This is a genomic window from Streptomyces sp. NPDC056169, assembly GCF_042268445.1.
GTDB lineage: Bacteria > Actinomycetota > Actinomycetes > Streptomycetales > Streptomycetaceae > Streptomyces.
In genome coordinates, this window is record NZ_JBHJUO010000006.1 from 55,521 (window position 1) to 111,551 (window position 56,031).

The following is a 56,031-nucleotide window of genomic DNA, read 5'->3' on the forward strand; positions in this document are numbered from 1 at the left end:
GCGCAGAAGGCCGACGACATCGCCGGCCTGGAAGCCGGTCTGGACGCCCTGGACAGCGTGCAGATCCGGCGGACCCCGGTCCGTGAGGTCCTCGTCAAGAAGGTGCTCCCGCCGGTCGTCGCCGTCGCGCTGATCCTGGTCGTGTGGCAGCTGCTGGTCTGGGGCAAGGTCACCGACGAGTTCAAGCTCCCCGCCCCGTCCGCGGTGTGGGACAGCCTGACCGAGATGTGGCTGGCGGGCACGCTCCTCGAAGTGCTGTGGACCAGCGTGTCCCGGGCCCTGTTCGGCTTCGTCCTGGCGCTCGCGATCGGCACCCCGCTGGGACTGCTCGTCTCCCGGGTGAAGTTCGTGCGCGCGGCGATCGGCCCGATCCTCTCCGGTCTCCAGTCGCTGCCCTCGGTGGCGTGGGTGGCGCCGGCGGTGCTCTGGCTCGGTCTGAACGACAGCATGATGTACACGGTGATCCTGCTGGGCGCCGTCCCGTCGATCGCCAACGGCCTCGTCGCGGGCGTCGACCAGGTCCCGCCGCTCTACCTGCGGGCCGGCCAGACCCTCGGCGCGACCGGGCTCAAGGGCGCCTGGCACATCGTGATGCCGGCCGCGCTCCCCGGCTACCTCGCCGGCCTCAAGCAGGGCTGGGCGTTCTCCTGGCGTTCGCTGATGGCCGCCGAGATCATCGCCTCCTCGCCGGACCTCGGGCTCGGCCTCGGCCAGCTCCTCGAAAACGGCCGCAACAACATCGACATGGCCGGCATCTTCCTGGCGATCATCCTGATCCTGGTCGTCGGCATCGCCATCGACCTGCTGATCTTCAGCCCGCTGGAGCGTGCGGTGCTGCGCCGCCGCGGCCTCCTGGCGAAGGGCTGAGTCACACCATGAACAGGCCGGTCCTCCTCGTCATCGCCCACGGCAGCCGCGACCCGCGGCACGCGGCGACCGTCCAGGCGCTCGTGCGCCGGGCCGGCGCGCTGCGGCCGGGGCTGCGCGTGGAGACGGCGTTCCTGGACTTCAACCTGCCGTCGGTGACGGGGGTCCTCGACCGGCTCGCCGCCGACGGGGTACGGGACGTGGTGGCGCTGCCGCTGCTGCTCACCCGGGCCTTCCACGCGAAGGCCGACATCCCCGCCGTCCTGCGACAGGCCCCGCGCCGGCTGCGGATCCGCCAGGCGGAGGTCCTCGGACCGTCGCCGCTGCTGATCGCGGCGGTGGAACGGCGGCTGTACGAGGCCGGGCTCACGCCCGGCGACAAGAGCTCGACCGGGGTCGTCCTGGCCTCGGCGGGCTCCACGGACCCGGAGGCGATCGCGGTGATCGCAGAAACGGCGCGGGAGCTGCGGCGCACCGGTTGGTGCTCCGTGCGGCCCGCGTTCGCCTCCGCATCTCTTCCCCTTACGGAGGATGCCGTCCAGGCCCTCCGTACGGACGCGGGCGTCCGCCGGGTGGCCGTCGCCCCGTACGTCATCGCCCCGGGCAGGCTCCCGGACCGGATCGCCGCCGGCGCGGCCGCGGCGGACGTCCTGGCGGACGTCCTCGGCCCCTCCCCCGAGCTGGCCGCCCTGCTCATGGAGCGGTACGACGGCGCGACGGCGCGCGCGACGGACCGCGTGGCCGCCGTCGGCTGACCTCCTGCCGTCTCCTGCCGCCTCCTGCCGCCTCGCGTGACCGAAGGGTCGGTCCGGCGCGTCAGCTCTTCGGGTTCCGGCCGCTGGCCGCGAGGGCCCTGGTGAGAGCGGGGGCGTCGTCGGCGACGGCGACCGGCTCGGCGAAGCCCCCGTACTGGCGGTAGATCTCGGCGTGCTCCTCGACGACCGCGAGGACGAACGCTCCGGTCGTCTCGGGGAGCTCGAACTCCTGCCCTGTCGACCGGGCCAGGTCCCAGCCGTGCAGGGCGAGTTCCTTCACCAGCATCGAGGCGATCGTGGCCGCCGGCATCGCGGCGGACCCGAGGTCCACCTCGCCCTCCCAGGCCTCGGGCCGTTCCCAGGCGGCGAGTGCCCGGTCGAGCTGGGTCGCGTACGCCTCCGCCCACCCGTCCTCCGCGGTGAAGTCGCGCTGCACGGTGTCGTCGGGCAGCTGGGTGCGCAGGGCGCGGTGTTCGAGACCGTGCGCGGAGTAGAGGACGAGGTGGTTCGCGAGCTCGCGGACGGTCCAGTCGGCGCAGACGGAGGGCGCGGCGAGCTGCTCGGCGGTGGCGCCGCGGGCGACGCGGGCGGCCTCGGCGGCGCAGACGGTGAGATGGGCGTGGATGTCGTTCATGTCCTCGACCCTAGGAACCGGCCCGCGGCCCTGTCTTGAATTTTCGCGACACCCGGAGGCGGCGGGTCACGTGTAGTCGAGGCCGCCCGTGCGGGTCCTCTTCAGTTCGAAGAGGTCGGGGTGGACGGCCAGGGCGCGGACGTTGTCGAAGAGGTCGGCGGCCTGCTCGCCGCGCGGGATCGCGCGGAGGACCGGGCCGAACCAGGCGGTGCCGTCGACGTGGAGCGTCGGGGTGCCGACGTACGCGCCGGCTTCGGGGTCCTTGCCCGCGTCGTGGCTGCGGCGGACGGCCTCGTCGTACGCCGGGTCGTGGGCGGCCTCGGCGAGTGCGGCGGGCAGGCCGAGTTCGGTGAGGGATTCGGCGACGACGGCGCCGAAGTCCTTCTGCTTCTTCTCGTGGATGCGGGTGCCGTACGCGGTGTAGAGCGGGCGGAGGATCTCCTCGCCGTGCTGCTCGGCGGCGGCCGCCGCCACGCGGACCGGGCCGATGGAGGCGTCGACGAGCTCGCGGTACCAGTCGGGCAGGGTGTTGCCCTCGTTGTGGAAGTACAGGCTCATGACCTTGAAGCGGAGGTCGATCGGCCGGTGGCGTTCGACCTCCAGGATCCAGCGGGAGGTGATCCAGGCGAAGGGGCAGGCGGGGTCGAAGTAGAAGTCGACGGTGGTGCGGGGCCGGGTGGTGGTCGCTGCGCTCGTCATGCGATCGAATCTAGCCAGCGGATGGCCCGTCATCCTGGGCCAATCCGCGGTCGGCAGGGTGGGCCACTTGGCCGTCAGTCCTCGTGGGTCATCTCGACGAGCTTGACCACCGTGTTCCAGTTCCGGGCCGTCGTCACGAGTCCCTTGACCACGGACGGGCGGGTGACCACGGCGGCCAGCCTGGACGTCCCGAGTCCCACGGGGACGTAGAGGTAGAGCACGCGGTCGCCGAGGAGGAACTCCTCCGGCAGGAACGCCTTCCGGTCGATCGCGGCGAAGCGTTCTTCCTCGACGGGGCCGGAGCAGTAGATCGCGTGGAGCTGCTTGCCCTCCAGCTCGGCGGCCGGGAAGGGGCAGGCCTCGGCGACGGCCGCGAGGTAGTCGCCGTCGCGGACGAGGCAGTCCACGCGGAAGCCGAAGCGGGCCTCGATCGCGTCCTCCAGCTCGGCGTTGAGCTCGTCCTCGGTGGCGGGCCTGTCCGTGGTGAAGACGGCGTTCCCGCTCTGGAGGTACGTGCGGACGTTCCGGTGGCCGAGGCCTTCGAGGACGGAACGGAGCTCCGCCATGGGGACCTTGCGGTGACCGCTCACATTGATGCCGCGGAGCAGGGCCGCGTATGTCGTCGCCATGGGTTCAGCTTAGGGCGGCCACCGCGCCTCGTGGGGGGCGGCACGGTGGCCGGTTCGAACACTCGCCGATGGGAGCGATCCTGGAGAAGACCCGTCACCCATCTGTGACTTATTCAACAAGGTTTCGTAATGACGAATCCATCATTTGCGCTGATAGCGGGCGAGGACCCGGTTGCCGTCCTCCACCAGCCGCCGGCGCAGCTCGGCGCCGTCGATGGCGCCGCTGTAGTACTCCTGGAAGGCCGGGGTCGCCACCTTGTCCTTCCATTCCGGATATCCGCGCACTCCTTGCGCGGGGGCCGGCCGCAGCCGCTCGGCGACCTCGGCGCCGGTCGCCCAGCCGTCCCGGGCGGTGTGCAGGGAGGGGTCGGCGAGCGCGGCCGTGCCGGTGGGCAGCATCCAGTCGCCGCGGGCGAGCCGCACCATGTTCTCCGGGCGCAGGAAGAAGTCGAGGAACGCCGCCGCCTCCTTCTTGTACGGGCTGGCCTCGGCGATCGACAGGGTCTGCGGGGAGACGCCCTGGGCGAGCCCCTCGCTCCCGGCGGGGGCGGGCAGCACCGTCCACGCGAAGTCCTCGGGCGCCTGCTGGGCGATCTGCTGCCGGTAGGCGAAGCCCAGCGGGACCATGGCGTATTTCCCGGCGAAGAAGCCGGGCAGGGTGTCGGATCCGCCGCTGCCGAGCGTGGTGCGCGGGGCGGTGCGGTCGACGACGACCTGGTCGTGGACGGTGCCGGTGACGACGGCGTCGGCCTCGGTGAAGTCGACGGTGACCCGGCCGTCCGCGTCCCGGTGGAAGAGGCTGCCGCCGGCCGAGACGCCGAGGTTGAGGCTGACGGAGACGGGCTCCTTGAGCGGCCAGGCGACGGCGTACCGGCCGGGGCCCATGGCGGTGGTGAGGTCCCGGGCGATCTGCCGGAACTCGGTCCACGTCCAGGGCTTCTCGGGGGTGGGGACGCGGACGCCGGAGGACTCCAGGATCTTCCGGTTGGCGATGATCACGCGCGGTTCCTGGAGGAAGGGGACGCCGTAGATCCCCTCGCCGAAGGTGGTGGTCTCCCAGCTGCGGGCGGGGATGTCGGCGCGCAGCCGTTCGGGCAGCAGCGGGCGCAGGTCGGCGAGGTCGCCGCCGTAGGCGAAGTCGCCGAGGTCGTCGGCGGCGTCGTGGATGATGTCGGGCGCCTCGCCGCCCTCGAAGGAGGTGAGGAGCTGGTCGTGGACGGAGTCCCAGCTGCCCTGGACGTAGTCGACCTGGACGTCGGGGTGGGTGGCGTTCCACTCCGCCACGAGCTGCTTGTTGGCGTCGACGGACTCCTTCTGCCAGGCGAGGGACTGGAAGCGGAGGCGTACGACGCCGTCGTCGGGCCGCTCGTCGCCGCCGGCGCAGCCGGTGAGGAGCAGGGCGAGCGCGGCGGTGAGGGCGGTGAGGAGCCGTCGTCTCATGACTTCACCGCCCCGGTCAGCATGCCGCCGGTGATGCGGCGTTGGAGGACGGCGAAGACGACGAGGGAGGGCAGGGTGGCGAGGAAGGCCGCGGCGGCCAGCGGGCCGAGGTCGGCGACGCCCTCGGCGCCGAGGAAGTGGGTGAGGACGACCGGCAGGGTCTGCTTCTCGGGGGTCTTGAGCAGGACGAGCGCGAAGAAGAACTCGTTCCAGGCGGTGACGAAGGCGAAGAGGGCGGTGGCGACGATGCCGGGGACGAGCAGCGGGGCGGTGACGGAGACGAGGGTACGGATCCTCCCGGCGCCGTCGACGGCCGCCGCCTCCTCCAGTTCGGCCGGTACGGCCCTGACGTACCCCATGAGCATCCAGAGCGCGAAGGGCAGCGACCAGACGACGTAGACCATGACGAGGCCGAGGACGCTGTTGACGAGGTGCAGGTTCTTGAGGACCAGGAAGAGCGGGATGATCACCAGGACGAAGGGGAAGGCCTGGCTGATCACGACCCAGCCGGTGGCGGCCGTGGCGAGCCGGCCCCGGTGGCGGGCGGTCACGTAGGCGAGCGGGGTCGCGACGGCGACCGCGACGAGGGCCGCGGCGAGGGCGGCGACGAGGCTGTTCCCGGCCGCCCTGAGCAGCGGCTGCTCCTCGAAGGCCTGCCGGAAGTTGGCGAGTGTCGGCTCCTCCGGGATCCAGGTGGGGTGGAGCGAGGCCAGCTCGGGGGCGGGCTTGAAGGCGGTGGAGATCAGCCAGAGGAAGGGGAAGGCGAGGAAGACCAGGTAGGCGAGGAGGGCGAGGTACTGGCCGATCCGCGCGGGTCTGCTCGTCCGGAGGGCGCTCACCGGTCCTGGTCCCCTTTCAGCCGGCGTACGAGGGAGAAGGCGATGAGCACCGAGACGGCGGCGACCAGGACGCAGCCCATCGCGGCGGCGTAGCCGAACTGTCCGTAGCGGAAGGCCTCTTCGTAGGCGAAGAGCATGGGGAGCCGGGTGCGGCCGCCGGGTCCGCCGTTGGTCAGGACGTAGACCAGGGCGAAGGAGTTGAGGTTCCAGATGAGGTTGAGCGCGGTGATGGCGAGGGCCACGGGTCTCAGCGCGGGCCAGGTGACGGCGCGGAAGCGGCGCCAGGCGCCGGCGCCGTCGAGGGCGGCGGCCTCGTGGAGTTCGCGCGGGGTGTTCTGGAGTCCGGCGAGCAGGGCGACGGTGGTCTGCGGCATGCCGGCCCAGACGCCGACGACGATGACGGCGGGGAGGGCGGTGGCGAGCCCGGAGAGCCAGTCGTGGCCCTGGCCGAGGCCGAGGTCGCGGAGGGTCTCGTTGAGGATGCCCGCGTCGGGGTTGTAGACGAGGCGCCACATGATGCCGACGACGACCTCGGGCATCGCCCAGGGGACGATCGCGAGCGCCCGCGCCAGCCAGCGGAAGCGGAGCTTCTCGTTGAGGAGGAGGGCGAGGCCGAGGGCCAGGAGGAACTGGGGGACGGTCACCCCGACGGCCCAGATCAGGCCGATGCGGAAGGAGTCCCAGAAGAGGGTGTCGTGGAGGAGGTCCTGGAAGTTGAGGGTGCCGACCCACGAGGTGGCCTGGGTGCGGCCGGACTGGGCGTCGGTGAAGGCGAGCGCGATGCCGTAGAGGAGCGGGCCGACGCTGAGGACGAGGATCGGCAGGAGCGCCGGGAGGACCAGGAACCAGGCGCCGACGTCGGGACCCCGGGGTCGTGCCTGGCGGACGGTCCGCGGTGTCCGCGTCCCGCCCGGCCGCCGCTTCGTCGCGGTCGCCGAGCTCATCGATCCGACCCCCGTCTGCCCGATGCCGCCGCCGGTGGGAACCCCGTCATGGTCCTGACGGGTCGTGGGGCCGTCAAGGCGGCCTGCGCGGTGGTGAGGGCCGAGTGCGAGACTTTGGCTCAAACGCACAGGTAGGGAGAGGTCGATGGACGAGGCGCGGGCGCGGGAGATCCTGGCCGCGGCGGGGCTGCCGGTCGCGGAGGCGCGGCTGCTGGCCCTCGGGGAGAACGCGGTCTTCGCCGTGGGCGACCTGGTGGTGAAGGTCGGCAGGGACGCCGAGCTGTTCGAGCGGGCCGAGCGGGAGGTGGCCCTGGCCGGCTGGCTCGCCGGGGCGGGGGTCCCGGCTCCGCGGGCCGCCGAGGAGAAGCCGCGGCTCGTCGACGGGCACCCGGTCACCTTCTGGCACCGGCTGCCCGATGCGGTCCGGCCCGCGGAGCCCCGCGATCTGGCCCCGCTGCTGCGGGCGGTGCACGCGCTGCCCGAGCCGGCGGGGTTCGCGCTCCCCCGGCGTGAGCTGCTGGGCGGGGTCGAGCGGTGGCTGCGGCTGGCGGGCGAGGCGATCGATCCGGCGGACGCGGCCTTCCTCCGGGAGCGGCGTGACGCCTTCGCCCCGGCGGCCGCCGCGCTCACCCCGTATCTGACGCCGGGCCCGATCCACGGCGACGCCCTCCCCCGGAACGTGCTCGTCGGCCCGGACGGCCCGGTCCTGATGGACCTGGAGACCTTCTCGTCCGATCTGCGCGAGCACGACCTCGTGGTGCTCGCGCTCTCCCGGGACCGCTACGGTCTCGACCCGGCCGCCTACGACGCCTTCACCGAGGCGTACGGGTGGGACGTCCGGGAGTGGGAGGGGTGCGCCGTGCTGCGGGGCGCTCGGGAGACCGCGAGCTGCGCGTGGGTGGCGCAGCACGCGCCGGCGAACCCGAAGGCGCTGGCCGAATTCGAGCGTCGGGTCGCCTCGCTGCGGGACGGCGACCCCGAGGTCCGCTGGTACCCGTTCTGACATCATGTCCGGCGTCGAACCGGCCGTCGGGAAGGGAGTGTTGTGATGCGGGTGGAACTGTCGGACGTCACGCTGGACGTCGAGGTGAGTGGCGATGGGCCGACGGTGCTGCTGGTGCACGGCTTCCCGGACAGCCACGCCTTGTGGCGCCACCAGGTCCCGGCCCTGACCGCGGCCGGGTACCGGTGCGTCGTCCCGACCCTGCGGGGCTTCGGCGCCTCGGACCGGCCCGAGGGGGGCGCGGAGGCCTGTCACCCGATCAAGCACGTGGGCGACCTGCTGGAGCTGCTGGGCCGGCTCGACGTCGACCGGTTCCACGCGGTCGGCCACGACTGGGGCTCGGGCGTGGTGCAGGGGATCGCGCAGACCGTGCCCGACCGCGTGACCAGCCTGACGCTCATGTCGGTGGGCAGCATCGCGGCGATCCTCGGCGCCGGCTGGGAGCAGCGGCAGCGCCTGTGGCACCTGACGATGTTCCAGCACGAGGGCCTCGCCGAGGAGTGGCTCTCCCGGGAGGACTTCGCGAATCTGCGCGACATGCTCTCCGACCACCCCGAGGCGGAAACGGTCCTGGAGCCGCTGCGCCTTCCGGGCGCACTGACCGCCGCTCTGAACATCTACCGGTCGGGGCTGCCGATCGAGGCCCAGCTGACCCCGCTGCCGGCGCTCCCGCCGCTCTCCGTCCCGGTCATGGGCGTCTGGTCCACCGGCGACCGCTTCCTCACCGAGCGGCAGATGGTGGACACCGGCGAGCACGTCACCGGTCCCTGGCGCTACGAACGCGTGGCGGACGCGGGCCACTGGTTCCCGCTCGACCGGCCGGAGAAGGTGAACGAACTCCTGCTGGCCTTCCTCAAGGACAACGGCTAGGAGCGGGCGAATACCGCCGGGCGCAGGGGCCAGGTGGACTCGACGACTGCTTCCGGGTCTCCCTTGCGGCGCAGGAAGGCCTGGAAGTCCTCGGCCCAGACGCGGTACCAGGCGATCTGACGCTCGTGGAGCTCGGCCGGGTCCAGCTCGGCCACCTGCCGGTGCCGCTCGGCTATCGCGACGGCGACCCGGACGGCGGCGAGCGCGTCGGCCGCGGCCTGGTGGGCGGCTTCGAGGACCACGCCGTACTCCCCGCAGACCGCTTCCAGGGTCCGCTTGCCGCGCCGGTAGCGGTCGACCGCCCGGTCGATCGTGTACGGGTCGACGACCGGGCCGATGCCGACGCCGCCGAGCCGCTCGCTCAGCGAGGGCAGCCCGTGGCGGCGCAGCTCGGCGGAGAGGAGCGTGAGGTCGAAGGAGGCGTTGTACGCGACGATCGGGACGCCGTCCTCCCAGTACGCGGCGAGGGTCTGCGCGATCTCGTCGGCCACCTCGCGCACCGGCCGGCCCTCGGCCGCCGCGCGCTCGGTGCTGATGCCGTGGATCGCGGAGGCCTGTTCCGGGATGCGGATGCCCGGGTCGGCGAGCCAGTCCCGCCGTCGTACGACGTGTCCCCCGCCGTCGACCTCGATGATCGAGGCCGTGACGATACGGGCCTCCAGCGGATCGGTGCCGGTCGTCTCCAGGTCGAAGCCGACCAGCGTGTCGCCGTGCCAGGCCATCGGGTCCTCCTTACGTGATCTCCCCCGTGGTGGTGACCACCCTCGCACGCACCACTGACAACGCCCTCGGGCGGAGGTCAGGAGACGGGGCGGGAGTCGAGCCAGACCGACTCGAACTCCTCCCGGTATGTCTCGAAAAGTCCGTGTTCGCCGTCGCCGCCCTGCTGGCCGTGGCGCACCACACTCCGGCCGCCGCCGCGCAGGACGAGGACCGGGGCCTCCATGCCGCGGGCCTTGCGCAGATAGGACTGCACGACGCCCACCCCGTCCGGGCCGTCGCCGTCCACCAGGTACGCGGTGAAGCGGGGGGTCTCGTCGAAGACGTGGATCTGGAAGGCGCCCGGGTCGCGCAGCTTGGAGCGCACCCGGCGCATGTGCAGGATGTTCATCTCGACGGAGCGGCTGAGCTCGCCCTTCTTGAGGCCGAGTTCCCGCTCGCGCCGCTTGACGGCGCTGCTCGCCGGGTTGAGGAAGAGCAGCCGCGTCCGGCAGCCGGACTCCGCGAGCCGGACCATGCGGCGCCCGGAGAAGTTCTGCACGAGGAGGTTCAGGCCTATGCCGGTGGCGTCGAGGCGCCGGGCCCCGCCGAAGAGGTCCTCGGCGGGCAGCTGCCGCTGGAGCCGCACCCGGTCGGGGTGGACGGAGACCACGTCCGCGTACCGGTCGCCGACGAGGTCCTCGACCGCGTCCACGGGCAGCCGGTCGGCGGAGGGCACGCCGGCCCCGCTGCCGAGGATCTCCAGGAGCCGCGCCGACGCCCGCTCGGACTGGGCGAGGACGGTCAGCGACAGCGCCCGGTTGCGGGAGACGACGTTGCGCGTGACCTCCAGCTCGTCCAGGGCGAGTTCGACCTCGCGCCGGTCGTCGAAGTAGGGCTCGAAGCAGGGCCAGTGCTGCACCATCAGCTCGCGCAGCTGCGGCAGGGTGAGGAAGCTCAGCACGTTGTCGTCGGCCGGGTCGAGCAGATAGCCCTTGCGGCGCGAGACCTCGCGCACGGCGACGGCCCGCTGCACCCACTCCTGACCGGCGGGGCCGGCCGCGGCCACGACCCACTCCTCGCCGTGCACGGGTTCGTACACGGGCCGGAGGACGGCCGCGACCACGGCCCGCAGCCGCTGTTCGACCAGGTTCAGCCAGATGTAGGCGCGCCCGGCGCGCTGGGCGCGGGTGCGCACCTCGCCCCAGGCCTCGGCGCCCCAGTCGAGCTCCGCGCCGATCTCCACGGGCCGGGTGACGGTGACCGTCCCGGGCGGGACCGCCGCGCCGGGCGGGACGACCGCTCCGGGCGGCAGGTCGGCGGCGTCGGTCGGGCCCCCCTCGTGACCCGCGTCACCTGGGGGCAGCTCCAGACCTCCCGAGCTCACCCGCGCACCGCCTTCTGCTCCTGGAAGCCCGTTTCGACCACTCCGACAACGATCAAGGAAGGGTACTCCGCGAGCGGGAGGCGGTGCAGCAGGATCGTCAGGCTCCTTGCTCAACTCCCCAGATCGGGCTGCCCGTTCTGGGAGGCGAGATCAGCCGGAGTGAGCGGATTCATAGCGGTTACGTCCCTGGGCGCCAGCTGGAAGCCCTGCCAGTGGACCGGCATCGGCTGCTGGTCCTCGTCCCGGGCGATGTGGTGGAACCCGATGTTGACCCACACGGACGGTTTGGTCAGAGTCTCACCGTTGACCCATTTGTCCACGCTGTCACCGGCGTTGGTCCCGCAGTTGCCGGTGTTGTTGCTCGCGAACTGCTCGCAGGCCCGCGACTGGGTGAAGTACACGTCGTGCTTGGTGAAGCCGCGGCCGGCGTGGGTGTTGGTGTGGCCGGGCACGATCTCGTACGAGCGGGCGTGGCCGTCGGCGTTCTTGCCGGTGCCGCTGACCACCCGCCACCAGCGCATGTTCTTCGCGTCGCCGGCGAGCTCCTTGGTGACGACGGTGCGCTTCGTCTTCACGGTCGGTCCGCCGCCGTTGGCGGGCGGCGCGGTGACGGTGGAGTCGAACTGCTCGATCCGGTCCTTGGTGGAGCCGTCGAGGCCGAAGTCGAGCTTCCAGAAGACGTTGTGGGCGTGGCTGGTGGCGTAGGCGCGGGCGCCCTTGCCGATGGGCCAGCCGCGGCCGTCGGTGGCGTTGTAGTCGACCGGCGAGAGGCTGCCGGTGGCCCCGACGTTGGCACCGATGGTGCCGTCGGCGGAGAAGCGCCACTCGGAGATGTACTCGTACCAGCCGACCTTGTTCACGGTGTAGACGAGGAGGTCCTTGCCCTGGACCTGGTACACCTGGCCGCCGCTGTCGGCGGCCATGCGGTACGCGTGGCCGCGCGCCCTGGTCGTGGTGCACAGGCCCTTGACCTGGCCGACCTCGGGCACCTTGACGGTGGAGATGGTGCCGCCGGGGCACTCGGCGGGCTTGAGGTTCTGCAGGCCCCAGCCGAAGCCGGCGCCGGTGAGGTCGTCGTACTCGGCGGCGCCGTCGTCGTACGGCACGTGGATCTGGGCGAGCCGGGCGCTGGTGAGGACCTTGATGGGCGCGCCGCCGGGCGGCTGGTAGGTGACGCCGTCGAGCGTGAGCCCGGCGTCGGTGTTGTAGCGCCAGCACATGTTCCAGACGGCGCCGCCTTCGAGCTTCTGCGTGATGCGGTACGCGGCCGAGCAGAGGGGCTGGGCCGTCGGCTGCGTGGCGGACGGCAGTGCCGGGGACAGCGGGCGGGGCACGGCGGTCGCGGGTGCCGTGGCGGCCGTGGCGGTGCCGAGCAGGACGGCCGCGGTCAGGACGGCGCCTCTCCGGCGGGTGCGCGGGCTTCGCTGGGTGGACATGGGAACGTACTCCCTCGTACGGAGATGTCGTGGAAGGGGAGGGCCGGGCGCGGCGGTGGTCAGCCGACGCGCGTGACGGTCCTCGCGGAGAGGTCGACGATGAGGTTCCGGGTGTTGATCCAGGCCCCGTTGAGAACCTTGGTGACGAGCCGGACGCACCGGTGCTCGCCGCAGTCGGCGAGCTGCGCGGGCACGTTCGCCTCGCGGTAGGGGCGGTAGACGTCGCCGTTGAACCACAGCTGCTCGGTGGAGGTGAGCTGCTTGCCCGTGGCGTCCTTGTAGTCCTCCTTGACGCCCTTGCCGAGCGGGCTCGCGAGGATCAGCTCCAGGGCCTCCCGCAGCTCCTCGGGGTGGGCGGAGGGCTGGACCCCGCGCTGCGTCGCGGACCTCTCGACCTTGCCCGTGCCGAGGTTGACGGTCCGGGTGACGAGCTCGTCCTTCGCGTAGTCGTAGAGGCGGACCTCGGCGCGGCGCGTGCCGTCCCCCGGCAGCGGGTCGGCGAGCAGGGTGCCCAGGTGCTGCGGGCCCCGCCCTCCCTCGACGTTCTCCTGGGCGGCGGCGGCCGGCGGGGTCAGCGCCAGTTGCTCGGCCCGCGCGAGCTCGTCGTCGGTGAGCGGGTCGGAGCCGACGCCCTTCTTCCCCTCGGCCGCCGCGGGAGCCACGGTCGCCGGCGGCGGCGCGGCGCCGGCCGCCTGCGCCCCCGCGCCGGTCCCGTCCTGGCCTGCGGCCGCGGCCCCGGCCTCCCCCTGGCCGGTCGCGCCGGCCGATCCCGTCCCTGCCGTCGTGCCGGCGGCCCCCACGGTCCCGCCGGTTCCGGCGGGTCCCGCGGCCCCGTTCGCCCCCGCGGTGCCCGGCAGGCTGATCGCGACCGCGACGGCGGTTCCCGTCACCGCCATGGCCGCTCCGGCCACCACCTTCCCCAGGTGGCGGCGCGCTATTTCGTACACACTTCCCCCTCATTCCCCCTCTTGATGTGCGGTCACCCGGTAGGACGGGGCGAAGTCCTAGGAGGTTGCGCCTCTTTCGGGCAGGATCTGGCCGGAGAACATCCCCTAAACCCGGACAGAAGAGGAAGAGTCGTATCCATGCAAGTCTGGCCGGGACAGGCGTATCCCCTGGGCGCCACCTATGACGGAGCGGGAACCAACTTCGCGGTCTTCTCGGAGGCCGCCCACAGGATCGAGCTGTGTCTGCTCCACGACGACGGCTCGGAGACGGCGGTGGAGCTGCGCGAGACGGACGCCTTCGTCCGGCACGCCTATCTGCCGGGCGTGATGCCCGGTCAGCGGTACGGGTTCCGGGTCCACGGCCCGTACGCCCCCGAGCGCGGGCTCCGCTGCAACGCCGCCAAGCTGCTCCTCGATCCCTATGCGCGGGCGGTGTCGGGGCAGGTCCGCTGGGGCGAGGCGGTGTACGGCTACCCGTTCGGGCGGCCGGACGCGCGCAACGACCTCGACTCCGCCCCGGACACGATGACCTCGGTCGTCGTCAATCCGTACTTCGACTGGGGCGACGACCGGCGCCCGCGCACCGAGTACCACCACACCGTGATCTACGAGGCCCATGTGAAGGGCCTGACGATGCTCCACCCGGACCTGCCGGAGGAGCTGCGCGGGACGTACGCGGGGCTCGCGCACCCGGCGGTGATCGGTCACCTGAAGGAACTGGGCGTCACGGCGCTGGAACTGATGCCCGTTCACCAGTTCGTGAACGACCACCGGCTCGTGGACGCGGGGCTCTCGAACTACTGGGGCTACAACACGATCGGCTTCTTCGCCCCGCACAACGCCTACGCGTCCTGGGGCGACCGGGGCCAGCAGGTCCTGGAGTTCAAGTCGGCGGTCCGGGCGCTGCACCAGGCGGGCATCGAGGTCATCCTCGACGTGGTCTACAACCACACCGCCGAGGGCAACCACCTGGGCCCGACGCTCTCCATGCGGGGCCTGGACAACCCCTCGTACTACCGGCTCGCGGACGACCCCCGGTACTACACGGACACGACGGGCACCGGGAACTCGCTGCTCATGCGCTCCCCGCACGTCCTCCAGCTGATCATGGACAGCCTGCGGTACTGGGTGACCGAGATGCACGTGGACGGCTTCCGCTTCGACCTGGCGGCCACCCTGGCCCGGCAGTTCCACGAGGTGGACCGGCTCTCCTCGTTCTTCGACCTCGTGCAGCAGGACCCCGTGGTGAGCCAGGTGAAGCTGATCGCCGAGCCCTGGGACGTGGGCGAGGGCGGCTACCAGGTGGGCAACTTCCCGCCGCTGTGGACCGAGTGGAACGGCAAGTACCGGGACTGCGTACGGGACCTGTGGCGCGGCGAGCCCCGCACGCTCGCCGAGTTCGCCTCCCGGCTGACCGGCTCGTCCGACCTCTACCAGGACGACGGGCGACGCCCGCTCGCCTCGGTCAACTTCGTGACCTGCCACGACGGTTTCACCCTCCGCGACCTCGTCTCGTACAACGAGAAGCGCAACGAGGCCAACGGCGAGGGCAATCGGGACGGAGAGAGCCACAACCGCTCGTGGAACTGCGGCGAGGAGGGCGATACCGAGGACGTCGGGATCACCGAGCTGCGCGCCCGCCAGATGCGCAACTTCCTTGCCACGCTGATGCTTTCGCAGGGCGTTCCGATGCTGAGCCACGGCGACGAGTTCGGCCGCACGCAGGGCGGCAACAACAACGCGTACTGCCAGGACAACGAGGTTGCCTGGGTGCGGTGGCCCAAGGAGAACAGCGAGGCGGAGGCCACGCTCCTGCGCTTCACCCGGTCGATGGTGCGGCTGCGGCGGGAGCATCCGGTCTTCCGGCGGCGCCGCTTCTTCCACGGGCGGCCCGTGGAGGGCACCCACGACGAGCTCACCGACATCGCCTGGTTCACGCCCGAGGGCGAGGAGATGACGTCCCGGGACTGGCAGGCCGCGCACGCCCAGGCGCTGACGGTCTTCCTCAACGGCAACGCCATCTCGGAGCCCGGGACGCAGGGCGAGCGGATCGCCGACGACTCCTTCCTGCTGATGTTCAACGCCTCCGCGAAGGAGCTGGAGTTCGTCGTGCCGGACAGCCACGGCCGGTACTGGCGGATGGTGGTGGACACCTCCGACCCGGAGGGCATGCCGCCGCAGGAGGGACCGGAGCTGGCCGGGGGCGAGCGGGTGACACTCGCGCCGCTCAGTCTGACCGTGCTGCGGCGACCCGCCTGACCTCCCGTACGGGAGTCGTCACCCGTACCGTCCAGGAGAGCAGCGCGCAGGCCACGGCGGCGCCCACCGCCACCGCGAAGGCGGCGGGCGCGCCGTGGCCCTCGGCGAGCCGCCCCGAGACGGCGAGGGCGAGGGCCTGGCCGCCGACGATCCCGCTGGTGAGGAAGGCCATGGACTCGGCGAGCCGGGCGGCCGGCACGGTCCGCTCGGTGAGCCCGAAGACGGTGATCAGGTGCGGGGCGTACGCGGCGCCGAGGACGACCACGACCGCGTACAGCGCGCCGAGGGAGCCGACGAAGAGCAGCGGTACGGAGAGGACGACGAGCCCGGCGGTGGCCGCGCGCCAGCGGGTGGTGAGCCCGATGCGGGCGGGCACGGCGGCGAGGGAGAGGCCGACGGCGGCGCTCATCACGCCCATCGCCGCGTAGACGAGCCCCGCCTGGGCGGGTGCGCCGAGCTGCTCGGTGAGCGCGGTGATCCCGGCCTGGGAGGCGCCGAACATGGCGCCCTGGAGGACCATCGTGCCGCGCAGCGCGTACGCGGACCGGGGCAGCCGCGCCCGCTCGGCCGCGTCCGTACGGGTGGCTGTGCCGAGGGCCGTACGTGCTGTGGGGTGCAGGGCGAAGGCGGAGCCGCAGACGACGAGGAGCAGCGCGGCCACGAGGAGCGCGGCGGCGGGGTGGGCGAGGGCGGCGGCGAGGCCGACCAGGGCCGGGCCGAGGACGAAGGACACCTCGTCGAGGGTGCCCTCGAAGGAGAGCATCGCGCCGACGGTCCGGTCGTCCGCGCCGGAGCGGCGGGCGAGGGCCACCGAGCGGGTCCGGGCGAGCGGCCCGATCTGGGGGACGGTGGCTCCGGCGAGGACCCCGCAGAGCATCAGCCAGCCGGTGGCCGCGTGGGCGAGCGCGGCGAGGACCAGGACGGCGACGGCGACCGCGTTGGCGAGGGAGGCGGCGAGGACGACTCCGCGCTGGCCGTGCCGGTCGGCGAGGCGGCCGATGACCGGTCCCGCGACGGTCTGGCCGGCCGCGAGCGCGCCGCCGGCGAGCCCCGCCGTGGCGAGCGAGCCGCTGGTCTCGGCGACCAGGAGCAGGCTGCCGAGCTGACACATGGCGGTGGGCAGCCGGCCGAGGAAGGAGACGACCGGGAGGACCGGCCCGAGCAGCGAGAACGTGTCGCGATACATCCGGAGCATCCCGCGAACGTAATGCGATGCACCCGAACGGGTGCATGGGGTGATGACACAGAAGCCCTCGCGCGGGGTACGTACGTTCGCATGACCTCCCTCCCGGCCCGTTCCGCGCTCCCGACCGCCACCTACCGGCTCCAGCTCCAGCCGGAGTTCCCGTTCGCCGCCGCCGCGCGGGCCGTGCCGCACCTCGCCGGGCTCGGGGTCTCGCACCTCCACCTCTCGCCCGTCCTGGAGGCGGTGCCGGGCTCGACGCACGGCTACGACGTCACCGACCACCGCTCCGTACGGGCCGAGCTGGGCGGCGAGGAGGGGCTGCGGGCGCTGGCGGCGACCGCGCGGGCGCACGGTCTCGGCCTGGTCGTGGACCTGGTCCCCAACCACATGGCGGCCTCCCCCCGGCACAACCACGCGCTGCGGTCGGTGCTCCGCGAGGGGCCGGACTCGCCGTACACCCGCTGGTTCGACGTCGACTGGCCGGCCGGGGACGGCCGGCTGCTGCTGCCGGTGCTGCCCGCGCGGCTCCCCGAGGTGCGGGACCGGCTGCGGGTCTCGGGCGGGGCGCTGCACCTCGACGGGCAGGAGTTCCCGCTGCGGGCGGGCACGGAGGGGCTGCCGCTCGACGAGCTGCTCGACGCCCAGTGGTACCGGCTCGGCTGGTGGAGGCTGGCCCGCACCGAGCTCAACTACCGCCGCTTCTTCACGATTTCGGAGCTCATCGGGGTGCGGGTGGAGGACCCCGAGGTGTTCGCGGCGACCCACGCGAAGATCGTGGAGCTGGTGGCGGACGGGGTGGTCGAGGGGCTGCGCATCGACCACCCGGACGGGCTCGCCGACCCGCAGGGGTATCTGGAGGACCTGGCGGCGGCGACCGGCGGGCGCTGCTGGACGGTGGTGGAGAAGATCCTCACGGGAGCGGAGACCCTGCCCGCCGACTGGCCCGTCGCCGGCACCACCGGGTACGACGCGCTGCGCCGGATCGAGGGGGTCTTCACCGATCCGGTGGGTGCCGACGAACTGGCCGACGTGTACCGAGAGTTCACGGGATGCGCCGGGGACCGGGGCGGCACCTGGGAGGCGACGGAGCGGCGCGCCGCGTACGAGGTGGTGACGCACGACCTGGCCGCCGAGACCGCCGCGCTCACCCGGCTCGCGGTCCGGATCTGCGCGGCCGACCCGGCGCTGCGGGACCACGCGCCCTGGGCGCTGCGGACCGCGATCCGCGAACTGCTCGTACGGGTGCCGGTCTACCGCACCTACCGGACGGGCGGCGAGGAGGTCCTGACCCCGGCGGCGGCGCGGGGCGCGAAGGCCGCGTTCGCGGTGCCGGAGGAGGCGGCGGCCGTCGACCTGGTACGCGAGTTGGCGCTCGGGTCACGCGGCGACGGGCGGGAACACCGGGCGTTCCGGGCCCGGTTCGCGCAGACCTCCTCGGCACTACGGGCCAAGTCGGTCGAGGACACGGCCTTCTACCGGTACACGCCGCTGCTCTCGGCGAACGAGGTGGGCGGGGACGCGGGGCGGCCGGCGGTGTCGGCCGACGAGTTCCACGCGTACTGCCTGCGCATCGCCCGGGACTGGCCGGCCACCGGGACGGTGCTGTCCACGCACGACACCAAGCGCAGCGCGGACGTGCGGGCCGCGATCGCGGTGCTCGCCCAGTGCCCGGAGGCCTGGGCGGCGCTCTTGGCGGAGGTCGCGGGGGTGCCCGCACCCGATCCGCACCTGGCGTGGACGGCCTGGCAGACGGCCTTCGGCTTCGGCGCGCCGGACGCGGAGCGGGTGGGCCCCGCCGTCCTCAAGTCCGTACGGGAGGCGGGTCTGCGGACGAGCTGGACCGAGCCGGACGCGGCGTACGAGCGGGCGGTGGCGGAGTTCACGGCGGCCGGGCCCGGCCGGATCCCGCTGCGCTCGGCCTCGGAGACGGCCGTCGCGCTGGAGCCGCACATCCGGGCCCACGCCCTCGGCGCGGCGCTCGTCCAGCTGACGATGCCGGGGGTGCCGGAGCTGTACCAGAACACGGAGCGGGAGTACCGGGCACTCGTCGACCCGGACAACCGGGCGCCGTTCGCGATCGGCCCGGAGGACGACAGGACGTCCCTGGTCCGGGCGGCGCTGCGGCTGCGCCGGGAGCGCCCGGAGGTGTTCGGCCGGGGCGGCGCGTACACCCCGCTGGCGGCGAGCGGCCCCGCCGCCGCGCACTGCCTGGCCTTCGCCCGCTCGGGCGCGGTCGTGACGGCCGCGACCCGGCTCTCGCTGCGCCTCGCGGAGGCGGGCGGCTGGCAGGACACGGAGCTGGTCCTGCCGGAGGGCCGCTGGGCCGATCTGCTGGACGGAGTACGGGAGTTCACCGGCGGTCCGGAGACGGAACTCAAGCTCGCGGAGCTGTTCGCGGACCGGCCGGTGGCGCTTCTCGCGCGGCTGGACGGCTGAGCGCTCCCGGGCCCCGGGAGCGCTCGGTCGCTCAGAAGCGGGAGGCTCGCGTGACCTCGCACTCGGTGTACTCGGAGCCGTCGCCGGTTCCGATGTACGGGGTGGTCACTTCGGCGCTCTGGGAGGCGCCCGCCACGACCGCGATACCGGTCTTGATCGCGGTCGCCGGGGTGACGCCGCCGCCCGCGGCTCCCTTGAACTTCATGGTGACGCTGTAGTCGTAGTCCAGGGAGTTGTCGTTCTTCACGGTGATCCGGGCGACGAGGTTCTTGGTCGCCTGGTCGTACTTGCACTCGTCGATGGTCACGTCGCGGATCGCCTTGTCGGCGCTGCTGGAGCCGCCGGACACGGAGCCGCCGGACGTGCTGTTGTTGTCGCTGTTGTGGTTGCTGCTCGAACTGCCGGAGCCGCTGGAGCCGCCGCAGCTGCCGCCGTGCGAGCCACGGGCGCCGGTCAGGGCGAAGACCGCGATGCCGAAGACGGCAATCGCGCGGATATGACGCTTATTCACGTGTTGATCCCCGTTGAATCTGGTGCCTAAAAACGCACTCCTTGACGAGCGCACGTCACCCTAGCAGCGGGCGGGGCGCGCCCGTCCCCGCCCGGGATCAGCCACCGGGACGGACGATCAGACTCCTCGGGGCGCGGGTGATGAGGCCGTGGGCGGCGGGGCGGAAGCCGTCGGCGAGGCGCAGCCGGGGCATCGCCGTGAAGAGCGCGCGCAGGGCGTACTCGGCCTCCAGGCCGGCGAGCAGGACGGCGGGGCAGAATCCGCTGCCGTACGTGAGCTGGCCCGGATCGTCGCGGAACGGGTCGAAGCGGTCGGGCTCGCGGAAGCGCTCCGGGTCCCGGCCGGCGGAGCCGACGAGCAGGGCGACGGAGGCGCCCGCCGGGATGATGCCGCCGCTGACCCGGACCTCGGAGCGGGTGCGGCGCACGGCGATCTGCACGGGCGGGTCGCGGCGCAGCGACTCGGCCCAGGCCCGGGCGACGAGCGCGGTCGGGGCGTCGCGGAGGGCGGCGACCTGGTCGGGGTCGGCGAGGACGTTGCCGAGGAAGGAGGCGAGGGCCTTCTCCCGTACGGCGATCTGGCCGCCGCACTCCCCGGCGAGGGCCCCGGCCGCTCGGCCGCGCACGAGCCGCATCATGTCCCGGTAGGGCACGCCGACGGCGGCGGCGACGGTCCCCGCGGGCAGCCAGTGGCAGAAGTCGGCGACGAGGTCGGCCTGTGGCCGTTCGGCGATGCGGCGGGCGAGGACGTACGCCGTGCGTTCCGTGACGGATCTCAACTCGCCCATGTCGACGTCGACATGGGCCCGCGTGCAGGGCGGGTCGCCGGGCCGGTGCCCGTGGGTGAAGCGGCTGTCGGTGAGGGCGGCGGCGACGTCCGCGTACCGGCTGAGGACCCAGGCGCGCAGCAGCGGGTCGTACGTGAGCGGGAACTCCTCCCGCAGGGCCCGGTGGATCGGGTGCGGGTCGCGGGAGGCGCCGGGGTCGAGAGGGCTCGGCGCGACGGTCCGCCCGGTGGGCGCGAAGGGTCCGGCGGGGCCGGCGGGGCCGTCAGGGCCGTCACGGCCGTCGGGCGCTGCGGGTCCCGCCGCCGTCGGCTCGGCGACGGTCCGCACCCGGCCGGCGGAACCGGCCTTCACGGGGGCCGCGCCGGGCGTCACCGTCGGGATCGCGGCGGAGACCGCGCCCGGGGCCATGGACGGCAGCCTCGTCCAGGGGTCTCCGGACTCTTCCGGGCGGTCGTTCCGCACGTCCGGGTTCGGCACGTCCCCGTTCCGCGTGTCCGGGTTCCGCACGTCCGGGTTCCGTATGCCGCGGTTACGTATGCCGCGGTTCGGCTCGTCGCTCATCGCGCCCCCTGTCGATCGGCGGTGGGTGCCGCGGCCGGAGAACGTGGCGCGCGTCTCCTCACCCCATCACCGGGCGGCCCGCACGGCGCGTCACGTACCGCCGATCGGGTGATGTCCCGCGACGGGCGGTTCAGCCGTGGGAGAGCCGGAACGACATCTGGCCGAAGCCGACCACGTCCCCCGGCCGGACGACCACCGCGCCGGTGACCCGTCGGCCGTTGACGGTCGTCCCGTTCGTCGAGCCGAGGTCGCGCAGCACCCACATCCCGCTCTGCGACGAGAGCTCGGCGTGCAGCCGGGACGCGGTCTCGTGGCTGAGCCGCAGACCGTTGACCGGGTCGCGGCCGATCCGCAGCGGATGCGGGCCGGGCAGCGGGAGCAGCAGCTTCGGCAGCCGCTCGGCCCGCCAGGCCCGCCCGAGCCGTACCGTGAACGCCGACATCCGCTCGACCGCGCCGACGACCCGCCGGGTCCAGGTGCCCTCGGTCCGCAGATCGGCGACGAGCAGGTCGAGCTCGTCCGATCGGCGGGCCTGGAGCGCGCGCTCCATCCGGTACACGAAGGTGTCGTGCGAGAGGCGTCCCTGGGCGGCGCCCTCACGGAGCAGCCCCAGCGCGCGGTCCCGCTCGGCGTCGGTCAGCCGAGGAGTGTTCGCCGGAAGCTCGAAGGGGGTCGTCACACCCGTGATTGTCGGCCCGGCGGGCCCGAAGTGTCCAGAAGGGCCCCCGACCTGGGAACTCGATACCGGCCGGAAGAGATCGCTGCTACGGTCTGCGGTCGCCGTACCGGACATTTTCCCAGGGGGAACCACGACGTGACCGCGTCCTCTTCGACCACCGCCGCTTCGCACCTCGTCATACGTCCGCTCGCCGGACCCGGGGAACTGGACCTGTTCCTCCGCCTCACGTACTCGCTGGACCACGAGCTCGCCGACGACCTCGCCACCGGCCGCCGCCTCCCCGAGTGGATGTGGGTGGCCCTCGACGGCGAAAGCGACGGTGAAGGCGGCGGCCGGCTCCTCGGCCGGATCGCCTGGTGGACGAACAAGGAGGGCGGCGAGCCGCTCGCGCTCGACTTCTTCGACCTCGCCCCGGAGCTGACGGAGGAGGAGCGCGCGGACGTCGGCCTGCGGCTCCTGGAGACCGCGACGGCCGCGGTCGTCCCGGCGGGCACGCAGCGCCCCGAGTTCGGCCGGTTCATGCCGGCGGACTGGCGCGAGGTCCCGGAGACCCGGTCCGTCCTGGAGTCCCTCTTCTCGGTGCTGGAGCGCGCGGGCGCCCGTCCGCTGGTCGAGCGGCTCCGGCTGGAGTGGCGGCCGGGCACGCCCGTCCCGGAGCCGAAGGGCCGTCTGGAGTTCCGGCCGGTGCGGGACCGCGAGGACCTGGTCGCGCTGATGACGCCCGTGATGGAGGGCACCCTCGACGGGCACGGTCAGGCCGACCTGGCGTCCGGGCTCTCGGCGCGGGAGGCGGCGGAGCTGCACTACGACGAGGAGTTCACGCACTACGCCTCGCCGCAGGAGTGGTGGCAGGTCGCGCAGCTGCCGGAGACCGGCGAGCCGGTCGGCTTCGTCGTCCCCGCGCGGAACAACTACCACCACACCATCGCGTACATCGGCGTGCTGCCCGCCCACCGCGGCCACGGCTACATCGACGACATCCTGGCGGAGGGCACCCGGATCCTGGCCGCCACGGACGTGCCCCGGATCAGGGCGGCGACGGACCTGGGGAACGTGCCGATGGCGGCGGCGTTCGCCCGGGCGGGCTACGTGACCTTCGAGCGTGCGATCAACTACGTGTGGGACGCGCCGGGCGCGTCGGGGTCCTGACTGCCAGGATGGACCGCGTAGTCAGTCGTTGCGTGGTGGAACCGTCGACGAGGGGATGCGCGTGCTCTTCGAGGTGTGGGCGCCGAGCGCCCGTGACGAGGTGGCGCTGGAGCTGAACGGCACCGGCCACGCCCTGGAAAGGGACGCCGAGCGGGACGGCTGGTGGACCGGGGTCGTGCCCGCCGAGGACGGCGACCGCTACGGCTTCGCCCTCGACGGCGGGCCCGTCCTGCCGGACCCGCGCTCGCGCCGGCTGCCCGACGGGCCCGACGGCCTGAGCGCGGTCGTCGACCACTCCGCGTACACCTGGCGGCACGAGTCCCCCCGGCTGCGGCTGCGCAGCGCGGTCCTGTACGAGCTGCACGTCGGCACCTTCACCCCCGAGGGGACGCTCGACGCGGCGACGGGCCGCCTCGGGGAGCTCGCGGGCCTCGGCGTCACCCATGTGGAGCTGATGCCGCTGTGCCCGTTCCCCGGGGTGCGGGGCTGGGGGTACGACGGGGTGGCACCGTGGGCGGTCCACGAGCCGTACGGGGGCCCGGAGGCGCTCAAGCGGTTCGTGGACGCGGCGCACGGCCTCGGCATGGGCGTGGTCCTGGACGTGGTGCACAACCACCTGGGCCCGTCCGGCAACCACCTCCCGTCCTTCGGGCCGTACTTCACGGACACGCACCACACGCCGTGGGGCGCGGCGGTGAACCTGGACGCGCCCGGCTCGGACGAGGTCCGGGCGTACTTCCTGGGGAGCGCGCTCGCGTGGCTGCGGGACTACCGGATCGACGGGCTGCGGCTCGACGCGGTCCACGCGCTCGCCGACACCCGGGCACTGACCTTCCTGGAGGAACTCTCCTCCTCGGTCGACGAGTTGGCGAAGGAGCAGTCCCGCCAGCACTTCCTGGTCGCCGAGTCCGACCTCGCCGACCCGCGCACGACGACCCCTCGCACGCTCGGCGGTCTCGGCGTCCACGCCCAGTGGAACGACGACTTCCACCACGCGCTGCACACGGCGCTGACCGGCGAGACCCAGGGCTACTACGGCGACTTCGCACGGGCCCCGATGGCGGCGCTCGCCAAGACGCTCACGCACGTCTTCTTCCACGACGGCACGTACTCGACGTTCCGGCGGCGCCGCCACGGCCGCCCGGTGGACCGGGAACGCACCCCCGCCCACCGCTTCCTGGGCTACGCCCAGACCCACGACCAGATCGGCAACCGGGCCCTGGGCGACCGCCTTTCGGCCTCCCTCTCCCCCGGGCTGCTCGCCTGCGCGGCGACGCTCGTCCTGACCGGCCCCTCCGTGCCGATGCTGTTCATGGGCGAGGAGTGGGGGGCGACCACGCCGTGGCAATACTTCACCGACCACACCGACCCGGAGCTCGCGGAGGCCGTACGGCGGGGCAGGCGGCGGGAGTTCGCGGAGCACGGCTGGTCCGAGAACGACGTCCCCGACCCGCAGGACCCGGCCACCCGCGACCGTTCGGTCCTCGACCGCACCGAACGCGAACAGGACCCTCACAAGCGCCTGTTGGCCTGGCACCGCCAGCTCATCGCCCTCCGCCGCACCCTGCCCGACCTGACGGACCCGGACCTGGGGGGCGTGAAGGTCGCCTTCGACGAGGAGTCCCGCTGGCTGGTGTTCCGCCGGGGCGACCTGCGGGTCGCGGTCAACCTGGGCAAGGAGCCGGCGGTGATCCCCCTCGGCTCCAACGGCCGCGACCGGGTCCTCGCGTCCTGGGACGCGACCGAGGCCCCGGGCGCGGACGGGGTGCTGCGGCTGCCGGGCGAGTCGGCGATCGTCCTGACGGACGGCTGACGGCCGGCCGGGAAAGGCCGGTTGCCGGCCCGGGCAGGCCGGCAACCGGCCGAAGCCTTGGGCCGCCTACTCGACGATCGCCATCTCGTGCGGGGTGTTGTTGAAGCGGTGGCCCGCGCCGTCCTCCGTCGCCGTGACGATGTCCTCGATGCGGACGCCGAAGCGGCCCGGGAGGTAGACGCCCGGTTCGATCGAGAAGCACATGCCGGGGACGATCGGGAGCTCCTCGCCCTCGATCATGTACGGGGGTTCGTGCGTCGTGACGCCGATGCCGTGGCCCGTGCGGTGGATGAAGTACTCGCCGTAGCCGGCGTCCGTGATGACCTTGCGGGCCGCGCGGTCGACCTCCTGGCAGGCCGCGCCGGGGCGGACCGCCTCGAAGCCGGCCTGCTGGGCCTCTCGGACGAGGTCGTGCACGCGCTGCTCCTCGTCGGTCGGTTCGCCGACGTGGACGGTGCGGGTGGTGTCGGAGCCGTAGCCGTGCTTGAGGCCGCCGAAGTCGAGGACGACCATGTCGCCGCGTTCGATGGTCCGGTCGCCCGCCTCGTGGTGCGGGTTGGCGCCGTTGGGGCCGGAGCCGACGACCGTGAAGTCGACCTGGGAGTGGCCGAAGCGCATGAGGAGCGCGGCGAGGTCGGCGGCGACGTCGGTCTCCTTGCGGCCGGCGAAGCGGACCTTGAGGATCTCGCCGTACGCCTGGTCGGCGGCGGCCCCCGCCGCCGCGATCCGCGCGAGCTCGTGCGCGTCCTTGACGCCGCGGAGCATCGGCAGGGCCTCGGTGAGGGAGACGTACGAGGTGCCGGGCAGGGCCTGCTGGAGGCCGAGCAGGTGCATGGCCCAGGCGTTGTCGCTGACGCCGAACCGGCCGGCGACGTCCAGGAGCGGCGCGGTGACGGCGTACGGGTCCTTGCCGTCCGTCCAGTCGCGCAGCGTGAGCGCCGCCGCCCCCGTCGCCTTCTCCGCGTCGGGCGCCTCCAGGGTCGGGACGACGAGGACCGGTTCCTGCCCGGCGGCGAGCACGAGGACCGTGAGCCGTTCGGTGATCGCGGTCGGCTGGTAGCCGGTGAGGTAGACGAGGTCGGGGCCGGGCGCGACGAGCACGCCCGCGAGTCCGGCGTCCGCCGCGGAGTCGGCCGCGCGGGTCATCCGGGCCCGGTAGTCGTCCGCGGTGAAGGGCACGACCTCGTCGGCGGATGCGGGGGGAATGCTGGACATGGGGGGCTCCTTCTCGGCGGCAGCGGCGGCGTCGACGTACAGCATCCTGCCCTCGGCGGGGCCCCGACGCGACCGCTCAGCGGCGGTCCGGGCCCTGCGCGATGAGCCGCTCCAGGAGCTCCTGGAAGTCGTCGCCGACGACGATCCGCAGGTCGCCGCGCTCCTCGTCGTGCTCGCTGAGCTGGGTGAGCGTGCCGCCGCGCCACCAGAAGACGTACGGGCTGATGGCGCCCGGCGTGTCCTCGTACCCGGAGGCGGCGAAGGAGGCCATCGCGCCGAGCGCCGGGATGATCGAGGTGTCCCGGATGGGGTGGAAGGCGAGCTGGTGGCGGAAGGGCAGGGCGACGAGCGCGCCGTGCTCGCCCAGCGGCAGGCCGGTGACGCGGCGGGCCACGCCGTCCAGGTCGAGGACGCGGCTCGCGGTGTAGAAGGAGTCGCCGAGGATGATCTCGAAGCACATGCCGTCGGCGTCCCGGACGGTCTCGTGCTCCTCCACGGGCAGTCCGCGCAGATTGCGCAGGGCCCGGTCGCGGAGCTGGGCGTGGTCGCCGAGCCGTTCGAGCGCCTCGTCGGTGAGCATCATGACGCTCTCCGGCAGGTCGAGGGCGAGGATCTCGTACAGCCCGGGGGCGACGGTCCTGGCATAGCCGAAGGCTCCGGCGTCGATGCCGTCGCCGCTGACGATCCGGGGGTAGAGCTGGGCGCGGATCTGCTCGGGCGGGAGCGTCTCCAGGGCGGACGGCCCCTCCATCGCCCGGACGACCAGGTCGACATGACGGTGGATCAGCTCGGGCCAGACGCGGGTGCCCCGACGGTCCTGGTGGCAGACGGCGGCGAGGTTGCCGAGGCCGAACCTGCGTCCCTTGTCGTCGACGACGTGGTTCGCGTAGAGCGAGACCTCAAGGCCCAGCTCGGCGAAGGTGGTGCGGACCCGGCCGCGGAAGAGCGCGGCCTCCCGCTCCGAGAAGTACGCGAACTCGGGATCCCTCGGTGCGTCCTCGTCGTCCCTCTTGGGTCCTCGCCGCAGCCAGCCCACGTCTGCCCGCCTTCCGTCGCCGTTGCGCACAGGGTAGCGAGTGCATGTGTCAGCTCTTCAGCCGTCCGGCGAACTCGGCCGCCGGTCCGGCGGGTTCGCCGGATCCGGTTCCACCGGCGCCGGGGAGGAGGAGTTCGGTGCGGTGGACGAGCCGTGGCGCGACCAGGGGGACGGCGGTGGCGCCGGGGACGCCGGCCGCCACGGGGAGCGGCAGGAGCGCGAGGCCGTGCCCGGCGGCGGAGAGGGCGGCGAGGGTACGGGTGTCGGTCCCCTCGTACCGCAGGGCCGTCCGGAAGCCGCGGCCCGCGGGTCCGGCGTGGACGGCCCGCAGCTGGTCGAGGGGGATGCCGGCGGCGGGCGCGTCGAGCCAGCGGGCGTCCACGAGGTCGTCGAGCCGGAGCCCGGCGCGCCCGGCGAGCGGGTGGCTCGCGGGCAGGACGACGGCGAGCGGTTCCTCGGCGACGCCGGTCGCGGCGAGCGGGGCGACGTCGGGCAGCCGGAGCGGGTCGCTGGGGGCGGCGATCCCGTCGACGAGCCCGGCGTCGGCCTCCCCGGTGGCGACGGCCTCGGCCACCCGCTCCCGGGGCAGGCCGCGCAGGGTGACGCCGGTGGTGGGCAGCGCGGCGAGCGTACGGGGGTGGAGGGCGAGCGGGGACGCGGCGACGCTCAGGGTCGTACGGGGCGCGGCGGCGAAGCGGCCGACGTCGGCGCGGGCCGCGTCGAGGCGGAGGAGCAGCGGCCCGGCGTGTTCGAGGAGCCGGTGTCCGGCGGGGGTGGGGGCGACGGGCCGCCGGGTGAGGAGGGGCAGCCCGAGGTCGGTCTCCAGGGCGGCGATGTGCTGGGAGACGGCGGACTGGGTGTAGCCCAGCTCGCGCGCCGCCCGGGAGAAGGAGGCGAGCCGGGCGACGGTGACGTACGTACGGAGGAGGTGCGGGTCCACCCGGGCGTCAGGAGCCGTCGGGGGCGGTGAGGAGGGCGCGGGCGTAGTGGGCGAGCGAGCGGTTGTAGCGGGGCAGCAGGGGCGCGAGGGCGCCGAGGGCGAGGGAGGCGGCCTCGCGGTCGCGGCCGGTGTCGGCGAGGGCGAGGGCGAGGAAGGCGTCGACGGCGCCGGAGAGGGCCGTCTCGTCGGCGTCGAGCCGGTCGGCGGGGATGTCGCGCTCGGCGGTGAGCAGTTCGACGCTGCGGTCGGGCCGGCCGAGGTTGCGGAGGCTGCTGGCGAGCTGGATGACGGCCCGGCGGCGGCGCAGGCCGGTGAGGCCGGCGTCGAGGGCGCGCCCGTAGAGGTCGACGGCCTTCTCGGGCAGGCCGGTGGAGTCGTGGGCGGCGCCCTGCTCGAAGAGGGCGGCGGCGTCCCCGGCGGGCCGCTCGGCGGCGAGGGCGGCGACGAGGTCGCGGAAGGCGGCGGGCTCGTGGTCGTCGAGGCGCTCCCAGAGAGCGGTGACGCGGCGCTCCCAGTCCTGATCGGTGGTCATGGGGCCACCCTAACCACGACGGCATAAGCATTCGTGATGGAGGGTCCAGAAATCATCGTTGGACGTGAACACGGGCCGCACACCAGCATGATGGTCATGAACACGAACACCCCTCACCCCACTCCCGCCCCCATCCCCCGCATCGCGCTGGTGGGCGACCGGTCCCCGCACGTCAGGTCCCACGTCCGCATCCCCGTCCTCCTCGACGCGCTCGCCGAGCGGGACGGGCTGGCGCTCGACGCGTACTGGATCCCGACGGGGGACGCGGAGGCGCCGGGCGCCGTGGAGGGCTTCGACGCGGTGTGGGTGCTGCCGGGAAGCCCGTACGCGAGCGAGGCGGGGGCGCTGGCGGCGATCCGTACGGCCCGCGAGGACGGCATCCCCTTCCTCGGTACGTGCGGCGGCTTCCAGCACGCCCTGCTGGAGTACGCGCGGAACGTCTGCGGCCTGTCCCGTGCCGCGCACGCCGAGAACGACCCGGCGGCGGACTCCGGCGACCTGCTGATCGCGCCGCTCGCCTGCTCGCTCGTCGGCCACGAGGGCGTCGTCCGGGTCGCCTCCGGCTCGCTCGCCGAGCGGGCCCTCGGCGCGGAGCGGACCACCGAGCGGTACCACTGCAACTACGGCCCGGACAGCCGCCGGCTCGACGTCCTGAGCGCCCACGGCCTGCGCTTCACGGGCGCCGACGAGGAGGGCGGGATCCGCATCGCGGAACTCCCCGCGCACCCCTTCTTCCTGGCGACCCTCTTCCAGCCGGAACTCGCGGGCGACGGCACCCGCCCGCACCCCCTGATCCGCGCCCTGGCGACGGCGGCGTCCCGGCACGCGGCGGACGCGGCGGACGCGGCGGACGCGGCCCTCTGAGGGCTCCGACGCGGGTCAGGTGGCGGCTCAGACGCGGGTCAGACGCGGGTCAGGTGGCGGCTCACCACGTCGAGGAGTCGCTCCGCGTCGTCCGGGGAGCCCAGCCCGCGCTTGGGCAGGACCGCGACGAGCAGGATGTTCGGGTCCTGGCCGAGAAGCACCATGTGGTCGCGGGTCTCGCGGTAGCCGCGGAAGGCCGACCAGCGGTGCTGGAGCGTCATGTGCGTGGTCCCGGTCGTGATCCCCGACCCGCTCACGGAGGCCCGGAACTCCCCCTGCCAGTCGACCGTGCGCCGCACCTGGCCGGCCTGGAGGTGGGGCGTCGCCCAGATCAGGACGGCGCAGAGGGCGACGAGGGCGGTCAGCACCGTGACGGTTCCCTGGGCGGCGATCGCCAGCAGGGCCGCGCCCCCGACCACCACCGTGAAGCCCCAGCGCAGCACGTGGAGGCGCCGCAGTCGCTCGCGCACGAGGACACCCGTGAGGATGTCGGCACGCGTCGGCCGGTACACCAGCTCGACCGCACCCCGTATCTCGCCCTGCGTTCCGCCCGGTATGCCTCCCTGTATGCCGTCCTGCATGCCGTCCTGCCCCGAGTCCTTGACCATGGCAGGGGATCGTACTGTCCCGCTAACTCATCCTCACGACCAGGTCGGCGCGGTCCCGACTGCTCGCCACCAGACGGGCGTTGGCCTCGTCCGAGTCGTGGACCCAGCGCTCGGCCCAGGCCCGGTCCTTGCCGAAGCGGACGTGCCGCTCGACGAGCCGGGGGACGCGGCGGCGGTCGTCCAGGTCCAGGTACCAGACCTCGTCGAGGAGCGGCAGGACCGCGGACCAGGGACCCTCGTCGAGGAGGAGGTAGTTGCCCTCGGTGACGACGAGCGGGACATGGGGCGGCACGGGTATCGCCCCGGCGATCGGCTCCTCGAGGGAGCGGTCGAAGGCCGGGGCGTAGACGGTGGCGCCGGGCTCGGGGGCGCGGAGCCGGGCGAGGAGCGCCGTGTACCCGGCGGCGTCGAAGGTGTCCGGCGCGCCCTTCCTGCCGGCCCGGCCGAGCCGCTCCAGCTCGGCCTGCGCGAGGTGGAAGCCGTCCATCGGGACGAGCACGGCGAGCCCGTCGAGGCGGGCGACGAGCCGCGCGGCGAGCGTGGACTTCCCGGCGCCGGGCGCGCCCGCGAGACCGAGGATCCGCCGGTGGCGCGGCTCACTCCCCCGCTCGGCGAGCGCCAGCGCCCGGGCGGCGAGCCGGTCGAACCGCTGCGCGTCCATGCGGGGCATTGTCGCACCGGGCGCGGCGGTTGACGCGGGTAGATCCGTCCGTATTACGTTTGCCCCATGCCGTCCATCGCACTCGTCTCCCTCGTCGTCCGTGACTACGACGAGGCCATCGCCTTCTACACCGACGCCCTCGGCTTCGAGCTCGTCGAGGACACCGACCGCGGCGACGGCAGTCGCTGGGTCGTCGTCCGCCCGCGCGGAGCGGCCGGGGTCGGCGGCCTCGGGAACGCGGGCCTCCTCCTGGCCCGCGCCAAGAACGAGTCCGAGGCGGCCTCGGTCGGCAACCAGACGGGCGGCCGCGTCGGCTTCTTCCTCCACACCGACGACTTCGCCCGCGACCACGCCCGGATGACGGCGGCGGGCGTCACCTTCGCGGAGCAGCCGCGGCACGAGCCGTACGGCTCGGTCGCCGTCTTCGAGGACCTCTACGGCAACCGCTGGGACCTCCTCCAGCCGGCGGAGGCCACGGCCTAGACCCGCCTCGCCCATCCCTAGGACCGCCTCGCCCATGCCGAGGACCGCCTAGGCAGGCGTACCCGTCTTGTCGAGGCGGTCCCGCTGCTCCCGCGTCAGGCGGAGGTCCGCCGCGGCGACGTTCTCCTCCAGGTGCCCGATCCGGCCCGTGCCCGGGATCGGGAGGATGACCGGCGAGCGGTCGAGGAGCCACGCGAGGGAGACCTGCGCGGGAGTGGCGTCGAGTTCGGAGGCGACGGCGGCGAGCTCCGCCGCCGCGCCGGGCGCCCCCACCGCGACGGGCCGCCACGGCAGGAACGCGATGCCCGCCGCCTCGCAGGCCGCGAGTACGGGCTCGTGGGCGCGGTCGAACAGGCTGTAGCGGTTCTGGACGCTCGCGACGTCGATGATCTCCCGGGCCCGGTCGAGTTCCGCGACGGTCACCTCGGACAGCCCGATCCGTCCGACCTTGCCCTCCGCCTGGAGCTCCCGCAGGGCCCCGAGCTGCTCGGCGAGGGGCGTCACCGGGTCGATGCGGTGCAACTGGAGCAGCTCGATCCGCTCGACGCGAAGCCGCCGGAGAGCCTGTTCGACCTGACGGCGCAGGGCGTCCGGCCGTGCGTCGTGCTTCCAGCCCTCGGGCGCTTCCGCTCGCACGATGCCGACCTTGGTGGCGACGAGCAGCCCGTCGGCGTACGGGTGCAGGGCTTCGGCGAGGAGCTCTTCGTTGGCCCCCCAGCCGTACATGTGGGCGGTGTCGATCAGGGTGACGCCGAGCTCGACGGCTCGCCTGGCCACCTGGAGGGAGGCCTCCCGTGCGGCGCCCGGCCCGGTCGGCAGGCGCATGGCGCCGAATCCGAGCCTCCGCACGCTCAGGTCGCCGCCGATGCGAAACGTGTTCGCTGTCATCTTCCGTCTCCGCCTCTCGGTCAAACGGCAAGGCTAACAAGGCGGTTGATCGCGCCCGAGGGCGAAAACCGCTGTCGCGCGGCCCGTTGCCCTCCCTACACTCACGTCTCGGCGCACCGATCGGTGCGCCGACCGGCACCTGACCGAGGGGGGAGACGACCGTGCGCAGCAGCAGCCGTAGCGCCGTCGCCGTGTCGCCCTCCCGTGCCCGGTACGACGTGATCCTCGCCTCCTCGGCCGAGCGGTGGCGGCTGCGCGCCCGCCATCGCCGCCCGTGACGACGTCACTCGCCTGACCTTCGTCCGGGAATCGCGCTGCCCTGTCTCCACGCAGCAGCGAAAGGCACGACACCGTGCGTACGAACCTCCCGCCCGTCATCCGCAACCTCGGCATCCTCGCCCACGTCGACGCGGGCAAGACCACCGTCACCGAGCGGATCCTCTTCCTCACCGGCGCCACCCACAAGCGGGGCGAGGTCCACGACGGCACGACCGTCACCGACTTCGACCCGCAGGAGCGGGACCGGGGCATCACGATCTTCGCCGCGGCCGTCAGCTGCGACTGGGCCGGCCACCGGATCAACCTGATCGACACACCGGGTCACGTCGACTTCTCCGACGAGGTCGAGCGCTCGCTGCGCGTCCTCGACGGCGCCGTCGCCGTCTTCGACGCCGTCGCGGGCGTCGAGCCGCAGAGCGAGACGGTGTGGCGGCAGGCGGACCGGCACGGCGTCCCGCGCATCGCGTTCGTCAACAAGCTGGACCGGGCGGGCGCCGAACTCGACGGCGCCGTGGAGTCGATCCGTACGCGCCTCGGCACCGTCCCGCTCCCCGTCCAGCTCCCCATCGGGCGCGAGGACGGCTTCACCGGCGTCGTGGACCTGGTCCGGATGCGGGCGTACGTGTGGGCCGACGGCGCCGACACGTACGCGGACGAGCCGGTCCCCGACGAGCTCCGGGACGAGGCCCGGCACCGCAGGCGACGCCTGGAGGAGACGGTGGCGGAGCTGCACCCGGCGGCCCTGGAGGAGTTCTGCGCGGACTCCGCGCTCTCCGAGGAGACGCTGACGGGCGCGCTCCGCGACCTCACCCTCACCGGCGAGGCCGTCGTCGTCCTCTGCGGCTCGGCCTACCGCAACCGGGGCGTCGAACCACTCCTCGACGCCGTCGTCGCGTACCTCCCGGCGCCGTCCGACATGCCTCCGGTACGCGGCGGGACGCCGGCGGACCCGGCGGCGCCGTTCACGGCGCTCGCGTTCAAGGTGAGCGCGACGGCCACCGGCCGCATGACCTACGTCCGCGTCTACGCGGGCACGATCGCGAAGGGGGACACCGTGCTCGACACCACCACCGGCCGCACCGAGCGGATCTCCCGCATCCTGCGCGTCCAGGCCGACCGGGCGACGGAGCTGGACGCGGCACGCGCCGGGGACATCGTCGCCGTCGTCGGCCCGAAGACCGCCCGGGCGGGTACGACGCTGTGCGCCCCGGACGCGCCGGTCGTCCTCGAACCGCCGACGACCGCCGACCCGGTGGTCTCGGTCGCCGTGGAGGCCCGCCGGAGCACGGACACCGGTCGTCTCGCGACGGCCCTCGCCCGGCTCTCCGAGGAGGACCCGTCGCTCGTCGTGCGGTCCGACCCGGAGACGGGCCAGACGGTGCTCTCGGGCCTCGGCGAACTGCACCTGGAGGTCGCGGTGGAGAAGCTGCGGCGGGACCGGGGCCTGGAGGTGACGGTCGGGCGTCCGCAGGTCGCGTACCGGGAGACGGTGGCGAAGGGCGTCACCGGCCTGCTCCACCGCCATGTCAAACAGGACGGCGGCGCGGGCCAGTTCGCCCATGTCGTCATCGACGTCGAACCGACGGTCGGGGACGAGGAGTTCGTCTTCCTCTCCACCGTCACGGGTGGTCGCGTACCGCAGGAGTACATCCGCGCGGTCGAGGCCGGCTGCCGGGACGCCCTCGTGGAGGGCCCCCTCGGCGGTCACCCGGTGACGGGTGTCCGGGTCACGCTCACGGACGGCGCCACGCATCCGAAGGACTCCTCGGAGATGGCGTTCCGCACGGCGGGCCGCTTCGCGCTGCGCGAGGCGCTCCGCGCGAGCCTGATGACGCTCCTGGAACCGGTGGCCGAGGTCACGGTCACCGTCCCGGCGGAGTCGGTCGGCGCGGTCCTCGGCGACCTCGCGGCCCGCCGGGGCCGGGTGACGGACTCGACGACCCGCTCCGGTACGGCGGTGGTGTCGGCGACGGTGCCGCTGGCCGAACTCTTCGGCTACGCGTCCCGCCTCCGCGGCCGCACCCAGGGCCGGGGCACGTTCACCACCCGCCCGGCGGGTTACGCCCCGGCTCCGGCGCCCGCTCCGGCCCCGGCTCCGTAGAGCCACCTGAAGGACGCCGCACGCTCGGCCCGCACACACCGTGCGGGCCGGGCGTGCGGCGGGCGTGCGGGCCGGGCGTGCGACGGCGGGCGTGCGGCGGCGGGCCGGCCCCGCCCCGGCCGTGAGCGGCCCTGTGCCAGGATGCGGGGACCGGCCATCCACCGCACGCGGACGGCCGGCGCCGTACGACACGAGGAGCGACACGATGAGCACGACCCCCGGCGCCTATCTTTCCGAGCTGTTCTCGCTCGACGGGCGCACCGCCCTCGTCACCGGCGGCAGTTCCGGCATCGGCCGGGCCATCGCCGGGGCCCTGGCCCGGGCCGGGGCGAGCGTGGTGGTCCTGGCGCGCAAGGAGGACGAGCTCGCCGCGACCGTGGACGAGCTGACGGCCGACGGCTGCCGCGCCGCCTGGGTGAGCGCCGACCTGAGCACCCGCGAGGGGATCAGGGCCGGGGCGGAGGCGGCCGCGGCCGTCTTCGGAGAGCCGGACATCCTGGTCAACTCCGCCGGGATCAACCTCCGGCCTCCGCTCGGCGAGCTGGGCGACGAGGTGTGGGACACGACGATGACCGTGAACCTGGAGGCGCCGTTCCTCCTCGGGCAGCGCTTCGGCCCCGGCATGGCCGAGCGCGGCTTCGGCCGGATCGTCCACATCACCTCGCAGCAGGCGCACCGCGCGTTCGTGCAGAGCGGGGCGTACGGGGTGTCCAAGGGCGCCCTGGAGTCGCTGGCCCGCTCGCAGGCGGAGGCCTGGTCCCCGTACGGCGTCACGGCCAACACCCTGGTCCCCGGCTTCGTCATGACCCCGCTCAACCAGCGGCTCTCCTCCGACCCGGAGAAGGTGGCCGCGCTCGCCGCCCGGACCATGGTCGGCCGCAACGGCCTGGCCGAGGACTTCGCCGGCGCGGCCGTCTTCCTGGCGAGCGGCGCGTCCGCGTACGTCACGGGGCAGTCCCTCTTCGTGGACGGCGGGTTCTCCGTCCACTAGGACGCCCGCGGGAGTGCCTCCCATCTCGCGACCAGAGCAGGGATCGCGATCCCCCGGATGTTCGAGTCGCCCACGGAGAGGGGGTAGGCGTGCTCGACCTGTCGCAGGTGGTTCTCCATCAGGACGGTGCGCTGACCGGGGTTCGCCTCGGTCAGGTCCAGCAGGCCGAGGAGGATGTTCTGGAGCTCTCGCGGCCCGAGGGGCGTCCCGCCCTGCTCGTGTCCGAGCAGCCTGTTCCTGAGAGTCCCCTCGCCGCGACCGCCGGTGTCGGCGGCGAGCAGGGAAAGCGTGGCGTACGCGTCGCTCACGCTCCTCCCGGTGATCGCCCGGCGGTTCCCCATGTGCAGTACGGGCTGCCTGAACGGGCAGCCGTGCGCAGCGTCGGGATGCGGTCAGGGGTGGAGCGGGGCCCCCGACCAGGCGGCGAAGGCCTCGGCGCAGGCGTCCAGCGCGGCCGCCGTGGGCCCGAGGGTCGCGGACAGGCCGGCCGACAGGGTCAGTACGGGGCCCTCGGCCGGGCTGCCCACCGTCACGGCGCACTCCACGGTGGCCGCCGGACCGCCCGTACCGCGCGGAACGGGAAGCGTCAGGGTCAGTTCGCAGCCGCCCGCGCGCACGCCCGAGGCGTCGAGACGGCCGGTCATCGCCGCGATCAGCGGTTCGGTGCTGCTGTCCAGGGACCCCGGGCCCAGCGGGAACACCTCGTCCACGGCCACGACGCCGATCCCGCGCAGGGTCGTCGCCCGCAGGCGCAGCGCCCGGGCGCCGTACACGCCGGTGCTGTGCAGGACGTAGACGGCGACGAGGGCGGCCCGTACGGCGGCGGCCAGATCGACGGAGTCGCCGCGCCGGCCGGGCAGCGGGAAGCGGCGGCGGGGGGCGCGGAGCCGTACCGGTGCGATCCCCTCGGCGAGCGCGGTCAGGCCCTCGCGGACGGTCGCCCCGAGGAGCCAGGGGCCGCCGGGGCCGAGCAGGACGAGCCGGCCTTCCTCGTCGACGGCGAGCGGCGCGTCCGCGTCCGTACGGCCGAGGGGGAAGAGCCGTACTCCCAGGTCGGCCGCGAGCCGGTCGAGCTGCGGGCTCGCGAAGCGGGCCTCGCGGGGGTCGACGACGCAGCCGGTGGCGGCGACTTCCCGCCCGCCGTCCGGGGCGGGCGGGACGCGCAGGCCGTGGAACTCGCGGACGGCCCGCTCGGCGGCGGGAAAGACGCTTCCCCCGCCGACCGTCACCGTCGTGAGGATCGCCAGCATCGCGGCGTCCCCGGCGTCGCGCCCCTGTCGCCAGCCGGCCCGCGTCAGTACGTCCTCCACGGGAAGCGTCACCCCTCGCCGTGGAGGACGTCGATGCCGAGGCGGTCGAGGAGCGCCGTGCACGAGCGGCACACCTCGGCCTCCGTGCCGTGCTCGGGATCGCCGTGCGGGCGGATCTTCCGGGCGACGACCGCGGCGCCCTCGAAGTGCGGGGCCGCCTCGTCCAGCGTGATCGTCCGGCCGTCGGCCCGCTGCCGGTCGAGTCCGAAGAGCTCGTCGGAGACGAGCGCCGACTCCGCGCAGTACCCGATGAACGGCTCCCGCAGGGCGGGCGGAAGCCCGTCGAAGAACTCCTGGACGGCGGGGTGGAGGTGCGGCTCGCCGTCACCGGTGAGGTTGGTGTGGCTGGTGATCGTGCCGTGCATGAGCAGCGACGCGGCCGTGCCGGGAATCAGGTCAGACATAGAAGTTCTCCGCGTCCTTCATGGGTCGGCTCCGAGATGTCCTCCGCCGTGCCGGGAGCCGGGTCAGACAAAGTAGTCCTCCGCGTCCTGCATGGGGGCGTGGGCGAGGCTGATCATCGCCTCGTGGGTGTCGGCGCCCATGTAGTAGGCGCCGGTGTGATGCAGGTAGAAGAACCTGCCCCGCTCGTCGATGAGCACCGGCGACGAGTCCGAGCTGTCGAGGCCGACCGGGAAGAGCCGCACGCCGAGGTCGCGGCTCAGCTCGGCGACGTCGGCCGGAGCCGACCGGTAGCCGAGGTACGGGGTGAAGTAGAGGTACTCCTCGCGGGGGGCGTCGATCGTCAGGCGCAGCCCGCCGTGTTCGGCGAGGAACGCGGTCGCGGCCTCGAAGGGCTCCACGGGGAACCCTGCCTCCCGGTACTGCTCGGTGACCTCATTGATCAGCGCCGGTACCTGGTCGGTCACGTCGCGGCCGGGGAACCATCCGTGTTCCCCGAACCAGGCGTCGACGTCCTCCCGGGTTTCCATTCGCGGCACGGGAACTCCTATCCGGTGTAGGCGGTGACACCCGCCATGTCCATTGCGATCTCGCACGATCGGCACGGCGGTTTGTACGCGCCGTGGCCGAGGGGGTGCGGTTTGACCTGCTCCCCGATCTGCACGCTGTAGACCTGCGATCCCCGCATGGCCTCGCGTACGTCGTCGGCCGACCTGATCGAGGTGCCGTCGGGGTCGAGACTCCGCAGCCGGTCCGAGACCAGATTGGCCTCCGCGCACTTGCCGTGGCCCGCTCCCGGGTTCCTGCCCTCGGATTCGATCTGTTGCTTGACGTCGTCGTAGATCGACTGCATGGCGGGGTGGAGGTCGGGCACCTTCTGGCCGGCTCCCTTGGTGGAGCTGGAGTGGCTCGTGACGGTGCCGTCGTGCAGGAGGCTGCCGGAACACGATCCGTCGAGGAGGTTCGTGCCGGGCGGGAAGTGGGTCTTCGCAAGGTCGATCTGGTGCTTGGGGTCGTTCGGGTTGTCGGGGTCGGCCTTGCGCGCCTGGTTCGCCAGGTCGCGGGCCTCCTGGACGAGCGCCGCCCGCTGCTGCTCGGGCGTCAGGTGGCGGACGTCGAGCGGGTCCGTCCGGTGGTGCCTCATGTTACCCGCGGAGCTGCCGTGCCAGGGCGGGGCCGGTGAGATGCGGTTGCCGCCGGGGTTGTTGCCGCTGCCGCCGCCCGGGCCGTTGCCGCCGCCACCCCCACCGCCGCCGCCACTGTTTCCCCCGCCGCCTCCGCCGCTCCCGTTGCTGTCGTGGTCGCCCTTGCGCTGGCGGGCGAAGCGGTCGCGGAGGTTGTCGTCGGTGTTCTTGTGGTCGGCGGAGATCTGCTTGACGGCCTTGGGGAGGGTCTGGCCGACGTGGTCGCCCATGTTCTTCGCGGCCTTGGTGAGCGCTTCGAGCGCCTTGTCGGCGATCGGGTCGATCGCGTCGGCGATCGAGTCACGGCCCCGGGTCCGGCCGTGCGCGGTCTTGGCCTTCGTGAGCTTGCCCGCGGTCTTGCCGTGGATGCCCGCGCTGACCGTGTTCAGCTGGGTCGAGGCGTGGTCGTGCTCCTGGTGCTCGATGTGCAGGTTCTTCAGGCCGCTGCCCGGGCCCGTCCCGCCACCGGCCGAGGCCAGGTGCATGGCCTCCTTGCCGGACTGGACCCCTTCCTTGAAGCCGTCCTGCCCGGCGTCCTTCGTCTGGTCGAGGTCGACCCCGTCCTGGAGGCCGATCGCCACCGCGCCGAGCTGGACCACGAGATCGGCGGCCATGCCCTCAAGGGCGGCCACGGCCGGCTCGGTCATCGCCGCCACGATGTACCCGACGGCTTCCTCCACGCACTCCTTGATCAGCCGCTTGATCACCTCCTGCGTGGCCCGCATCGCCCCCGCGCCGATGAGCGCCGAGAGACCACCGGTCACCGGGATGAGGGAGATCGCGATGCCCGCCTCGGCGGCCAGGTAGCCGAGCTGGACGACCGCGGCGAGTTTCATGCCCTCGATCGCGCCGGCCGCCGTGTCCAGGCCGCCCGCGACCGTCCGGGCCGCCCCGGAGATGTCCTTGAGGTGTTTGCTCTTGACCTTCGCCCAGTGTTCGTTGAGCGCGTCCATCGACTCGCCCTGACTCGACGACAGCAACCGCTCGAAGTGGTTGTTCGCGAGCTGACCGTCGTCCTCCAGGTCCTCGGCGAACTCCCGCAGCGCGTCCGCCATCTCGCGATATGCGTCCTCGTCGACGTTCGGCCACGCCACCCCGATCAGATCGAGAAGAGTGTCCGCCCAGTCCGGAACCGTGACCGCCACGTTTCCCCCGTCCCCCGTTGCCGACTTTCCAGCCGTTCGACTCTTTGCAATGCCGAACAGTCCTACCACAGCGAACGGCTGACGGTTCGTCCCAGGGGGGCGCCGCACCAGCACGTCCTCACGTGGCGTGGACGTGTCCCCTCAGGGTACGGAATCGGCCACAGGCCCCCTCACCAGGCTGGCGGTTTCGGTCATTGTTGGCCGAACCCCTGGCCTTTCGTGCAATGGCCACTTGAATGGCCTCACTTCTGTGTGGAGAACAATCGGGGGAGCACATGGATCCGCTGACGGCCATCGCGGCCGCGGGCGTCGCGCTCGTGGTCAAGGGCGCTCTGGAGGCCACGGGGCAGGAGGCCGGGCGCAGCGGCTGGACCGGTGGGGCCCGGCTCGTCGCCCGGATCCGGGAGCGGTTCCGCGGGGACGCCGACGCCCAGACCGCGCTGGAGCGCGTGACCGACGCACCGGACGACGAGACCGGCCAGGAGGACCTGGAGCGGATGCTCGCGGCGCACATGCTGCGGGACCGGGAGTTCGAGGGCGACATCCGGCGGCTGGTCGACGAGGCCGTCGCGGCGAACGGCCGCGGTGGGCCTCAGGTCAGCGCGGCTCTGATCAAGAACGCCCAGGTGTTCAACGAGAAGGTCGAGATCCAGGGCGACTGGAACGTCTCCTGACGGCGTCTTCCTCCGCACGACGGCTCGTGCGACGGCCCGCACGGCGGCCCGCACGACGTCTCTCGGCAACGTCCCTGGCGACGTCTCCCTGCGACGTCTCCCTGTCATGTCCCTCCACGACGCCCTCTTACGGCTCTCTACGACGCCGACCGCACCCCCGGAAGACCGTGTGCCATGAGCGAGGAATCCACCACCGAGCCGCCACCGAGCGGCACGGGCGACCGCTCCGATCCCCCGGCCGCCCCGCCGGCCGGCGCCGACGCCCCCAGGGCCGTACCTGAGAGCGAGCGGCGGCCCTCCGGCGTGGAGGAGGACGGTCCCGTCAGCGAGTCCGACGCCCTGCGTTCCCTCAAGGAGGGCACGGCGACCGACGACGCCGAGCGCTCCGAGGCGCAGAAGGCCGGTGCCATCGCGGACCTCATCGCGAGGCGCCTCAACGCCGACGCCTCCGGCACCCGGATCGGCACGCTCGCGCTCTTCAACGACACCGTCAGCTTCGGCGGCGGCTTCCACAGCGGCGGGAGCGCGGGCCGTGCCTCCGCCCGCGGCGGCGGTTCCGTCCTGCCGCTCACCGCCGCCGAACTGGCCGACCACACCGACCTGTTCGTCCCGCCGGAGGGGTACGACTCCACGCTCGACACCCTGCGCGAGCGGCGGCTCCTCGTCCTCACCGGGCCCTCCGGCAGCGGCCGCGAGGCCACCGCGGTCAACCTGCTCGCCGAGGCCCTCGTCCTGAGCGGCGCCGAGGGCGGCGGGGTCTGCCACCGGCTCCTCGACCCGGCCGCCGTCCTCGCGCCCGACTGGGAACCGCCCGTCAAGAACAGCGGCTTCCTGGCCCTCGTCGAGGACGGGCCCGCCGGGGCACGGGACTTCGCGGCGCTCCCCCGGCGGCTGCACGCCGTCGTGGCCGCCCTGCGGGCCCACGGCTGCCACCTCGTCCTCACCGGCGGCCAGGACCTCGGCGTCACCGTGCGGGGCGACGGCGGCGAATCGGTGCCCACGCACGCCCTCGCGCCCGTCGACCCGCTGGCCGTCCTCGAACGGCGTGTCCTCGGGCACGGCGGCACCCGGGAGGACCGTACGCGGCTCCGCGCCGAGCTGGCCTCCGGCGGGGTCGTCGACACCCTGCGGGAGATGCCCGCCGCCCGGCACGCCGCGCGCCTCGCCGCCGACATCGCCGCCGGTCGGGACGTGGCCGTCGCGGCCGCCGCGCTGCGCGACCCCAGCGACCAGGTGCGGACCTGGTTCGACCGGCACAGGAACCCGGAGGCGGTGGCGTTCGCGCTCGCCGCGGCCGTCCTGGAGGACAGCGGCTACCTGACCGTCGCCGAGGCCGCCGTCAAGCTCAGGGCCGCCCTCGCGACACCCGAAACCGCCCCGCCCGACGTACGGTTCAGGGACCGGCTCGGCGACGAGCAGCAGTGGATCCGCCTCGACGCCGACGGCTTCGGGCCGCCCCGGGTGCGCTTCCGCAACGCGATGCTCGGGCAGGTCGTCCTCGTCTACGCCTGGACCGGACTCGACGGATGGCGCGAGCCGCTGCTCTCCTGGCTGCGCAGGCTCCTCGACCACGGCGACCTGGAGGTCCGCGCCCGGGCCGCCGTCGCCGCCGGGGTGCTCGCCTGGGCCGACCACCACTACGCGGTGCACCGCTTCCTCACCACCTGGGCCGCCGGGACGTCCTGGCCGCTGCGCCAGGCCGCCGCGACCGCGCTCGGCGTCGCCGGCAGCCGCGACGACTCGGCCGAGGCCGTGTGGGCGCTGCTGCACGGCTGGGCGCGCGGCGGAAGCTCCGCGCGGCAGCGCCGGCTCGCCGGGACCGCCGCCAACACGGCGGGCGGGCTCCTCGGCCGCACGGCGCCCGGGCGGGCCGTGGCCGTGCTGCACGCCGCCCTCGACCGGGACGACGACTGGGGCACGCTGCCCTCCGTGGCCTGGGGAGGCGTCCACCTCCTCCACCAGGGGCAGGCCGGGCCGCTCCTCGACGCCTACCTGGAGTGGTCCGAGCCGCAGGACCTCTCCCCCATGGTCGTGAAGTCGCTCTCCGCCTTCCTCTTCGCGACGACCCGCCCGTACGAGGCGGTCGCCGACGGCCTGGTCGACGGCGTTCCGGGCGTGCCGCTGCTGCTGAGCGGGCTGCCCGCGCACCGGCGGGCGGTCGGGGAGCTGTGGGCACGGTCCCTCGCGCGCCGCCCCATGCAGGACACCGCTCTCCTCGCGCTGCGCGACTGGATCGACGTGTACGCCGACGAGGGCGGCCCCCGCACGCTCGACGCCCTGGGCGGACTGCTCCAGGACATCGCCCGCAGGCCGGGCTCGCACCGGGAGCGGCTGGTGTGGTGGCTGAACAAGTGGGCGCACGACCGCGAGCGGCCCTCGCCGAACGCGGCCCGGCTGCACCGGCACCTGACCCGTACGACCTGAGCACCCATCGGAGAAGAGAGGAGGAGCCCGTGGAACCGCAGACCTACGACCCGGTGCTGTCCGGTGAGGAGCTGCCCAAGTGGCGGCTGACGAAGCCGGTACGGCCGCCGGAGCCCGGCCGCGCGCTCGTCCTCGTCAGGGACAGCGGTCCGTCCCTGACGATTCGCAGCGGGGAGGAGATCCCGTCCTCGCGCTTCGGCACGTACAGCCGGATGTTCACGGTCGACATGACCGAGCACCGGCTCGTCCTCGACATCCCGCTGCTCAGCCGCGACCACACCTTCTCCTTCCGCAGCCGGGTCGACCTGGTGTGCCGGGTCGCCGACCCGGCACAGGTCGTGTCGCGCGGCATCCGGGACATGAGCGCGACCCTCTTCGGCTACTTCCGCCAGATGCTCCGCGAGGTGTCCCGGGACTACGACATCGCCGAATTCCACGAGGCGGAGCGGGCGTTGAACGCGCGCGTGGCCGGCTTCACCGGCGACGACGCGATCCGCCTGCGGAACGTCCAGGTCGAACTCCTCGTCGACGAGGACGAGATCACCGCCAGCGGACGCGAGTACCGGGACGTCGTACGGGAGACACGGCTCTCCGGGATGCGGCGCGGGCGCCATCTGGACATGATCCGCGAGGAGGGCCTCGACGGCCTGATCGCCGAGATCATGGAGAAGGAGGGCCCCCGGGCCGCGCTCACCTGGATCGAGAAGAACGAGGCCGAGAAGCGCGAGGTCCGGCGCGAGATCATGCGCCTCGTCCTGGAGCGCGGCGACGCCGACCGGGAGCCGTTCGAGCAGGCCGAGCTGGAGCGCACCGTCCTGGAGGAGGTGCTGCGCGAGGGCGACGGGCTCTTCGACGGCGCGGCCCGCCGCGGGCGCCTGCGCGGCTCGCTCGCCCGCGCCACGGACCCGGACCGGCCCCCGGAGCTCGCACCGGCCCCCGAGGACGCCCCCGCCGAACCCGGCAGGCCGCTGCGCGGCGAGGTGCTGCGGGACGGGGCCCCGGCGGACACGAGGCGGCCCCGGCCCGGCGCGCGGGGACCGGGGGCGTACGGCTCGGGGCGCTCGGAGGAGTACGGCTCCGCCCGCGACCGGGAACGGGAACGGGACCGCGACCGGGACGGCAGGCGTTACGGCGCGGCGCCGCGCGGCGCCGCGAGCTCCGGGCCGCCCGCGGACGAACCGCTGCCGGGCGCGGACCGGGGCCGCCCCGGACGGCCCGCCGCCGAGTCCGCCGGCGAGCCTCCCGCCACGCCCGCCGAGCCGTCCGCCCCACGGTCCGCCACACCGCCGCCCGCGGACCGGCCGGCGCCCCGGGTGAGCAGGGTGCGGGGCACCACCAAGCGGGACACCCCTCGACCCGGATCCGACAGGGAGCGTTGATGGCAGAAGAGGAGCGCGGGGCGTGGCACACCACGCACCCGCACGAGATCGGACCCGGCCCGATGGCCGGCCCGGCCCACGCTCCGCCGGCGCCGGGAACAGCACCGGGAACAGCGCCCGGATCGACACCCGGATCAACGCCCGGAAGCGTGCCGGGAACGACCCCGGGAGCCCCGCCGGAGCCGGATCACCGCCCGCTGCCGCCCCAGGCCGCCGTCTGGGCGACGACGGCGGGCGACACGCGGGTGCACGCGCTCTCCGTGTGGACCGAGCGGGTGCCCGGGCACGGCGAGGACGCCGAGCCCTTCGTCGTCCACCACTGGGGCACCCACCAGGGCCTGATCGCCGTGTTCGACGGCTCGGGCGGCGCGGGTTCCGCCCCCGTGTGGGAGGGACCCGACGGCACCTGGCACACCGGGGCCTGGGTCGGCGCCAGGGTCGCGCGCCTGGCCACGGACTGCTGGTTCCACGAGGTCGCGCAGGAGACCGAGCAGGTCGGCGCGGAGTCCCTGCACCAGTACCTCGACTGGTTCCTCGCCAAGGCCCCGCAGCGCCGCAGCAAGATCGGCGGCACCATGCGCCGCCAACTGCCCACCACCCTGGCGGCCGTTCACTACCAGATCCGGGACGACCGCCACACCGTCGAGCTGCGCCCCTTGTGGGCGGGCGACTCCCGGGCGTACGTCCTGACCCCCGACAGGGGACTGCACGTCCTCACCCGGGACCACACGCGCGAGAGCGACGCCCTCGAACTGCTGCGCTCCGACCCGCCGATGACCAACATGGTGTGCGCGGACCGGGACTTCGTCATCGACACGCAGTACATCGCCTCGTTCGACCTGCCCTGCGTCCTGGTGGCGGCGACGGACGGATACTTCGGCTACGTCCACACCCCCGCCGACTTCGAGTACCTGCTCCTGCGCACGCTGCGCGAGGCGGGCACCGAGTACGAGTGGGCCGACCTGCTCCGCCGCGAGGTGCAGGCGTACACCGCCGACGACGCCTCCCTCGCCCTGCTCGCCATCGGCCACCGCGACTTCGCGCGGCTGCGCCGTGCCTACGAACCGCGGTTCGCCGAGCTGACCGAGCGGCACGTGCGAGGCCGTCCCGACGTCCTCGACCCGGCCTCCCCGACCACCGTCGAGGCGGGCGCCGGACAGGACGCCACGCGGGAGACGCACGCCCGCGTCCGCGCCTGGCAGGACCAGAGCTGGCAGACCTACCGCGCCGGATACGAGACCTATCTGCCGCCCGCATCCGAGGAGTTCCGATGAAGAAGGGCGACACGATCGCGGGCTACCGCATCGTCACCGATCCCACCAACGCCAACGGCGGCAAGTGCATCTGGGCCTTCGCGGAGAAGGACGGGGGACAGTACTTCATCAAGCAGTTCCTCGAACCCAAGCGCCCGCGCGACGACGCCGCCGACTCGAAGAGCGTCCGGATCCGCCGCGAGGTCGCCCAGGAGTTCGAGCAGCGGCACCGCAAGATCATGAAGCGGCTGCGCCCGGACACCCTCGGCGGGGGCAACCTCGTCCTCGCCACCGACTTCTTCCACGAGCGCAGCACCTACTTCAAGGTCACGGAGCGGATCGACACCTCCAGCCTGGAACGGCCCCAGACCCTTGAGCCGCGACCGAAGACGGTGCTGCTCAAGACGCTCGGATCGAGCCTCAAGCAGCTCCACGAGACCGGCACCGTGCACGGGGACCTCAAGCCGCTGAACGTGCTGGTCCAGAAGCGGGAGGGCGCCGCGTTCCACTCGGCGCGGCTGATCGACTTCGACGACTCCTACGACTCCGGGGACCCGCCGAAGCCGGACGACATCTCGGGCGACTCCGTCTACGGCGCCCCGGAGTGGCGGCGCTACCTCCAGGGCGACGGCTCGGCCGGCCCGAAGGACCTCACCTGCGCCGTCGACATCTTCGCGCTCGGGCTCATGACGCACCTGTACGTGACGGGCGGACTCCCGTCGTACGACGAGCGGTTCGGGTCTCCGGCGGACGCGGTGAACGCCGGCGAGGAGCTCCGGCTCGACCCGCGGCTCTCCGACGAACTGCTCGACCTGCTGCGCCGCATGACGGCCGCCGACCCGCGTACCCGCCCGGACGTCTCCGCCTTCCTGGCGACGCTCGCCGACCCGGCCGTGTGCACGCTCCAGCACCGGCGGCCGGGCACGACGGCCTCCGGAACCCCGCCGGCCGGGCCGGCCCCGACGGCCACGCCCGCGCCCGCGCCCGCGCCCGCGCCCGAGGAGCGGCGTCCGAGCCGCATCCGGTCCACGTTCGGACGCCGCAAGGAGCCCGCGGAGACCCCGGAGACCCCGGCACCGTCCGCGCCCGCCGCACCGGCGACCCCCGCCACACCGGCCGCACCGGCGCCCCCCGTCGCCCCCGCGCCCGCGCCGCCGCCCTCGGCGACCGAGGAGCCGGGCCCCGCGCCCGCGTCCGCTCCCGCGCCGGGCACGTCCCGCGTCCGCATCAACCTCGGTGGCCGCCGCGGCGGCGACCGACCCACCCCCTGACAAGGAGAACCACCCCATGAACGACGCCCGCGGGCAGTACCAGGGAAACCTGCAGTACGCCGTCGACATCGCCCTCTGCATCGACGCGACCGGCAGCATGCACCCCGTCCTCGGCACGGTGAAGTCGAGTGCCCTCCAGTTCCACCAGCGTCTCGACGACGTGATGGCCAAGAAGGGCAAGTCCATCAGCCAGTTGCGGCTGAAGGTCATCGCGTTCCGCGACTTCGGCGACGACCCCTCGGACGCCATCGAGGAGACCGACTTCCTCCATCTCCCCGCCCAGGCGAAGGAGTTCGAGCAGTTCGTGAGCGGGATCGACGCGGGCGGCGGCGGCGACATCCCGGAGTCCGGCCTTGAGGCCCTGGCGCTCGCGATCAACTCCCCCTGGGAGACCGGGCTCGACCGCAGGCGCCATGTCATCGTGATGTTCACGGACGCGCCCGCGCACGCCCTCGGTACGGTCGGCGCGGACGCGGCGACCTACCCGACGCACATCCCCCGCACGATGGACGACCTGTTCGAGCAGTGGGGCTACGCCCGCAGCCAGACCTCGGTCATGGAGCAGTCCGCCAAGCGGCTGGTGCTCTTCGCGCCGGAGGAGGCGCCCTGGTCCGACCCGATCGCCGAGGAGTGGGACCTCACCCTGCACTTCGCCTCCAAGGCGGGCGAGGGACTGGAGGAGTTCGAGATGGACGAGATCATCGAGACGATCGCGAACAGCCTGTGAGTCTGGAGTGGGACGGCTTCCGCCTCTCGCTGGCACGTGACGGCCTGGAGTTCCTCTGGGTCGGCGGAGGAGTCCTCGAAGTGCGGGTGTCGCACTGCGCCTCGGCCTCGCTCCACCCTCCGACGAAGGAACGGGAGAGCCACCGGCTCGACTTCCGGTTCCGCTTCCCCGCCGGCGCGGCGGGGACCGATCCGGCGGTGGTGCGCCTGGACGTACCGCCCGGCCAGGTGGAGCAGGCCCGGCGCTTCCTGCGCGTGCTCTGGGACGACTACTCGGTACCGGACCGACCGGAGGACGAGGCGGGGTCCGGGCCCGGAGCCGGAGCCGGGTCCGGAACCGGAACCGGAGCCGGTTCCAGGGCCGGGTCCGGGTCCCGGCCCGTGGCCCTGGCCCTGGCCCTGGCGGAGCCCGTAACCGAAGCCGCGCCCGAGGAGAACCCGGACACGGCCCCGGGCACGGCCCCGAACACCGCGGCGGAGGCGGCCCCGAGCAAGGCCGAACCCGAGACCGAACCCGAGCCCGAACTGGGGCGCGTCCCCGAGGGGCCCGCCTGGATCGTCAACCATGTCGGACCGAGGTCGGACGAACTCTTCCGGGACGTGATGGCACGCCCGGCGAACAGCGACCACTAGGCAGGAGGGACGACAGGGGTGACGGGCTCGGCGAAATGGCAGTGCAAGGACTGCGGCAGCAACACCGGGGCGGGGGACACGCCCTGCGACATCTGCGGGTCGACGCGTAAGGGACCGCTCGCGCCGCCCCCCACCCCGTCACGCCCGAAGCCCACCCCGGCGCCCACCCCGTCCCCCGCTCCCTCGCGCCCGGCGCCGAAGCGCCCGTCGCCCGCGCGTCCGTCCGGCGACTGGATCTGCGGGACGTGCCGCGCCACCAACCCGTCGCGGCGGCTCGACTGCGCCGGCTGCGGCAAGAGCTGGAAGGCGAGCGGCGGAAGCGCGCCGAAGAAGCCGGCCCCGAAGCCTGCCGCCACGAAAGCCACGCCCCCGAGGACGACGCCGCCCAGGCCGGGCACCGCCAAGAAGGCCGCCCCCAGGAAGGCGACGCCGCCGAGGCCCACGCCCCGCCGGACCACGCCGACCCCACCGACCACGCCACGCGCCGGGACCACCGGCGGGTCCGGGGCGCGCCCGACGGGCGTCTTCTACCCGCCGCCGAGCAGTACGGGCTACACCCCGCCGCCGCCCCGGGCGACGACGACGCCCCCGTACACCCCGCCCGCCCGCACTCCGACTCCGCCGCGCTACACGCCGCCGCCCTACACCCCGCCTCCGTACCGGCGGCCGGTGAAGAAGAAGTCGAACGGTTGCGTGGTCGGCTGTCTGACGCTGGTCGGCGGACTCGTGCTGCTGGGGATCGTCCAGAGCGCGCTCTCCGGCTCCCTCGGCCTCGGCGGTCCGGACGACTCCGACACGAAGCCGACGGCCGCCCCGAGCAGGTCCGGTCCCGCGTGCCCGTCGCGCATCGCGTCCGCGCTGCCGAGCGGCAAGGACGCCACGCTGGTCAAGGCGTTCCGCACGGACGACCACCGGATCACGCTCTGCAGCACGACGGCGGGGAAGCTGTACTACTACGGCGAGTTCAGGGACCAGCGCGAGGCGGGCATCGCGATGCCGGCGAAGAAGACGGCCAAGGGGTACGAGGCGACCAACAGCCCGTACCGCTACGTCATCGCCGACGGCGCCGTGACCATCTACAAGTCGGGCACGCGCCTCGACCGCGAGGAGCTCACCCCGGAACCCTCTCCGAGCTGAGCCCCTCGCTCCGGTCGGCGCCGCCGCGCCCCGGTCAGCCCTGCTCCGACCCCGGCACGGGCTCCAGCCGCAGCGAGATCGAGTTGATGCAGTACCGCTGGTCCGTCGGGGTGGGGTAGCCCTCGCCCTCGAAGACGTGGCCGAGGTGCGAGCCGCAGCGCGAGCAGCGGACCTCGGTGCGGACCATGCCGTGGGAGCGGTCGTCGATCAGCTCGACCGCCGCCGATTCCTTGGGGTCGAAGAAGGAGGGCCAGCCGCAGTGCGACTCGAACTTCTCGTTCGACGTGAAGAGCTCGGCGCCGCAGGCCCGGCAGGAGTACACGCCCTGCGTCTTCGTGTCCGTGTACTCGCCGCGGAAGGCGGGCTCGGTGCCCGCCTGGCGGAGCACCTGGTACTCCGCCGGGGTGAGCTCCGCACGCCACTGCTCGTCCGGCTTCTCGACCTCGTACGCCATCGCTCGCTCCTCCGCTGCTACTGCTGCCGCTGCTGCTTCTGATCAACTCGTCAGGTGGTCCAGGATCCGCGGTCCGAGGTCCGTGACGTCGCCCGCGCCCATCGTGAGAACGAGATCGCCGGGCTTGGCCATTCCCGCGATGACGTCCGGGACGGTCGCCTTGTCGTGGACGCCCGTGACGTCGGCGCCGGCCCGCTGCGCGGCGGCGATGATCAGCTCGCTCGTGATGCCGGGGATCGGGTCCTCACGGGCCGGGTAGATGTCGAGGACGACCGAGGCGTCGGCGAGGGCCAGCGCGTCGCCCATCTCCTTGCCGAGCTCCTGGGTGCGGGAGAAGAGGTGGGGCTGGAAGACGACGAGCAGGCGCGCGTCACCGGCGGCGCCCCGCATGGCCTCCAGGTCGGCGGTCATCTCGGTGGGGTGGTGCGCGTACGAGTCGATGACCTGGACGCCCGCGGCCTCGCCCTTGAGCTGGAGGCGGCGGCCGACGCCGGTGTAGGCGGTGAGGGCCTGGGCCAGCTCGGCCGGGTCGATGCCGACGCGGGCGCCGGCGGCGAGGGCCGCGGCGGCGTTGTGGGCGTAGTGGCGGCCGGGGACGGAGACGGTGAAGGCGTGCTCGACGCCGTCGAGGAGGACGACGACCTCGCTCTTCATGCCGTTCGGGGCGATCTTCAGGATCCGGGCGTCGGAGTCCTCGGACTCGCCGACCGTGACGATGTGCAGGCCGTCGCGGTCCGCGACCCGGCGGGCCAGCTCGCGGGCGCCCGCGTGCTCGCCGACGACGAGGGTGCCGCCGGGGCGGATCTTGGCGGTGAAGGCCTCGAAGGACTCGTAGATCTCGTCCATGGAGGCGTAGTTCGCGTGGTGGTCCAGCTCGACGTTGAGGACGATCGCGACCTCGGGGTCGTACTTCTGGAAGCTGCGGTCGCTCTCGTCGGCCTCGGCGACGAAGACGTCGCCGGAGCCGTGGCGGGCGTTGGTGCCGGGGCCCGCGAGGTCGCCGCCGATGGCGTACGAGGGGTCGAGGCCCAGCTCGGTGAGGGCGACGGCCAGCATCGAGGTGGTGGTCGTCTTGCCGTGCGTGCCGGCGACGGCGATCGCGCGCAGGTCGTCCATGAGGGAGGCGAGCGCGTCGGAGCGGTGCACGACGGGGATGCCGAGCTCGGCGGCGCGGGCCAGCTCGGGGTTGTCGGCGCGGATCGCGCTGGAGACGACGACGGCGGAGGCGTCGTCGGCGAGGTGCTCGGCGGCGTGGCCGATGTGCACGGTGGCGCCGAGGGCGCGCAGGGCCTCGGCGGTCGGGGACTCCTTGGCGTCGCTGCCGGCGACCTTGGCGCCCCGCTGGGCGAGGATCTTCGCGATGCCCGACATTCCGGCACCGCCGATGCCGATGAAGTGCGGCCGTTCCATGGCGGCAGGGATGGCGGGTGCCATGCGGTTCTCTCCCCGGGGGTGCGCCTGACGATGTCGTCCGGCTGTGTCGTCTGGCTGTGTCGTACTGGAAGCACCAGCCTAGTGGCTCGTGGCAGAGGGCCCGGGGCACGGCGGGTCCGCCGTGCCCGCGCCCCCTGCACGGGGCGCGGACACGGCCCGGCTACGCCTTACTCCTCGCTGTGGGCGAAGAGCTTCAGGACGGGCACGCCGACCTTGTGGCGGGCCCGGGAGGCCCAGTCCCGGTGGAAGAACTCCTCCACGTAGTGCGGGGCGGTGAGAACGATCACCTCGTCCGCCTCCGACTCCTCGACCACCGCCTTCATCTTGGTGAGCGGGTGGTCCTCGACGACCTGGCCGACCGCTTCGCAGCCGGCGTTTCTCAGCGCCTGGAGCGAGTACTCCAGGGCCTGCTCGGCGGGGACCCGGGCGGCCTTGCCCTCCGGCTCCTCGCCCTCGTGGGCGGCGTCCTTCAGTTCGCCCATGGCGACGTCGTCGATGGCCCGCAACAACACATCGGCCTGGTCACCACGCGGCTGCATAAGGACGATGAAGGACACGTCCTCGTCGCCGTGCAGCGTGGTGACGAACTCCACGTCGACGGACGTCAGGGGCTTCTCGATCATCAGAACGCTTGTGAACACCTCAGGAGCCCTTCTGCGGAAACCATCCTTCCCCGTGCCCGCACGGGGTCTGCGACATAAGTGTGCCCAGCGGACGGAAAGCGGAACGACAAATTCCGCCGATTGTCAGATCCGACGGTAGCGGGTGAAGAGGAAGCCGTCCTGCTCCAGCACCGACACCACCGCGAAGCGTGTCGGGACCGCCACCGAAGGGCCTCCCGCGATCCGCTGCGCGTCGCCCGCCGTCATCGCCGGCGAGATCGTCAGACACAGCTCGTCGAGGACGTCCGCCGCCACGAACTGGCCGAGCAGCCGGGGCCCGCCCTCGGTCAGCTGGCGCCGCAGCCCGCGCTCCGCGAGGGCCGCGACCGCACGGGCGGGATCCACCCCGGCCCCGTCACCCGCGACCAGCACCTCGGCGCCCGCCTCGCGGGCGGCCCGTACGCGCTCGGCGGGCGCGGCGGCCCCCGTCAGGATCAGGGTCCGCACCAGCGGCTCCGTGAAGAGCGGCAGGGAGAAGTCGAGGTCGAGGGAGGCGGTGACCACGGCGATCACGGGCGCGGGGCCCTGCCCGGCGGCGGCCCGGCGGGCGGCGAAGGCCTCCCGCGCCCTGGCCGGGCGGTACCCCTCCAGGCGTACCGTTTCCGCGCCCACGACGATCACGTCGGCGAGCCCGCGCAGGGTGCCGAAGATCCGCATGTCCGTGTCGGACGAGAGCGGCTGGGACCGGCCGTCGTGCTGGCCGGCCCCGTCGAGGGACGAGACCATGTTGGCCCGCAGCCACACACCGTCACCCTCCGGGTACGCGTAGGCGTCGGCCAGCTCGTCGAGGGACCACTCCCGGCCGCCGACCGAAAGCTCGTTCGAGGGGGTCTCCGGGGCCTCCCCCGCCGTGGGCACCCCGGGCCCGGAGGACCTTGCGGGGACCTCCCCGGCGCCGGTCTCGGGGGCTGTCATGTCCGTCACAGGGAGCAGTCGTCGCATCCTCGGAGTCTGACATGGCGCTTACAGTGGGGAACTGTGTCGACCCACGCCCTCACCGAAGCGGCTTCCACCGAAGCGGCCCCGCTCTCGCTCTGCTCCCGAGAGCCCCACGTCCCCGCCGACCGACTCGTCGCGGAGATGGTGCCGCCTCCCCGCTTCGACTCCGTACGCTTCGACACGTACCTCCCGGACCCGAACCAGCCGAGCCAGACGGACGCCGTCAAGGCGCTGAGCGGCTTCGCCGAGGGCCTCGGCGGGGCGCACGCCTCCGGCGCCGGGAAGCGCCGCTGGTTCGCCAAGAAGCCGGCCGCCCCGAGCGGGCCGCGCGGGGTCTACCTGGACGGCGGGTACGGCGTCGGCAAGACCCACCTGCTGGCCTCCCTCTGGCACTCGACCCCCGCCGATCCGTCGCTGAAAGCTTTCGGCACCTTCGTCGAGCTGACGAACCTGGTCGGCGCGCTCGGCTTCCAGCAGACGGTGAAGACCCTCAGCGGGCACCGCCTCCTCTGCATCGACGAGTTCGAGCTCGACGACCCGGGCGACACCGTCCTCGTCTCCAGCCTCCTCGGCAAGCTCGTCGAGGCGGGCGTGGCGCTCGCCGCCACCTCCAACACGCTCCCCGGCAAGCTCGGCGAGGGCCGCTTCGCCGCCGCCGACTTCCTCCGCGAGATCCAGGGCCTCTCCGCGCACTTCATGCCGCTGCGGATCGACGGCGAGGACTACCGCCACCGCGGCCTGCCCGAGGCCCCGGCCCCGTACTCCGACCAGGCCGTGACGGAGACCGCGTACGCGACGCCCGGCGCCTCCCTCGACGACTTCCCGCACCTCCTCGACCACCTGGCCAAGGTGCACCCGAGCCGGTACGGCGCGCTCACCGACGACCTCACGGCGGTCTGCCTCACCGACGTCCAGCCGGTCCCCGACCAGTCGACGGCGCTCCGGCTCGTCGTCCTCGCCGACCGGCTGTACGACCGCGAGATACCCGTCCTCGCCTCCGGAATGCCCTTCGACAAGCTCTTCAGCGACGAGATGCTGAACGGCGGCTACCGCAAGAAGTACTTCCGGGCGATCTCCCGGCTCACCGCGCTCGCACGCGACGCGAAGGGGCTTGTCGCGCAGTAGCTTGGGGGCCGTACCCGATCGAAAGGGATCCACCATGGCCACCGTGCGTCACGCCCACACCGTCTGGCAGGGCGACCTCCTCAAGGGTTCCGGCGTCGTCACCCTCGACTCGTCCGGCCTCGGCTCGTACGACGTCTCCTGGCCGGCCCGGACCGAGGAGCCGAACGGCAAGACGAGCCCCGAGGAGCTCATCGCCGCCGCGCACTCGTCCTGCTTCTCGATGGCCTTCTCCAACATCCTGGCCAAGGCCTACGCGCCGCCGGCCCGCCTGGAGACCAAGGCCGACGTCACCTTCCAGCCGGGCCAGGGCATCACCGGCATCCACCTCACCGTGCGCGGCGAGGTCCCCGGCCTGAACGCCGACCGGTTCCAGGAGCTGGCGGAGGACGCGAAGAAGAACTGCCCGGTCAGCCAGGCGCTCACGGGCACGACGATCACGCTCACCGCCGAACTGGTCTGACCCCGGGTCAGACCGGCCGCCACACGAGGCAGTTGTGGCCCGCATGGTTCACGTGTCACCACTGTGCGTGATACACACATGCGGGTCACACGTCACACACCTGTCCTGTCCGCCAACAGGAAGTTGTCGCCTCATGTCCTCGACACGACGTCAGATCCTCTCCCGCACCGGCGCGTCCGTCGCCGGGATCGCCTTCACCGGCGCCTTCTCCGAACTCTTCGCCGGCGGCGCGGCCGCCGCCGGGATCGGGAACCGGGGCGGCTACGGCCCCCTCCTCCCCGACCCCGCCGGACTCCTCGACCTCCCGGCGGGCTTCCGCTACAAGGTCCTCTCGCGGCAGGGCGATCCGCTCCGCTCCGGCGAGGGGCCCGTCCCCAGCAACCACGACGGCATGGGCGCCTTCGCCGGCCGTCGCGGGCGCGTGCACCTCGTCCGCAACCACGAGAACCGGGTCACCGGGAAGATCGGTGTCCCGACCGTCCCCGGTCTGACGTACGACCCGGCCGCGAAGGGCGGGTGCACGGCCCTCGAACTCGACGGCCGGAACAACGTCCTCGGCGAGCGGGTCGCCATCGCCGGGACCGCCGTCAACTGCGCCGGCGGGCCCACCCCCTGGAACACCTGGCTCACCTGCGAGGAGACCGAGGACAGGGCCGGGACGAACGGCTACACCAAGGACCACGGCTTCATCTTCGAGGTCGACGGCGCCGACCCCCACCGCACCGGGGCCGTCCCGCTCACCGCGATGGGCCGCTTCCAGCACGAGGCGATCGCCGTCGACCCGTCGAGCGGCATCGTGTACGAGACGGAGGACGCCTTCCAGCAGCCCTTCGGCCTCTTCTACCGCTTCCTCCCGGACAAGCCGCTCGGCGGCACCGGTTCGCTGCGCGCGGGCGGCGCCCTGGAGGCGATGCGGGTGCCCGGCGTACCCGACCTCTCGGTGATCCAGGAGACCGGCGCCCGCTTCGAGGGCGTCGAGTGGGTCCCCGTACCGGATCCGCAGGCGGCCGAGACGCCCATCAGGCTCCAGGACTTCGGGCCGAAGGGCATCACGCACGCCCAGAAGCTGGAGGGCTGTTACTGGGGCGGGCGGGCCGTGTACTTCGTGTCCTCCTTCGCCCGCCTCAAGGACGGCTCCGGCGCGACGCACTTCGGACAGGTGTGGAAGTACGAGCCGCACCGGCGCCGCCTCACGCTCGTCGTCGTCTTCGGCCCGAGCACGGACATCCAGCTGCCTGGCGAGTCGCCGGACAACATCTGTCTGACGCCGAGCGGAGGCCTGATGGTCAGCGAGGACGGCGACGGGGCCCAGCACGTCTACGGGGTGAGCAGGAAGGGCGAGGTGTACGCGGTCGCCCGCAACGCCCAGGCTCTGACATCAGCTGCTACCGCAGCGGGCGGGACGCCCGAGGCCCCGGAGTGGGGCGAGTTCGCGGGCGTCACCTTCTCCCCGGACGGCTCCACGCTGTACGTGAACTGCTACACGCCGGGGACGACGTTCGCGGTGACGGGCCCGTGGTGCTGAGCTGAGCGGTGGGCACCAGGCGGTCGCGCTACGCGCGTCACGCTCTCGTAGCGCGACCGCCCCCCACCGAAACGAACCCAGCCGGTACGTCACCGCCGTCGCGGGCGGACGGGATCCACGACGGCTTCCCCGCCCGGTCCCGCATCATCCTGGGCAGCGGCATCACGAGCGCGGCCCTCGCCGCCTTCCTGCTCGACCTCCTCTTCCACCACACGCGGCGCGCGGTCGCGGGCGACCGGGTTCCGTCGCAGGATCGGGGAAGGACGAGCGGTGCGGCGGAAGGGTCACCCGGTGGCGAAGAAGGACGGCAAGAAGAAGGACGACCGGAAGAAGCGGGAACAGCGGAAGCGGCGGGACGCACCCCTGCGTGACGTGCTGCGCGTCCCCGAGGGCGAGCGGCTCGACCTCACCGCGTACGACGCCTCGGCGACCCCGGCCGGCCCCGCCGACAAGGCGGCCGGCCTGGCCGCCACCGCCGCCCTCGCGCCGCGCCTCGCGGACCTCCAGGAACGGCTGTACGCGTCGAGCGCGGCGGGCGACCGGCGGCGGCTGCTCCTGGTCCTCCAGGGCATGGACACCAGCGGCAAGGGCGGCACGGTCAAGCACGTCATCGGTCTCTTCAACCCGTCCGGCTGCCGCATCCACGCCTTCAAGGCACCGACGCCGGAGGAGCAGAACCATCCGTTCCTCTGGCGGATCATGAAGGCGCTCCCCCAGCCGGGCGAGATCGGCATCTTCGACCGCTCGCACTACGAGGACGTCCTCA

54 protein-coding genes and 1 pseudogene (2 of these 55 running past the window's edge) are annotated in these 56,031 nt (G+C 73.3%); 24 read left to right on the plus strand and 31 right to left on the minus strand.

Annotated elements, in window-relative coordinates; all coding sequences use genetic code 11:
• On the plus strand, positions 1-867 hold the 3' portion of the coding sequence (locus ACFC0G_RS11125; RefSeq protein WP_376400674.1) for an ABC transporter permease. 36 nt of this gene lie to the left of the window's left edge; 867 of the gene's 903 nt are visible here — the last part of the coding sequence; the start codon falls outside the window, past its left edge; it ends in the stop codon at positions 865-867.
• Positions 868-875: 8 nt separating this feature from the next.
• A complete protein-coding gene (locus ACFC0G_RS11130; protein ID WP_376400677.1) occupies positions 876-1,622 on the plus strand; it encodes a sirohydrochlorin chelatase in 747 nt (248 codons plus the stop codon).
• A gap of 61 nt (positions 1,623-1,683) precedes the next feature.
• Here ACFC0G_RS11130 and ACFC0G_RS11135 read toward each other — a convergent pair whose 3' ends face one another.
• The 6 genes from ACFC0G_RS11135 to ACFC0G_RS11160 form a co-directional block, all read right to left on the minus strand.
• On the minus strand, positions 1,684-2,256 hold the full coding sequence (locus ACFC0G_RS11135; protein WP_376400679.1) for a TIGR03086 family metal-binding protein: 573 nt from the start codon (positions 2,254-2,256) through the stop codon (positions 1,684-1,686).
• Between the two features lie 66 nt (positions 2,257-2,322).
• Positions 2,323-2,955, minus strand: a complete 633-nt coding sequence (locus tag ACFC0G_RS11140; RefSeq protein ID WP_376400682.1) for a DsbA family protein — start codon at positions 2,953-2,955, stop codon at positions 2,323-2,325.
• Between the two features lie 74 nt (positions 2,956-3,029).
• Positions 3,030-3,584, minus strand: a complete 555-nt coding sequence (locus tag ACFC0G_RS11145) for a DUF1697 domain-containing protein (protein ID WP_376400685.1) — start codon at positions 3,582-3,584, stop codon at positions 3,030-3,032.
• 141 nt (positions 3,585-3,725) lie between these two features.
• Positions 3,726-5,024 (minus strand): ABC transporter substrate-binding protein, encoded by a 1,299-nt coding sequence (locus tag ACFC0G_RS11150; RefSeq protein WP_376400688.1) that lies wholly within the window; start codon positions 5,022-5,024, stop codon positions 3,726-3,728.
• Positions 5,021-5,863: a carbohydrate ABC transporter permease gene (locus ACFC0G_RS11155; RefSeq protein WP_376400692.1), complete on the minus strand. Its 843-nt coding sequence runs from the start codon at positions 5,861-5,863 to the stop codon at positions 5,021-5,023. The genes ACFC0G_RS11150 and ACFC0G_RS11155 overlap by 4 nt, the downstream gene beginning before the upstream one ends.
• On the minus strand, positions 5,860-6,807 hold the full coding sequence (locus ACFC0G_RS11160; RefSeq protein ID WP_376400695.1) for a carbohydrate ABC transporter permease: 948 nt from the start codon (positions 6,805-6,807) through the stop codon (positions 5,860-5,862). The genes ACFC0G_RS11155 and ACFC0G_RS11160 overlap by 4 nt, the downstream gene beginning before the upstream one ends.
• Positions 6,808-6,952: 145 nt before the next feature.
• On the opposite strand from ACFC0G_RS11160, the gene ACFC0G_RS11165 reads away from it, so the two are divergent.
• Together ACFC0G_RS11165 and ACFC0G_RS11170 are read left to right on the plus strand one after the other, a co-directional pair.
• The gene (locus tag ACFC0G_RS11165) at positions 6,953-7,810 is read left to right on the plus strand and encodes a phosphotransferase enzyme family protein (RefSeq protein ID WP_376400698.1); all 858 of its coding nucleotides are present in this window, start codon (positions 6,953-6,955) and stop codon (positions 7,808-7,810) included.
• A 45-nt stretch (positions 7,811-7,855) separates the two neighbouring features.
• Positions 7,856-8,680, plus strand: coding sequence for an alpha/beta fold hydrolase (locus ACFC0G_RS11170; protein ID WP_376400701.1), 825 nt, complete (start codon positions 7,856-7,858; stop codon positions 8,678-8,680).
• Here ACFC0G_RS11170 and ACFC0G_RS11175 read toward each other — a convergent pair.
• From ACFC0G_RS11175 to ACFC0G_RS11190, 4 genes are all read right to left on the minus strand, one after another.
• Positions 8,677-9,402, minus strand: a complete 726-nt coding sequence (locus ACFC0G_RS11175) for a 3'-5' exonuclease (protein ID WP_376400704.1) — start codon at positions 9,400-9,402, stop codon at positions 8,677-8,679. The two genes, ACFC0G_RS11170 and ACFC0G_RS11175, sit on opposite strands and share 4 nt — an antisense overlap.
• Before the next feature lie 77 nt (positions 9,403-9,479).
• On the minus strand, positions 9,480-10,766 hold the full coding sequence (locus ACFC0G_RS11180; protein ID WP_376400707.1) for an SAV2148 family HEPN domain-containing protein: 1,287 nt from the start codon (positions 10,764-10,766) through the stop codon (positions 9,480-9,482).
• Between the two features lie 110 nt (positions 10,767-10,876).
• Complete coding sequence (locus ACFC0G_RS11185; RefSeq protein WP_376400711.1) at positions 10,877-12,202, minus strand: copper amine oxidase; 1,326 nt, start codon at positions 12,200-12,202, stop codon at positions 10,877-10,879.
• A gap of 59 nt (positions 12,203-12,261) precedes the next feature.
• Positions 12,262-13,149, minus strand: a complete 888-nt coding sequence (locus ACFC0G_RS11190) for a Tat pathway signal sequence domain protein (protein ID WP_376400713.1) — start codon at positions 13,147-13,149, stop codon at positions 12,262-12,264.
• A gap of 138 nt (positions 13,150-13,287) precedes the next feature.
• Between ACFC0G_RS11190 and glgX the strand changes: the two genes are divergently transcribed.
• Entirely contained in the window at positions 13,288-15,408 is a 2,121-nt protein-coding gene (gene glgX, locus ACFC0G_RS11195) for a glycogen debranching protein GlgX (protein ID WP_376400715.1), read from the plus strand.
• Here the strand turns inward: glgX and ACFC0G_RS11200 are convergent.
• The gene (locus ACFC0G_RS11200; RefSeq protein WP_376401436.1) at positions 15,377-16,594 is read right to left on the minus strand and encodes an MFS transporter; all 1,218 of its coding nucleotides are present in this window, start codon (positions 16,592-16,594) and stop codon (positions 15,377-15,379) included. The two genes, glgX and ACFC0G_RS11200, sit on opposite strands and share 32 nt — an antisense overlap.
• A 90-nt stretch (positions 16,595-16,684) precedes the next feature.
• Here ACFC0G_RS11200 and treY point away from each other — a divergent pair, with 90 nt between their 5' ends.
• A complete protein-coding gene (gene treY / locus ACFC0G_RS11205) occupies positions 16,685-19,030 on the plus strand; it encodes a malto-oligosyltrehalose synthase (protein WP_376400718.1) in 2,346 nt (781 codons plus the stop codon).
• Between the two features lie 31 nt (positions 19,031-19,061).
• Here the strand turns inward: treY and ACFC0G_RS11210 are convergent, their stop codons facing one another.
• The 3 genes from ACFC0G_RS11210 to ACFC0G_RS11220 form a co-directional block, all read right to left on the minus strand.
• Positions 19,062-19,541, minus strand: coding sequence for a hypothetical protein (locus ACFC0G_RS11210; protein WP_376400721.1), 480 nt, complete (start codon positions 19,539-19,541; stop codon positions 19,062-19,064).
• 97 nt (positions 19,542-19,638) lie between these two features.
• On the minus strand, positions 19,639-20,736 hold the full coding sequence (locus ACFC0G_RS11215) for a cytochrome P450 (RefSeq protein ID WP_376401439.1): 1,098 nt from the start codon (positions 20,734-20,736) through the stop codon (positions 19,639-19,641).
• Between the two features lie 283 nt (positions 20,737-21,019).
• On the minus strand, positions 21,020-21,568 hold the full coding sequence (locus ACFC0G_RS11220) for an FHA domain-containing protein (protein WP_376400723.1): 549 nt from the start codon (positions 21,566-21,568) through the stop codon (positions 21,020-21,022).
• A 135-nt stretch (positions 21,569-21,703) separates the two neighbouring features.
• Between ACFC0G_RS11220 and ACFC0G_RS11225 the strand changes: the two genes are divergently transcribed.
• Positions 21,704-22,717, plus strand: coding sequence for a GNAT family N-acetyltransferase (locus ACFC0G_RS11225; RefSeq protein WP_376400726.1), 1,014 nt, complete (start codon positions 21,704-21,706; stop codon positions 22,715-22,717).
• Positions 22,718-22,778: 61 nt separating this feature from the next.
• Positions 22,779-24,530: a malto-oligosyltrehalose trehalohydrolase gene (treZ, locus tag ACFC0G_RS11230; protein WP_376401442.1), complete on the plus strand. Its 1,752-nt coding sequence runs from the start codon at positions 22,779-22,781 to the stop codon at positions 24,528-24,530.
• A gap of 66 nt (positions 24,531-24,596) precedes the next feature.
• Here treZ and ACFC0G_RS11235 read toward each other — a convergent pair whose 3' ends face one another.
• The 4 genes from ACFC0G_RS11235 to ACFC0G_RS11250 all read right to left on the minus strand — a co-directional run bounded on the left by ACFC0G_RS11235 (position 24,597) and on the right by ACFC0G_RS11250 (position 28,253).
• Positions 24,597-25,745 (minus strand): aminopeptidase P family protein, encoded by a 1,149-nt coding sequence (locus ACFC0G_RS11235; protein WP_376400729.1) that lies wholly within the window; start codon positions 25,743-25,745, stop codon positions 24,597-24,599.
• Between the two features lie 76 nt (positions 25,746-25,821).
• On the minus strand, positions 25,822-26,781 hold the full coding sequence (locus ACFC0G_RS11240; RefSeq protein WP_376400732.1) for a hypothetical protein: 960 nt from the start codon (positions 26,779-26,781) through the stop codon (positions 25,822-25,824).
• A gap of 49 nt (positions 26,782-26,830) precedes the next feature.
• Positions 26,831-27,721: a LysR family transcriptional regulator gene (locus ACFC0G_RS11245; protein WP_376400734.1), complete on the minus strand. Its 891-nt coding sequence runs from the start codon at positions 27,719-27,721 to the stop codon at positions 26,831-26,833.
• 7 nt (positions 27,722-27,728) lie between these two features.
• Positions 27,729-28,253, minus strand: coding sequence for a tetratricopeptide repeat protein (locus ACFC0G_RS11250; protein ID WP_376400737.1), 525 nt, complete (start codon positions 28,251-28,253; stop codon positions 27,729-27,731).
• A gap of 96 nt (positions 28,254-28,349) precedes the next feature.
• Between ACFC0G_RS11250 and ACFC0G_RS11255 the strand changes: the two genes are divergently transcribed.
• Positions 28,350-29,117, plus strand: a complete 768-nt coding sequence (locus ACFC0G_RS11255; RefSeq protein WP_376400739.1) for a hypothetical protein — start codon at positions 28,350-28,352, stop codon at positions 29,115-29,117.
• Positions 29,118-29,155: 38 nt separating this feature from the next.
• Here ACFC0G_RS11255 and ACFC0G_RS11260 read toward each other — a convergent pair whose 3' ends face one another.
• A complete protein-coding gene (locus ACFC0G_RS11260; protein ID WP_376400742.1) occupies positions 29,156-29,725 on the minus strand; it encodes a YcxB family protein in 570 nt (189 codons plus the stop codon).
• Between the two features lie 22 nt (positions 29,726-29,747).
• The gene (locus ACFC0G_RS11265) at positions 29,748-30,395 is read right to left on the minus strand and encodes a nucleoside/nucleotide kinase family protein (RefSeq protein WP_376400745.1); all 648 of its coding nucleotides are present in this window, start codon (positions 30,393-30,395) and stop codon (positions 29,748-29,750) included.
• 57 nt (positions 30,396-30,452) lie between these two features.
• On the opposite strand from ACFC0G_RS11265, the gene ACFC0G_RS11270 reads away from it, so the two are divergent.
• On the plus strand, positions 30,453-30,869 hold the full coding sequence (locus ACFC0G_RS11270) for a VOC family protein (protein WP_376400748.1): 417 nt from the start codon (positions 30,453-30,455) through the stop codon (positions 30,867-30,869).
• Between the two features lie 48 nt (positions 30,870-30,917).
• Here the strand turns inward: ACFC0G_RS11270 and ACFC0G_RS11275 are convergent, their stop codons facing one another.
• The gene (locus ACFC0G_RS11275) at positions 30,918-31,757 is read right to left on the minus strand and encodes an aldo/keto reductase (RefSeq protein WP_376400750.1); all 840 of its coding nucleotides are present in this window, start codon (positions 31,755-31,757) and stop codon (positions 30,918-30,920) included.
• A 352-nt stretch (positions 31,758-32,109) separates the two neighbouring features.
• On the opposite strand from ACFC0G_RS11275, the gene fusA reads away from it, so the two are divergent.
• Together fusA and ACFC0G_RS11285 are read left to right on the plus strand one after the other, a co-directional pair.
• Positions 32,110-34,137 (plus strand): elongation factor G, encoded by a 2,028-nt coding sequence (gene fusA, locus ACFC0G_RS11280; protein ID WP_376400753.1) that lies wholly within the window; start codon positions 32,110-32,112, stop codon positions 34,135-34,137.
• 205 nt (positions 34,138-34,342) lie between these two features.
• Entirely contained in the window at positions 34,343-35,128 is a 786-nt protein-coding gene (locus tag ACFC0G_RS11285) for an SDR family NAD(P)-dependent oxidoreductase (protein ID WP_376400756.1), read from the plus strand.
• Here ACFC0G_RS11285 and ACFC0G_RS11290 read toward each other — a convergent pair.
• The 5 genes and pseudogenes from ACFC0G_RS11290 to ACFC0G_RS11310 form a co-directional block, all read right to left on the minus strand.
• Positions 35,125-35,436: a hypothetical protein gene (locus tag ACFC0G_RS11290; RefSeq protein ID WP_376400758.1), complete on the minus strand. Its 312-nt coding sequence runs from the start codon at positions 35,434-35,436 to the stop codon at positions 35,125-35,127. The two genes, ACFC0G_RS11285 and ACFC0G_RS11290, sit on opposite strands and share 4 nt — an antisense overlap.
• An 84-nt stretch (positions 35,437-35,520) precedes the next feature.
• Complete coding sequence (locus tag ACFC0G_RS11295) at positions 35,521-36,438, minus strand: SUKH-3 domain-containing protein (RefSeq protein WP_376400761.1); 918 nt, start codon at positions 36,436-36,438, stop codon at positions 35,521-35,523.
• An 8-nt stretch (positions 36,439-36,446) separates the two neighbouring features.
• Positions 36,447-36,842 (minus strand): YwqJ-related putative deaminase, encoded by a 396-nt coding sequence (locus tag ACFC0G_RS11300; RefSeq protein ID WP_376400764.1) that lies wholly within the window; start codon positions 36,840-36,842, stop codon positions 36,447-36,449.
• Between the two features lie 63 nt (positions 36,843-36,905).
• Positions 36,906-37,370, minus strand: coding sequence for an SUKH-3 domain-containing protein (locus tag ACFC0G_RS11305; protein ID WP_376401445.1), 465 nt, complete (start codon positions 37,368-37,370; stop codon positions 36,906-36,908).
• Positions 37,371-37,441: 71 nt separating this feature from the next.
• Positions 37,442-39,169: pseudogene (locus ACFC0G_RS11310) on the minus strand (YwqJ-related putative deaminase); the annotation flags it as partial.
• A gap of 275 nt (positions 39,170-39,444) precedes the next feature.
• Between ACFC0G_RS11310 and ACFC0G_RS11315 the strand changes: the two are divergent.
• From ACFC0G_RS11315 to ACFC0G_RS11345, 7 genes are all read left to right on the plus strand, one after another.
• Positions 39,445-39,843: a hypothetical protein gene (locus tag ACFC0G_RS11315; protein WP_376400767.1), complete on the plus strand. Its 399-nt coding sequence runs from the start codon at positions 39,445-39,447 to the stop codon at positions 39,841-39,843.
• Between the two features lie 174 nt (positions 39,844-40,017).
• Complete coding sequence (locus tag ACFC0G_RS11320) at positions 40,018-42,267, plus strand: hypothetical protein (RefSeq protein WP_376400770.1); 2,250 nt, start codon at positions 40,018-40,020, stop codon at positions 42,265-42,267.
• Positions 42,268-42,296: 29 nt separating this feature from the next.
• The gene (locus ACFC0G_RS11325; RefSeq protein WP_376400772.1) at positions 42,297-43,646 is read left to right on the plus strand and encodes a hypothetical protein; all 1,350 of its coding nucleotides are present in this window, start codon (positions 42,297-42,299) and stop codon (positions 43,644-43,646) included.
• A gap of 149 nt (positions 43,647-43,795) precedes the next feature.
• The gene (locus ACFC0G_RS11330; protein ID WP_376400775.1) at positions 43,796-44,920 is read left to right on the plus strand and encodes a serine/threonine protein phosphatase; all 1,125 of its coding nucleotides are present in this window, start codon (positions 43,796-43,798) and stop codon (positions 44,918-44,920) included.
• A complete protein-coding gene (locus ACFC0G_RS11335; RefSeq protein ID WP_376400778.1) occupies positions 44,917-46,170 on the plus strand; it encodes a lipopolysaccharide kinase InaA family protein in 1,254 nt (417 codons plus the stop codon). The genes ACFC0G_RS11330 and ACFC0G_RS11335 overlap by 4 nt, the downstream gene beginning before the upstream one ends.
• 16 nt (positions 46,171-46,186) lie before the next feature.
• Complete coding sequence (locus ACFC0G_RS11340; RefSeq protein WP_376400781.1) at positions 46,187-46,897, plus strand: vWA domain-containing protein; 711 nt, start codon at positions 46,187-46,189, stop codon at positions 46,895-46,897.
• Positions 46,894-47,529 carry a hypothetical protein gene (locus ACFC0G_RS11345; RefSeq protein ID WP_376400784.1) on the plus strand — a complete coding sequence of 212 codons (636 nt, stop codon included), beginning with the start codon at positions 46,894-46,896 and terminating at the stop codon, positions 47,527-47,529. The genes ACFC0G_RS11340 and ACFC0G_RS11345 overlap by 4 nt, the downstream gene beginning before the upstream one ends.
• Here ACFC0G_RS11345 and ACFC0G_RS11350 read toward each other — a convergent pair.
• A complete protein-coding gene (locus tag ACFC0G_RS11350; protein WP_376400786.1) occupies positions 47,526-47,972 on the minus strand; it encodes a hypothetical protein in 447 nt (148 codons plus the stop codon). The genes ACFC0G_RS11345 and ACFC0G_RS11350 overlap by 4 nt on opposite strands.
• Positions 47,973-48,198: 226 nt before the next feature.
• Between ACFC0G_RS11350 and ACFC0G_RS11355 the strand changes: the two genes are divergently transcribed.
• Positions 48,199-48,666 carry a hypothetical protein gene (locus ACFC0G_RS11355; protein ID WP_376400788.1) on the plus strand — a complete coding sequence of 156 codons (468 nt, stop codon included), beginning with the start codon at positions 48,199-48,201 and terminating at the stop codon, positions 48,664-48,666.
• 34 nt (positions 48,667-48,700) lie between these two features.
• Here the strand turns inward: ACFC0G_RS11355 and msrB are convergent, their stop codons facing one another.
• The 4 genes from msrB to ACFC0G_RS11375 all read right to left on the minus strand — a co-directional run bounded on the left by msrB (position 48,701) and on the right by ACFC0G_RS11375 (position 52,158).
• Positions 48,701-49,120, minus strand: a complete 420-nt coding sequence (msrB, locus tag ACFC0G_RS11360; RefSeq protein ID WP_376400791.1) for a peptide-methionine (R)-S-oxide reductase MsrB — start codon at positions 49,118-49,120, stop codon at positions 48,701-48,703.
• Between the two features lie 42 nt (positions 49,121-49,162).
• Positions 49,163-50,554: a UDP-N-acetylmuramate--L-alanine ligase gene (gene murC, locus ACFC0G_RS11365; protein WP_376400794.1), complete on the minus strand. Its 1,392-nt coding sequence runs from the start codon at positions 50,552-50,554 to the stop codon at positions 49,163-49,165.
• Positions 50,555-50,721: 167 nt separating this feature from the next.
• Positions 50,722-51,195 carry an indole-3-glycerol phosphate synthase gene (locus ACFC0G_RS11370; protein ID WP_376400797.1) on the minus strand — a complete coding sequence of 158 codons (474 nt, stop codon included), beginning with the start codon at positions 51,193-51,195 and terminating at the stop codon, positions 50,722-50,724.
• A gap of 105 nt (positions 51,196-51,300) precedes the next feature.
• Positions 51,301-52,158, minus strand: a complete 858-nt coding sequence (locus ACFC0G_RS11375) for a pyrimidine reductase family protein (RefSeq protein WP_376400800.1) — start codon at positions 52,156-52,158, stop codon at positions 51,301-51,303.
• 36 nt (positions 52,159-52,194) lie between these two features.
• Between ACFC0G_RS11375 and zapE the strand changes: the two genes are divergently transcribed.
• From zapE to ACFC0G_RS11395, 4 genes are all read left to right on the plus strand, one after another.
• Complete coding sequence (zapE, locus tag ACFC0G_RS11380) at positions 52,195-53,280, plus strand: cell division protein ZapE (protein ID WP_376400803.1); 1,086 nt, start codon at positions 52,195-52,197, stop codon at positions 53,278-53,280.
• Between the two features lie 34 nt (positions 53,281-53,314).
• On the plus strand, positions 53,315-53,740 hold the full coding sequence (locus tag ACFC0G_RS11385; RefSeq protein ID WP_376400806.1) for an OsmC family protein: 426 nt from the start codon (positions 53,315-53,317) through the stop codon (positions 53,738-53,740).
• A gap of 133 nt (positions 53,741-53,873) precedes the next feature.
• Positions 53,874-55,265 (plus strand): alkaline phosphatase PhoX, encoded by a 1,392-nt coding sequence (locus tag ACFC0G_RS11390; protein ID WP_376400808.1) that lies wholly within the window; start codon positions 53,874-53,876, stop codon positions 55,263-55,265.
• Between the two features lie 291 nt (positions 55,266-55,556).
• Positions 55,557-56,031, plus strand: the 5' portion of a protein-coding gene (locus ACFC0G_RS11395; protein WP_376401448.1) for a PPK2 family polyphosphate kinase. The gene runs 428 nt beyond the window's last position; 475 of the gene's 903 nt are visible here — the first part of the coding sequence; the start codon lies at positions 55,557-55,559; the stop codon falls past the right edge of the window.

Excerpts from the sequence above, each read along its gene's own strand:
- ACFC0G_RS11390 (WP_376400808.1), top strand. The coding sequence starts at position 53,874 with ATGTCCTCGACACGACGTCAGATCCTCTCCCGCACCGGCGCGTCCGTC.
- ACFC0G_RS11385 (WP_376400806.1), top strand. The coding sequence starts at position 53,315 with ATGGCCACCGTGCGTCACGCCCACACCGTCTGGCAGGGCGACCTCCTC.
- ACFC0G_RS11340 (WP_376400781.1), top strand. The coding sequence starts at position 46,187 with ATGAACGACGCCCGCGGGCAGTACCAGGGAAACCTGCAGTACGCCGTC.
- ACFC0G_RS11265 (WP_376400745.1), bottom strand. The coding sequence starts at position 30,395 with ATGCCCCGCATGGACGCGCAGCGGTTCGACCGGCTCGCCGCCCGGGCG.
- ACFC0G_RS11185 (WP_376400711.1), bottom strand. The coding sequence starts at position 12,202 with ATGTCCACCCAGCGAAGCCCGCGCACCCGCCGGAGAGGCGCCGTCCTG.
- ACFC0G_RS11260 (WP_376400742.1), bottom strand. The coding sequence starts at position 29,725 with ATGGTCAAGGACTCGGGGCAGGACGGCATGCAGGACGGCATACAGGGA.
- ACFC0G_RS11130 (WP_376400677.1), top strand. The coding sequence starts at position 876 with ATGAACAGGCCGGTCCTCCTCGTCATCGCCCACGGCAGCCGCGACCCG.
- ACFC0G_RS11320 (WP_376400770.1), top strand. The coding sequence starts at position 40,018 with ATGAGCGAGGAATCCACCACCGAGCCGCCACCGAGCGGCACGGGCGAC.
- ACFC0G_RS11140 (WP_376400682.1), bottom strand. The coding sequence starts at position 2,955 with ATGACGAGCGCAGCGACCACCACCCGGCCCCGCACCACCGTCGACTTC.
- ACFC0G_RS11145 (WP_376400685.1), bottom strand. The coding sequence starts at position 3,584 with ATGGCGACGACATACGCGGCCCTGCTCCGCGGCATCAATGTGAGCGGT.
- murC (WP_376400794.1), bottom strand. The coding sequence starts at position 50,554 with ATGGCACCCGCCATCCCTGCCGCCATGGAACGGCCGCACTTCATCGGC.
- ACFC0G_RS11270 (WP_376400748.1), top strand. The coding sequence starts at position 30,453 with ATGCCGTCCATCGCACTCGTCTCCCTCGTCGTCCGTGACTACGACGAG.
- ACFC0G_RS11175 (WP_376400704.1), bottom strand. The coding sequence starts at position 9,402 with ATGGCCTGGCACGGCGACACGCTGGTCGGCTTCGACCTGGAGACGACC.
- ACFC0G_RS11285 (WP_376400756.1), top strand. The coding sequence starts at position 34,343 with ATGAGCACGACCCCCGGCGCCTATCTTTCCGAGCTGTTCTCGCTCGAC.
- treY (WP_376400718.1), top strand. The coding sequence starts at position 16,685 with ATGACCTCCCTCCCGGCCCGTTCCGCGCTCCCGACCGCCACCTACCGG.
- ACFC0G_RS11305 (WP_376401445.1), bottom strand. The coding sequence starts at position 37,370 with ATGGAAACCCGGGAGGACGTCGACGCCTGGTTCGGGGAACACGGATGG.
- msrB (WP_376400791.1), bottom strand. The coding sequence starts at position 49,120 with ATGGCGTACGAGGTCGAGAAGCCGGACGAGCAGTGGCGTGCGGAGCTC.
- ACFC0G_RS11250 (WP_376400737.1), bottom strand. The coding sequence starts at position 28,253 with ATGACCACCGATCAGGACTGGGAGCGCCGCGTCACCGCTCTCTGGGAG.
- ACFC0G_RS11335 (WP_376400778.1), top strand. The coding sequence starts at position 44,917 with ATGAAGAAGGGCGACACGATCGCGGGCTACCGCATCGTCACCGATCCC.
- ACFC0G_RS11150 (WP_376400688.1), bottom strand. The coding sequence starts at position 5,024 with ATGAGACGACGGCTCCTCACCGCCCTCACCGCCGCGCTCGCCCTGCTC.
- ACFC0G_RS11375 (WP_376400800.1), bottom strand. The coding sequence starts at position 52,158 with ATGCGACGACTGCTCCCTGTGACGGACATGACAGCCCCCGAGACCGGC.
- ACFC0G_RS11165 (WP_376400698.1), top strand. The coding sequence starts at position 6,953 with ATGGACGAGGCGCGGGCGCGGGAGATCCTGGCCGCGGCGGGGCTGCCG.
- ACFC0G_RS11235 (WP_376400729.1), bottom strand. The coding sequence starts at position 25,745 with ATGTCCAGCATTCCCCCCGCATCCGCCGACGAGGTCGTGCCCTTCACC.
- ACFC0G_RS11275 (WP_376400750.1), bottom strand. The coding sequence starts at position 31,757 with ATGACAGCGAACACGTTTCGCATCGGCGGCGACCTGAGCGTGCGGAGG.
- ACFC0G_RS11170 (WP_376400701.1), top strand. The coding sequence starts at position 7,856 with ATGCGGGTGGAACTGTCGGACGTCACGCTGGACGTCGAGGTGAGTGGC.
- ACFC0G_RS11300 (WP_376400764.1), bottom strand. The coding sequence starts at position 36,842 with ATGTCTGACCTGATTCCCGGCACGGCCGCGTCGCTGCTCATGCACGGC.
- ACFC0G_RS11160 (WP_376400695.1), bottom strand. The coding sequence starts at position 6,807 with ATGAGCTCGGCGACCGCGACGAAGCGGCGGCCGGGCGGGACGCGGACA.
- ACFC0G_RS11215 (WP_376401439.1), bottom strand. The coding sequence starts at position 20,736 with ATGGCCCCGGGCGCGGTCTCCGCCGCGATCCCGACGGTGACGCCCGGC.
- ACFC0G_RS11200 (WP_376401436.1), bottom strand. The coding sequence starts at position 16,594 with ATGTATCGCGACACGTTCTCGCTGCTCGGGCCGGTCCTCCCGGTCGTC.
- glgX (WP_376400715.1), top strand. The coding sequence starts at position 13,288 with ATGCAAGTCTGGCCGGGACAGGCGTATCCCCTGGGCGCCACCTATGAC.
- ACFC0G_RS11255 (WP_376400739.1), top strand. The coding sequence starts at position 28,350 with ATGAACACGAACACCCCTCACCCCACTCCCGCCCCCATCCCCCGCATC.
- ACFC0G_RS11315 (WP_376400767.1), top strand. The coding sequence starts at position 39,445 with ATGGATCCGCTGACGGCCATCGCGGCCGCGGGCGTCGCGCTCGTGGTC.
- ACFC0G_RS11135 (WP_376400679.1), bottom strand. The coding sequence starts at position 2,256 with ATGAACGACATCCACGCCCATCTCACCGTCTGCGCCGCCGAGGCCGCC.